This is a genomic window from Streptomyces sp. NPDC038135 (assembly GCF_055601245.1).
The window spans coordinates 507,186-563,337 of the sequence record NZ_JBVJXS010000004.1; the positions used below are offsets into that span (position 1 = coordinate 507,186).

General features: G+C 73.6%; 49 protein-coding genes and 1 pseudogene (1 of these 50 running past the window's edge). 21 read left to right on the forward strand and 29 right to left on the reverse strand.

Features of this window, described 5'->3' with window-relative positions:
* From ACZ7JA_RS13965 to ACZ7JA_RS14015, 11 genes are all read right to left on the reverse strand, one after another.
* Positions 1-281 carry the 5' end (the start) of a sugar phosphate isomerase/epimerase family protein gene (locus tag ACZ7JA_RS13965; RefSeq protein WP_470808191.1) on the reverse strand. 685 nt of this gene lie to the left of the window's left edge, so only the first 281 of its 966 coding nucleotides appear in the window; its start codon is at positions 279-281; the stop codon falls past the left edge of the window.
* On the reverse strand, positions 278-1,246 hold the full coding sequence (locus tag ACZ7JA_RS13970) for an SCO3242 family prenyltransferase (RefSeq protein WP_470808544.1): 969 nt from the start codon (positions 1,244-1,246) through the stop codon (positions 278-280). The genes ACZ7JA_RS13965 and ACZ7JA_RS13970 overlap by 4 nt, the downstream gene beginning before the upstream one ends.
* A gap of 101 nt (positions 1,247-1,347) precedes the next feature.
* The gene (locus ACZ7JA_RS13975; RefSeq protein WP_470808193.1) at positions 1,348-2,472 is read right to left on the reverse strand and encodes an inositol-3-phosphate synthase; all 1,125 of its coding nucleotides are present in this window, start codon (positions 2,470-2,472) and stop codon (positions 1,348-1,350) included.
* 90 nt (positions 2,473-2,562) lie between these two features.
* Positions 2,563-3,897: a ThuA domain-containing protein gene (locus tag ACZ7JA_RS13980; protein ID WP_351669762.1), complete on the reverse strand. Its 1,335-nt coding sequence runs from the start codon at positions 3,895-3,897 to the stop codon at positions 2,563-2,565.
* A gap of 16 nt (positions 3,898-3,913) precedes the next feature.
* Positions 3,914-6,400, reverse strand: coding sequence for a PQQ-dependent sugar dehydrogenase (locus ACZ7JA_RS13985; protein WP_470808196.1), 2,487 nt, complete (start codon positions 6,398-6,400; stop codon positions 3,914-3,916).
* A 93-nt stretch (positions 6,401-6,493) separates the two neighbouring features.
* Positions 6,494-7,492, reverse strand: a complete 999-nt coding sequence (locus tag ACZ7JA_RS13990; RefSeq protein ID WP_389297539.1) for a sugar phosphate isomerase/epimerase family protein — start codon at positions 7,490-7,492, stop codon at positions 6,494-6,496.
* Positions 7,493-7,504: 12 nt separating this feature from the next.
* On the reverse strand, positions 7,505-8,734 hold the full coding sequence (locus ACZ7JA_RS13995; protein ID WP_389447659.1) for a Gfo/Idh/MocA family protein: 1,230 nt from the start codon (positions 8,732-8,734) through the stop codon (positions 7,505-7,507).
* Positions 8,735-8,797: 63 nt separating this feature from the next.
* Entirely contained in the window at positions 8,798-9,862 is a 1,065-nt protein-coding gene (locus tag ACZ7JA_RS14000; RefSeq protein WP_351669774.1) for a substrate-binding domain-containing protein, read from the reverse strand.
* A 16-nt stretch (positions 9,863-9,878) separates the two neighbouring features.
* A complete protein-coding gene (locus ACZ7JA_RS14005; protein WP_351669777.1) occupies positions 9,879-10,898 on the reverse strand; it encodes an ABC transporter permease in 1,020 nt (339 codons plus the stop codon).
* A complete protein-coding gene (locus ACZ7JA_RS14010; RefSeq protein WP_470808203.1) occupies positions 10,895-12,412 on the reverse strand; it encodes a sugar ABC transporter ATP-binding protein in 1,518 nt (505 codons plus the stop codon). Before ACZ7JA_RS14010 ends, ACZ7JA_RS14005 begins: the two co-directional genes overlap by 4 nt.
* 322 nt (positions 12,413-12,734) lie before the next feature.
* Entirely contained in the window at positions 12,735-13,916 is a 1,182-nt protein-coding gene (locus ACZ7JA_RS14015) for an ROK family transcriptional regulator (protein ID WP_351670022.1), read from the reverse strand.
* A 246-nt stretch (positions 13,917-14,162) separates the two neighbouring features.
* On the opposite strand from ACZ7JA_RS14015, the gene ACZ7JA_RS14020 reads away from it, so the two are divergent.
* Positions 14,163-14,813: a DedA family protein gene (locus tag ACZ7JA_RS14020; RefSeq protein ID WP_470808546.1), complete on the forward strand. Its 651-nt coding sequence runs from the start codon at positions 14,163-14,165 to the stop codon at positions 14,811-14,813.
* 120 nt (positions 14,814-14,933) lie between these two features.
* Here ACZ7JA_RS14020 and ACZ7JA_RS14025 read toward each other — a convergent pair.
* Positions 14,934-15,620, reverse strand: a pseudogene (locus ACZ7JA_RS14025) (polysaccharide deacetylase family protein); the annotation flags it as partial.
* Between the two features lie 452 nt (positions 15,621-16,072).
* On the opposite strand from ACZ7JA_RS14025, the gene ACZ7JA_RS14030 reads away from it, so the two are divergent.
* The 8 genes from ACZ7JA_RS14030 to hypA all read left to right on the forward strand — a co-directional run bounded on the left by ACZ7JA_RS14030 (position 16,073) and on the right by hypA (position 22,596).
* Positions 16,073-17,692, forward strand: a complete 1,620-nt coding sequence (locus ACZ7JA_RS14030) for a hypothetical protein (RefSeq protein ID WP_470808210.1) — start codon at positions 16,073-16,075, stop codon at positions 17,690-17,692.
* The gene (locus tag ACZ7JA_RS14035; RefSeq protein ID WP_351669786.1) at positions 17,689-18,777 is read left to right on the forward strand and encodes an NADH-quinone oxidoreductase subunit B family protein; all 1,089 of its coding nucleotides are present in this window, start codon (positions 17,689-17,691) and stop codon (positions 18,775-18,777) included. Before ACZ7JA_RS14030 ends, ACZ7JA_RS14035 begins: the two co-directional genes overlap by 4 nt.
* Before the next feature lie 76 nt (positions 18,778-18,853).
* Positions 18,854-20,647, forward strand: a complete 1,794-nt coding sequence (locus tag ACZ7JA_RS14040; protein ID WP_401133409.1) for a nickel-dependent hydrogenase large subunit — start codon at positions 18,854-18,856, stop codon at positions 20,645-20,647.
* The gene (locus tag ACZ7JA_RS14045; RefSeq protein ID WP_389447672.1) at positions 20,640-21,206 is read left to right on the forward strand and encodes a NifU family protein; all 567 of its coding nucleotides are present in this window, start codon (positions 20,640-20,642) and stop codon (positions 21,204-21,206) included. Before ACZ7JA_RS14040 ends, ACZ7JA_RS14045 begins: the two co-directional genes overlap by 8 nt.
* On the forward strand, positions 21,203-21,796 hold the full coding sequence (locus ACZ7JA_RS14050) for a DUF5947 family protein (protein ID WP_389297522.1): 594 nt from the start codon (positions 21,203-21,205) through the stop codon (positions 21,794-21,796). Before ACZ7JA_RS14045 ends, ACZ7JA_RS14050 begins: the two co-directional genes overlap by 4 nt.
* A gap of 21 nt (positions 21,797-21,817) precedes the next feature.
* Positions 21,818-22,024 (forward strand): hypothetical protein, encoded by a 207-nt coding sequence (locus ACZ7JA_RS14055; RefSeq protein ID WP_351669798.1) that lies wholly within the window; start codon positions 21,818-21,820, stop codon positions 22,022-22,024.
* A gap of 53 nt (positions 22,025-22,077) precedes the next feature.
* Positions 22,078-22,230, forward strand: a complete 153-nt coding sequence (locus tag ACZ7JA_RS14060) for a hypothetical protein (RefSeq protein ID WP_351669801.1) — start codon at positions 22,078-22,080, stop codon at positions 22,228-22,230.
* Positions 22,231-22,239: 9 nt separating this feature from the next.
* Complete coding sequence (gene hypA / locus ACZ7JA_RS14065) at positions 22,240-22,596, forward strand: hydrogenase maturation nickel metallochaperone HypA (RefSeq protein ID WP_351669804.1); 357 nt, start codon at positions 22,240-22,242, stop codon at positions 22,594-22,596.
* A 30-nt stretch (positions 22,597-22,626) separates the two neighbouring features.
* Here hypA and hypE read toward each other — a convergent pair whose 3' ends face one another.
* The 8 genes from hypE to ACZ7JA_RS14105 all read right to left on the reverse strand — a co-directional run bounded on the left by hypE (position 22,627) and on the right by ACZ7JA_RS14105 (position 31,312).
* Positions 22,627-23,742: a hydrogenase expression/formation protein HypE gene (gene hypE / locus ACZ7JA_RS14070; protein WP_389447675.1), complete on the reverse strand. Its 1,116-nt coding sequence runs from the start codon at positions 23,740-23,742 to the stop codon at positions 22,627-22,629.
* A complete protein-coding gene (hypD, locus tag ACZ7JA_RS14075) occupies positions 23,735-24,880 on the reverse strand; it encodes a hydrogenase formation protein HypD (protein WP_351669807.1) in 1,146 nt (381 codons plus the stop codon). Before hypD ends, hypE begins: the two co-directional genes overlap by 8 nt.
* The gene (locus tag ACZ7JA_RS14080) at positions 24,877-25,167 is read right to left on the reverse strand and encodes a HypC/HybG/HupF family hydrogenase formation chaperone (protein WP_351669810.1); all 291 of its coding nucleotides are present in this window, start codon (positions 25,165-25,167) and stop codon (positions 24,877-24,879) included. Before ACZ7JA_RS14080 ends, hypD begins: the two co-directional genes overlap by 4 nt.
* Before the next feature lie 3 nt (positions 25,168-25,170).
* Positions 25,171-27,519, reverse strand: coding sequence for a carbamoyltransferase HypF (hypF, locus tag ACZ7JA_RS14085; RefSeq protein WP_470808225.1), 2,349 nt, complete (start codon positions 27,517-27,519; stop codon positions 25,171-25,173).
* Positions 27,516-28,241 carry a hydrogenase nickel incorporation protein HypB gene (hypB, locus tag ACZ7JA_RS14090; protein ID WP_351669816.1) on the reverse strand — a complete coding sequence of 242 codons (726 nt, stop codon included), beginning with the start codon at positions 28,239-28,241 and terminating at the stop codon, positions 27,516-27,518. The genes hypF and hypB overlap by 4 nt, the downstream gene beginning before the upstream one ends.
* A 62-nt stretch (positions 28,242-28,303) precedes the next feature.
* Positions 28,304-28,894: a hydrogenase maturation protease gene (locus ACZ7JA_RS14095; protein WP_351669819.1), complete on the reverse strand. Its 591-nt coding sequence runs from the start codon at positions 28,892-28,894 to the stop codon at positions 28,304-28,306.
* Positions 28,891-30,609 (reverse strand): enoyl-CoA hydratase-related protein, encoded by a 1,719-nt coding sequence (locus tag ACZ7JA_RS14100; protein ID WP_470808232.1) that lies wholly within the window; start codon positions 30,607-30,609, stop codon positions 28,891-28,893. The genes ACZ7JA_RS14095 and ACZ7JA_RS14100 overlap by 4 nt, the downstream gene beginning before the upstream one ends.
* Positions 30,610-30,784: 175 nt before the next feature.
* Positions 30,785-31,312 carry a hypothetical protein gene (locus ACZ7JA_RS14105; protein ID WP_389297513.1) on the reverse strand — a complete coding sequence of 176 codons (528 nt, stop codon included), beginning with the start codon at positions 31,310-31,312 and terminating at the stop codon, positions 30,785-30,787.
* 195 nt (positions 31,313-31,507) lie between these two features.
* Here ACZ7JA_RS14105 and ACZ7JA_RS14110 point away from each other — a divergent pair, with 195 nt between their 5' ends.
* Together ACZ7JA_RS14110 and ACZ7JA_RS14115 are read left to right on the forward strand one after the other, a co-directional pair.
* Positions 31,508-31,996, forward strand: a complete 489-nt coding sequence (locus tag ACZ7JA_RS14110) for a DUF1360 domain-containing protein (RefSeq protein ID WP_389297511.1) — start codon at positions 31,508-31,510, stop codon at positions 31,994-31,996.
* A gap of 55 nt (positions 31,997-32,051) precedes the next feature.
* Positions 32,052-32,477, forward strand: a complete 426-nt coding sequence (locus tag ACZ7JA_RS14115; protein WP_351669831.1) for a DUF2267 domain-containing protein — start codon at positions 32,052-32,054, stop codon at positions 32,475-32,477.
* A gap of 22 nt (positions 32,478-32,499) precedes the next feature.
* Here the strand turns inward: ACZ7JA_RS14115 and ACZ7JA_RS14120 are convergent, their stop codons facing one another.
* Entirely contained in the window at positions 32,500-32,661 is a 162-nt protein-coding gene (locus ACZ7JA_RS14120; RefSeq protein WP_389447688.1) for a hypothetical protein, read from the reverse strand.
* A 223-nt stretch (positions 32,662-32,884) separates the two neighbouring features.
* Between ACZ7JA_RS14120 and ACZ7JA_RS14125 the strand changes: the two genes are divergently transcribed.
* Together ACZ7JA_RS14125 and ACZ7JA_RS14130 are read left to right on the forward strand one after the other, a co-directional pair.
* Positions 32,885-34,048, forward strand: coding sequence for an AI-2E family transporter (locus ACZ7JA_RS14125; protein WP_470808244.1), 1,164 nt, complete (start codon positions 32,885-32,887; stop codon positions 34,046-34,048).
* A gap of 67 nt (positions 34,049-34,115) precedes the next feature.
* Positions 34,116-35,240: an FUSC family protein gene (locus tag ACZ7JA_RS14130; RefSeq protein WP_470808246.1), complete on the forward strand. Its 1,125-nt coding sequence runs from the start codon at positions 34,116-34,118 to the stop codon at positions 35,238-35,240.
* A 46-nt stretch (positions 35,241-35,286) separates the two neighbouring features.
* Here the strand turns inward: ACZ7JA_RS14130 and ACZ7JA_RS14135 are convergent, their stop codons facing one another.
* Positions 35,287-36,138 carry a lysozyme gene (locus tag ACZ7JA_RS14135; protein ID WP_351669843.1) on the reverse strand — a complete coding sequence of 284 codons (852 nt, stop codon included), beginning with the start codon at positions 36,136-36,138 and terminating at the stop codon, positions 35,287-35,289.
* Positions 36,139-36,225: 87 nt separating this feature from the next.
* Positions 36,226-36,879 carry a maltokinase N-terminal cap-like domain-containing protein gene (locus tag ACZ7JA_RS14140; protein WP_470808252.1) on the reverse strand — a complete coding sequence of 218 codons (654 nt, stop codon included), beginning with the start codon at positions 36,877-36,879 and terminating at the stop codon, positions 36,226-36,228.
* Between the two features lie 197 nt (positions 36,880-37,076).
* On the opposite strand from ACZ7JA_RS14140, the gene ACZ7JA_RS14145 reads away from it, so the two are divergent.
* Both ACZ7JA_RS14145 and ACZ7JA_RS14150 read left to right on the forward strand, forming a co-directional pair.
* Entirely contained in the window at positions 37,077-37,442 is a 366-nt protein-coding gene (locus tag ACZ7JA_RS14145; RefSeq protein WP_470808256.1) for a DUF5133 domain-containing protein, read from the forward strand.
* A 173-nt stretch (positions 37,443-37,615) separates the two neighbouring features.
* Complete coding sequence (locus ACZ7JA_RS14150; RefSeq protein ID WP_351669852.1) at positions 37,616-38,533, forward strand: SGNH/GDSL hydrolase family protein; 918 nt, start codon at positions 37,616-37,618, stop codon at positions 38,531-38,533.
* A 51-nt stretch (positions 38,534-38,584) separates the two neighbouring features.
* Here the strand turns inward: ACZ7JA_RS14150 and pgm are convergent, their stop codons facing one another.
* From pgm to ACZ7JA_RS14165, 3 genes are all read right to left on the reverse strand, one after another.
* Positions 38,585-40,225, reverse strand: coding sequence for a phosphoglucomutase (alpha-D-glucose-1,6-bisphosphate-dependent) (gene pgm, locus ACZ7JA_RS14155; protein WP_470808258.1), 1,641 nt, complete (start codon positions 40,223-40,225; stop codon positions 38,585-38,587).
* 441 nt (positions 40,226-40,666) lie between these two features.
* Positions 40,667-41,512 carry a chitosanase gene (locus ACZ7JA_RS14160; protein WP_470808262.1) on the reverse strand — a complete coding sequence of 282 codons (846 nt, stop codon included), beginning with the start codon at positions 41,510-41,512 and terminating at the stop codon, positions 40,667-40,669.
* Positions 41,513-41,673: 161 nt separating this feature from the next.
* Positions 41,674-43,218: an MFS transporter gene (locus ACZ7JA_RS14165; RefSeq protein ID WP_470808264.1), complete on the reverse strand. Its 1,545-nt coding sequence runs from the start codon at positions 43,216-43,218 to the stop codon at positions 41,674-41,676.
* Between the two features lie 274 nt (positions 43,219-43,492).
* Between ACZ7JA_RS14165 and mgrA the strand changes: the two genes are divergently transcribed.
* The 4 genes from mgrA (at position 43,493) to ACZ7JA_RS14185 (ending at position 46,679) form a co-directional block, all read left to right on the forward strand.
* Positions 43,493-44,536, forward strand: coding sequence for an L-glyceraldehyde 3-phosphate reductase (gene mgrA / locus ACZ7JA_RS14170; protein WP_389297496.1), 1,044 nt, complete (start codon positions 43,493-43,495; stop codon positions 44,534-44,536).
* Between the two features lie 97 nt (positions 44,537-44,633).
* Positions 44,634-44,816, forward strand: a complete 183-nt coding sequence (locus tag ACZ7JA_RS14175) for a hypothetical protein (protein ID WP_470808266.1) — start codon at positions 44,634-44,636, stop codon at positions 44,814-44,816.
* Between the two features lie 109 nt (positions 44,817-44,925).
* Positions 44,926-45,411: a cation:proton antiporter regulatory subunit gene (locus tag ACZ7JA_RS14180; RefSeq protein ID WP_351669869.1), complete on the forward strand. Its 486-nt coding sequence runs from the start codon at positions 44,926-44,928 to the stop codon at positions 45,409-45,411.
* Positions 45,412-45,416: 5 nt separating this feature from the next.
* Complete coding sequence (locus tag ACZ7JA_RS14185; protein WP_470808271.1) at positions 45,417-46,679, forward strand: cation:proton antiporter; 1,263 nt, start codon at positions 45,417-45,419, stop codon at positions 46,677-46,679.
* A 99-nt stretch (positions 46,680-46,778) separates the two neighbouring features.
* Here ACZ7JA_RS14185 and ACZ7JA_RS14190 read toward each other — a convergent pair whose 3' ends face one another.
* Positions 46,779-47,966 (reverse strand): ANTAR domain-containing protein, encoded by a 1,188-nt coding sequence (locus tag ACZ7JA_RS14190; RefSeq protein WP_351669875.1) that lies wholly within the window; start codon positions 47,964-47,966, stop codon positions 46,779-46,781.
* A gap of 251 nt (positions 47,967-48,217) precedes the next feature.
* On the opposite strand from ACZ7JA_RS14190, the gene ACZ7JA_RS14195 reads away from it, so the two are divergent.
* Together ACZ7JA_RS14195 and ACZ7JA_RS14200 are read left to right on the forward strand one after the other, a co-directional pair.
* A complete protein-coding gene (locus tag ACZ7JA_RS14195; RefSeq protein WP_351669878.1) occupies positions 48,218-48,391 on the forward strand; it encodes a CsbD family protein in 174 nt (57 codons plus the stop codon).
* Positions 48,392-48,566: 175 nt separating this feature from the next.
* Positions 48,567-49,016: an ATP-binding protein gene (locus tag ACZ7JA_RS14200; RefSeq protein WP_470808277.1), complete on the forward strand. Its 450-nt coding sequence runs from the start codon at positions 48,567-48,569 to the stop codon at positions 49,014-49,016.
* A 25-nt stretch (positions 49,017-49,041) separates the two neighbouring features.
* Here ACZ7JA_RS14200 and ACZ7JA_RS14205 read toward each other — a convergent pair whose 3' ends face one another.
* A complete protein-coding gene (locus ACZ7JA_RS14205; protein WP_470808549.1) occupies positions 49,042-51,399 on the reverse strand; it encodes a PP2C family protein-serine/threonine phosphatase in 2,358 nt (785 codons plus the stop codon).
* A 367-nt stretch (positions 51,400-51,766) separates the two neighbouring features.
* Positions 51,767-56,020 carry a HAMP domain-containing protein gene (locus ACZ7JA_RS14210; RefSeq protein WP_470808279.1) on the reverse strand — a complete coding sequence of 1,418 codons (4,254 nt, stop codon included), beginning with the start codon at positions 56,018-56,020 and terminating at the stop codon, positions 51,767-51,769.
* Positions 56,021-56,152: the final 132 nt, after the last annotated feature.

Here is a 56,152-nt window from a genome sequence, read left to right on the forward strand (position 1 = left end):
ACCGTGAGCCCCAGTGCGGCGAGGCGGCGGGCGACCCGCCGGGTGCGGTCGGCGAGGCCGGGGGCGATCGGGTCGAGGTGCATGTGGTCGAGGGTCAGCCCGACGCCGTCGTAGCCGAGGTCGGCCAGGAGGACGAGGGCGTCGTCGAGCCGCAGGTCGGTGAGGCCGTTGGTGCCGTAGCCGAAGCGGAGGGCCGAGGACCGCGGGGTCGCGCGGGACGTGCCCTCCGGTCGGCCGGGCGGCTGGGATGCGCGCCGGCGGTTCGGTCGCCCGGGCGTCATGTGACGCTCACCCGCCTCGCGAACCGGCGGGCCAGCGGGCCGAGGGCCGCCGTGGCGAGGGCGGTAGCGGTGGCTCCGGCGCGGGCGGCGAGGGCGGCCTGCAGCGGGATGGTGGCGCGGATGCCGGCGCCCACGGCCCGCTGGGTGAGCTGCGGCGAGGGGTTGAGCGCGGCGTGCAGGTAGGGGCGGGCGGCGGTCGCGGCGTAACCGGCGGCGAGGGCGGCGCCGAGGAGGCTGGGCGGGCGCGGTGGCAGTGCCCGGGCCAGCAGTGCCGTGGTGGTCAGGGCGGCGAGCGGGGTGAGCGGGGAGCCGGTGCGGGTCTCCTGGCGGGAGACGGCGGTGACGGCGAGGGTGTGGGTGCCGAGCAGTGCGGCCGGGACCAGTGCGGGGCGGACGCGTCCGCGGGCGGCCGCGGCCCCGAGCAGCAGGTCGAGGCCGCGGGCGGCGCCCATCGCGGCCGGGCCGGCGGGCGTGCGCTTCAGGCCGAGGTCGTACGACCAGACGGCGGCCGCGAGCGGTACGGCGACCGTCAGCGCGGGGCGGCCGGCGCGGGCGGCCAGCGCGAGGCCGGCGGCCGTGAGCGCGCAGGCGGCGGTGAGGGCGGCGGCGGGACGGATCCGGCCCGACGGGAGGGGCCGGTGCGGGCGCTCGGCGGCGTCCTCGGCTCGGTCCGCCCAGTCGTTGAGCGCCATCCCGGCCTCGTACAGGCACAGCGAGCAGCCGACGGCGAGCAGCGCGCGCCGACCGGGCCGCCCGGCGCCGGCGGCGGCCACTCCGGCGAGCGCGTCCCCCGGGACGGTGAACAGCGCGGGCAGCCGCAGCAGTTCGGCCCAGGCCCGCAGCCGGGCGGAGGGTGGTGTGGTGCGGGCGCGCTCCCCCGGCGCCGCGACCGGGCCGGCCGCGCCGGCTCCGCCGGACGCGACCGCTCGGGTGCGTCCGACCCCCGATCCGTCCCCGGCCCGCAGACCCGCGGCGGCGGTGAGAAGGTCCGGTCCCGCGGCCGAGCGGGCCCACGTGGCGGACGGCGTCCGCGGTCCCGGTGCCGCGGCCGATCCAGCCGACCGGATCACTCCCCCTCCCCCAGCCGCGCGGCGAACCGCACCAGTTCCGCGTACTGCTCCGCCAGGGCCGCCGGGGCGTCGCCGACCGGATCCTTGAAGAAGAAGGCCAGTTCGGCGAGCGGGCCGGTCAGGCCGCGTTCGTGGGCGCGGGCCGTGAGGCGGGCCAGGTCCAGGACGAGGGGGGCGGCGAGGGCCGAGTCGCAGCCCTGCCAGATCGTCTGCAGGACCATGCGGGTGCCGAGGAAGCCGTCGAAGGCGATGTGGTCCCAGGCGGTCTTCCAGTCGCCGAGCGCCGGCACGTCGTCGATGTGGACCTCGCCCTCGGGCGCGCCGCCCAGGGTGTCGGTGAGGACGCGTTCCTTGCCCGCGTTCTTGGCCGCGGCGGCGGCCGGGTCGGCCAGCGAGGCGCCGTCGCCGCCGCCGAGCAGGTTGGTGCCGGACCAGGCCCGGACGTGCAGCGCCCGCTGGGCGAACATGGGGCCGAGGACCGACCGCAGCAGGGTCTGGCCGGTCTTGCCGTCCCGGCCCGCGTACGGCACCGTGTCCGACGCGGCGAGCGCCGCGAGGGACGGGTGGTGCAGGCCCGCCGACGGCGTGAAGTTGACGTAGGGACAGCCGGCGCGCAGGGCGGCCGCCGCGTACAGGGAGCTGGGCGGCAGGTGCGGACCGGCGGGGACCGGTTCCGTGGAGGCGACGTTCACGACGACCGCGCGGGCCAGCCCGTGGCGTCGTACGAAGTCCTGGATGTCGGCGGCGAACGCGGCGATCAGCCCGTCCTGGTCCCGGGTGTCGCCGGGCAGCGGGCCGCCGGGCCTGATCTCCCGTTCGGTCGCGTCGAGTTCGGCCTCGACGGCGGGGGGCAGTCCAGGCGGCAGGACGCCGCCGGCGGCCAGTTCCTCGGCACGCTTGGGCAGCGGGCAGTCCGTGGTGTCGTGGCCGCCGAAGACGAGGGACGACAGCGCGGGCAGGCCGCTGCCGGCGAAGGCGGGCGTCTCGGTTACCAGGCCGGTGGACGGGCGCAGCCCGGCCGTCACGGCGGCGCATCCGGCGACGACGGTGGTGGCGACCGAGCCACGGGCCCCGACGAGCCAGACGCCGGTGCGAGGGGGACGGGAGAGGGACGCGGACATGAGCAGCCTCCTTGTCCAGGGCGTGAACTCCCCGAGGGGGGAGGGAAGGTGACGGCGGGCGGGAGTCCGGCGTCTCCCGCCCGCCGCCGTTCAGTGGCCCTTGCCGGGCATTTCCTTGATCCGGACGTCACGGAAGGACACCTGGTCGCCCGCCCCGTGGTTCTGCAGGCCGATGTGTCCGTCGGTGAGGCTCCGGGCCGGGTCGGTGTTGGTGAAATCGTTGATCTTCACGCCGTTGAGCCAGATCCGCAGGCGTTCGCCCTGGACCCGGATCTCGTACGTGTTCCACTCCCCCGGCGGGTTCAGCGCGCGGTCGCGCTTCTTCAGGTCGGCGGACTTGAAGCCGTAGACGGACCCCGTGGTCTTCTCGGGCACGTCGGTGGCGTCGATCTGGATCTCGTAGCCGTTGTCCACGGCGGACCACGGGTCGTCCGAGGGCGGGAAGCCCACGAAGACGCCGGAGTTGTCGTCGCCGGCCACCTTCCAGTCGAGCTTCAGCGAGTAGGAACCGAAGCTCCTGCCGGCGTACCAGAGCAGGCCCATCCCGCCGGTCGAGGTGAGCGTGCCGTCGGCGGAGAGGGTGAAGGAGCCGGGGCCGGCCTGCTTCCATCCGGCCAGGGAGGCGGAGGTGCCGTCGAAGAGCCGGCTGTATCCGTTCTCCGGGCGGCAGTCCGCCCGCACGTCGCCGATGGCGTACCGCAGACCGCCCAGCAGGTGGGCGCGGAACGCCGGGTCGGCGTACGACTCCTTCGTGTGGCCGCCCCCGGTGTAGAAGGCGCGGCCGCCCTGGTACTCCTGGCACCAGGCGATGGGGTGGTCCCCCGCCATGGTCCCGCCGGAGTACGAGGCCTCGTCGAGCGAGGCGAGGACATGCGCCCGCTCGCGGGGATTGGAGCGGTAGTTGTACCACTCGTCGGTGCGCTCCCAGGTCCGCCCGAGGTGCGCCGTGGCCGGGTGGGCACGGTCCTCGACGTTCACGGTGGCGGGCTGGATCGCCGGGTGGTTCTGGAACCAGGCGCCGGCGAGGCCGCCGTAGAAGGCCCAGTCGTACTCGGTGTCGGCGGCGGCGTGTACGCCGACATAGCCTCCGCCGTGCCGGATGTACCCCTCGAACGCCTCCTGCTGGGCGGCGTCGAGGACGTCGCCGGTGGTCGACATGAAGACCACGGCGTCGTAGCGGCTCAGGTTCTTGCCGGTGAAGGCGCCGGCGTCCTCGGTGGCGTCGACGGTGAAGCCGTTCGCCTCGCCGAGCTGCTGGACGGCCGTGACGCCCGCGGGGATCGAGTCGTGCCGGAAGCCTGCCGTCTTGGAGAAGACCAGGACGCGCTTGGGGTGCGCCGGGTCCGACACGGCGGGTGCGGTCACGCAGCCGAGGAGCAGGGCGGCGCCGAGCGCCGCGGTGGTGATCCTGCCTGCTGGTCGCATGGTTCGTGTCCTCCTCTCAGCCGGTGGTGAAGGTGAAGTCGTCGACGTCGAACAGGGCGCCGCTGCCGCCCTTGAAGACCAGGTAGAGCGTGGTGCTGCCGCGGGGTGCGCGGGACAGCGCGGCGCTGACGTCCTGGTAGGCGTCCCAGCCGCCGGTGACGGGGACGGTGGCCTTGCCGAGCAGGGTGCCGGTGGCCGATCCGGCGCGGACCTCGAGGGTGCCGCCGGCGCCGGCGGAGGCGACCCGCGCGGTGATCTTGGTGGCGTCGCTCAGGACGTACGGGGTGAAGGCGATCCAGTCGCCGTTGCCGATGTCGCCGACGGCCTTGCCGCCGTGCGCGGTGTCGTGGGCCACGACCGACACGCCGGAGCTGTCGCCGAAGTGCTCGGCCTGGCGGTGGCGGGGCTGCAGGACGCTGCGGGCGTGGGTGGTGAGGGCTTCCTGGCCGCCGCCTCCGCCGTCGGTGTACTGGGCGTCGAGGACACCGAAGATGTTGGCGTCCTCGTCGTGTCCGCCGTCGGCGCTGGTCTGGATGGTGCCGGAGCAGCCCTGGACGGAGGTCAGCGGGTGGCCATGGGTGTCGTGGCCGAGGATGAAGTTGACGGTGACCTTGGAGCAGTCGACCGCCTTGCCGTCCTCGGGGTCGGTGACCTTCACCTTGAACGGCACCGCGTCACCGAAGCCGAACAGCTGCCCGTCCTTGGGGAGTTCCAGGGTGACCGTGGGCGCGGTGTTGCCGACGACGACCCGGACGCTCGCGCTGCCGGTGCGGCCGGTGGTGTCCTCGGCGGTCACCGTGGCCGTGTAGGTGCCGTTCTTCTTGTACTTGTGGGTCGGGTCGGCCGCGGTCGAGGTCGACCCGTCGCCGAAGTCCCAGCTGTAGGTGAGCGCGTCGCCGTCCTGGTCGCTGGAGCCGGCCGAGGTGAAGGCCACCTTCAGCGGCGCCTGCCCCGAGGTGCGGTCGGCCGCGGCCTGGGCCACCGGGGAGTGCCCGTCGGTGGCGTTCTCGATGCGGAACAGGCCGGAGTTGTCGTCGCCGCCGAACCAGGAGGTGCCGTAGTCGAGCACGTAGAGGGCGCCGTCGGGGCCGAAGGCCATGTCCATCACCTGGGTGCCGCTCCAGGGGACGTCGTTGATCGACTGGACCTTGCCGTCGGCGTCGCTGGTGATGCGCTTGATCCAGCGGCGGCCGAACTCACCGGCGAAGAAGTCGCCGTCGTAGGCCTCGGGGAACTTCACGGGCGAGTCGAGCGCGGGGTCGTAGTGGTAGACCGGTCCGCCCATCGGGGACTCGGAGCCGGTGCCGAACTCCGGGACGGACGGGCCGTCGTACGGGATCCAGGCCGGCTGGGCCGGGGGCAGGTCGGTCAGACCGGTGTTGTGCGGCGAGTCGTTCCTCGGCGCCGAGCAGTCGAACGTGGCGCCGGAGGTCTTCGTCCCGAAGTCGTAGTCGACGTACGGGTCGTTGGCGCCGGTGCAGTACGGCCAGCCGAAGTTGCCGGGCTTGGTGACGCGGGCGAACTCGACCTGGCCGGCGGGGCCGCGGCCCGGGTCGGCGGCGCCCGCGTCCGGGCCGTAGTCGCCGACGTAGAGGATGCCGGTCTTCTTGTCGACGCTGAACCGGAACGGGTTGCGGAAGCCCATCGCGTAGATCTCGGGCCGCGTCCTGTCCGTGCCGGGCGCGAAGAGGTTGCCCTCGGGGATGGAGTAGGAGCCGTCGGCGTTGACCTTGATGCGCAGGATCTTGCCGCGCAGGTCGTTGGTGTTGCCGGCGGTGCGCTGGGCGTCGAAGCCGGGGTTGCGGTCGGCGCGCTCGTCCAGGGGGCTGTAGCCGTCGGACTGGAAGGGGTTGGAGTCGTCGCCGGTCGACAGGTAGAGGTTGCCGGCCGCGTCGAAGTCGATGTCACCGCCGACGTGGCAGCACAGGCCGCGGGTGGTCTTGACGTCGAGGATCTGCTTCTCGCTGGTCTTGTCGAGGGTGCCGTCGCTCTTCAGCACGAAGCGGGAGAGGCGGTTGACGCCGTCGAAGGGCGCGAAGTCGGCCGCGGTCCCGGTCTCGGGAGCGTCGCCCGCCGGGGTGTTCAACGGGGGTGCGTAGTAGAGGTAGATGAAGCGGTTGTCCGCGAAGTCGGGGTCCACGCCGACGCCTTGCAGGCCCTCCTCGTCGTGGGAGTACACGTCGAGCTTGCCGGCGACGCTGGTGTTGCCGGCCGCGTCGGTGAGGCGGAGCTCGCCGTCGCGGGAGGTGTGCAGGACCGAGCGGTCGGGGAGGACGGCGAGCGACATCGGCTCGCCGACCTCGGCCTCGCCCTTGGCGAGGGTGACCTGCTGGAAGTCCTCGGCCGCCGCGGTGGTGTCCTGGCCGGTGACGGCTGCGCCGGCCTGGGGGGCGGTCAGGGTCAGGGTGGCGCCGGCGAGCAGGGCGCCGCTCAGCAGCGCGACCGCCTTGCGCAGACGTGTTCTGTGGGTTCCGGTGCGGTTGGTGCGATCGTTCCCGTGCACGAAATGCCTCCAGAAGGGGCTGGTTGTACGGGCGGGTGCGAGCGCCGGGATGCGCCGTCATCCCGGAGTTGCGGACTGACCACTACATGCCGGTCAGTTGGAGAAGGCCGCGTCGAAGGAGGCCGACGGCGGCTCGAAGTCGTGGGCCCTGAGGCGGGCCAGGGCCTCGGGGGCGCCCTGCAGCCGGTCCATGCCGGCGTCCTCCCATTCGACGGAGACGGGGCCCCGGTAGTCGATGGAGCGCAGCATGCGGAAGACGTCCTCCCAGGGCACGTCGCCGTGCCCGGCGGACACGAAGTCCCAGCCGCGGCGCGGGTCGCCCCAGGGCAGGTGGGAGCCGAGCCGGCCGTTGCGGCCGTCGAGCCGCTTGCGGGCCTCCTTGCAGTCCACGTGGTAGATGCGGTCGCGGAAGTCCCACAGGAAGCCGACCGGGTCGAGGTCCTGCCAGACGAAGTGGGAGGGGTCGAAGTTCAGTCCGAAGGCGGGGCGGTGGCCGATCGCCTCCAGTGCGCGCTGGGTGGTCCAGTAGTCGTAGGCGATCTCGCTCGGGTGGACCTCGTGGGCGAACCGCACGCCCTCGGCGTCGAAGACGTCGAGGATCGGGTTCCAGCGGTCCGCGAAGTCCTCGTAGCCCCGTTCGATCATCGACTCGGGGGCGGGCGGGAACATCGCGACGAGGTGCCAGATGGCGGAGCCCGTGAAGCCGATGACGGTGTCGACCCCGAAGGCGGCCGCGGCGCGGGCGGTGTCGCGCATCCGGTCGGCCGCCCGCCGCCGCACCCCCTCGGGGTCCCCGTCGCCCCACACCCCGGCGGGCAGGATGGCCCGGTGGCGCTCGTCGATGATGGCGTCGCAGACGGCCTGGCCGACGAGGTGGTTGGAGACGGCCCAGCACTTCAGGCCGTACTTGTCGAGGAGCTGGTGGCGGGAGGCGAGGTAGGCGGGGTCGGACAGGGCCTTGTCCACCTCGAAGTGATCGCCCCAGCATGCGAGTTCGAGGCCGTCGTAGCCGAAGTCGCGGGCGAGCCGGCAGACCTCCTCCAGGGGCAGGTCGGCCCACTGGCCGGTGAACAGGGTGAACGGGCGCGGCATGGGCGGGCCTCCTCAGTCCGCGACGGACGTGTAGACGGAGTTCTTCTCGGCGCTCTCCTCGACCGCGGCCAGCACGCGCTGCACCTGCAGTCCGTCGGCGAAGGAGGGCTCGGGGCGGCGACCTTCGGCGATGGCGTGGACGAGGTCGCGGACCTGGTGGACGAAGGTGTGCTCGTAGCCGAGGCCGTGGCCGGGCGGCCACCAGGCCTCCAGGTAGGGGTGTTCGGGTTCGGTGACGAGGATGCGGCGGAAGCCGGCCTCGGCGCCCGGTTCGGTGGCGTCGTGGAACCACAGCTCGTTGAGGCGTTCCAGGTCGAAGTACAACGAGCCCTTCTCGCCGTTGAGTTCGATGCGCAGGGCGTTCTTCCGGCCGGTGGCGTAGCGGGTGGCCTCGAAGGAGGCCAGCGCGCCGGAGGCGAACCGGCCGGTGAAGAGGGCGGCGTCGTCGACGGTGACCGTGCCGGTGCCGGCCGCCGGCATCGCCGTCAGGCCGCTGCCCGCGCCGCCGGGCAGCGGGCGCTCCCGTACGAAGGTCTCGGTCAGGGCGGACACCCCGGCGAGCCGCTCCCCCGCCAGGTACTGCGCGAGGTCCACGATGTGCGCGCCGAGGTCGCCCAGGGAGCCGGAACCGGCCTGTTCCCTGCGCAGCCGCCAGGTCAGCGGGAACTGCGGGTCCACCAGCCAGTCCTGGAGGTAGGTCACCCGCACATGGCGCAGGGTGCCGATCCTGCCGGCGGCGACCATGCGCCGGGCGAGCGCGGTGGCCGGCACCCGGCGGTAGTTGAAGCCGACCATCGCCACCCGGCCCCGGCCCTCGGCCTCCTCGGCCGCGGCCGTCATGGTCTCGGCCTCCGCCACGGTGTTCGCGAGCGGCTTCTCGCACAGCACGTGCTTGCCGGCGGCGAGCGCGGCCAGCGCGATCTCGGCGTGGCTGTCGCCGGGGGTGCAGATGTCGACGAGGTCGACGTCGTCCCGGGCGATCAGCGCACGCCAGTCGGTCTCCACGTCCGCCCAGCCGTGCCGGCCGGCCGCCGCGCGGGCCGCGGCCTCGTCACGGCCGCAGATCACGGCCTGGACGGGCCGCAGGGGCAGGTCGAAGACCCGGCCCGCGGTGCGCCAGCCCTGCGAGTGGGCGGCGCCCATGAAGGCATAGCCGACCATGCCGACGCGCAGCGGCGGCCTGTCCTCCGCCGGGTCCCCGGCAGGTGCCGCCGGCTTCGTCGACTGCTGCGGCTGTTCCATGCGCTCGTCCTCCTCTTCGTCGTGGCGCGGTGGGGGGTGCGGGCGGGGGCCCGGAGGGCCCGTCTACCGGAAGCCGGTGGGCATGTACTGGTCGACGTTGTCCTTGTCCACGACGGCCGAGTAGAGCGTGATCGACGCGGGGATCTCGTACTCGGCGAGGCCGCCGACGCCCTTGCCCTGGCCGAGGGCGCGGGCGAGGTCGATCGCGGAGGCGGCCATGGTCGGCGGGTAGAGGACGGTGGCCTTCAGCACGCCGTCGTCCTGCTTGATGGCCTGGAAGGCGGAGAGCGCGCCGGCCCCGCCGACCATCAGGAAGCCGTCGCGGCCCGCCTGCTCGATGGCGCGCAGGGCTCCCACACCCTGGTCGTCGTCGTGGTTCCACAGGGCGTCGAACTTCGGCTGGGCCTGCAGGAGCTGGGCCATCTTGGCCTGGCCGGACTCGACGGTGAAGTCGGCCGCCTGCCGGGCCACCTTCTTGATGTTGGGGTAGTTCTTGAGGGCGTCGTCGAAGCCCTGGGTGCGCTGCTTGGTCAGCTCCAGGTTGTCCAGGCCGGCCAGCTCGATCACCCGGGCGTTCGGCTTGTCCTTCAGCTTCTCGCCGATGTAGTTGCCGGCGCTCAGGCCCATGCCGTAGTTGTCGCCGCCGATCCAGCAGCGGTACGCCTGGGCGGAGTTGAAGATCCGGTCGAGGTTGACGACGGGGATGCCGGCCCGCATCGCCTTCAGGCCGACCTGGGTGAGGGCCTTGCCGTCGGCGGGCAGCACGACCAGGACGTCGACCTTCTTGTTGATCAGGGTCTCGATCTGGCCGATCTGCTGGGCGGTGTCGTTGGAGCCCTCGGTGATCTCCAGGGTGACGTCGGAGTACTTCTTCGCCCGGCTCTTGGCGTTGTCGTTGATGGCGTTGAGCCAGCCGTGGTCGGCCTGGGGGCCGGCGAAGCCGATGGTGACGTGCCTGCCGGGCTTGTCGTCGGCGGCCGCGCGGGTGTCGGCGGCGGCTCCCTCGGCCTTGGTGTCGTTGCTGGTGCAGGCCGTGAGGAAGGCGCCGGCGGAGACCGCCGCGGTTCCGAAGAGGAGTCCTCTGCGGCTGGTGACGCCGTTCGTGGTGGGGCTGGTGCGTTCTGGCATGGCGGTGGACCCTTCCTCAGCTCGTTCTCGCGGTGCGGCGCTGGACCAGGACGGCGGCGACGATGATCGCGCCCTTGGCGATCTGCTGGACGTCGCTCTGGAGGTTGTTCAGGGCGAAGATGTTGGTGATGGTGGTGAAGATCAGGACGCCGAGCACGGAGCCGGTGATGGTGCCGCGGCCGCCGCTGAGCAGGGTGCCGCCGATGATCGCGGCGGCGATGGCGTCGAGTTCGTAGAGGTTGCCGTTGGTGTTCTGGCCGGAGCCGGAGAGCACGATCAGCAGGAAGGCGGCGATGCCGCAGCACAGCCCGGACAGCAGGTACAGGTACAGGCGCTGGCGGCGGACGTCGATGCCGGCGAGCCGGGCGGCCTCGGCGTTGCCGCCGACGGCGACGGTGCGGCGCCCGAAGGTGGTGCGGTTCAGCAGCAGCCACCCGGCGAGCGTCACGAGCGCGAAGACCAGCACGAGGGGCGGGACGCCCAGGACGTAGGAGTCGCGCTCGCCGAGCTTCAGGACGCCGTCGACGGTGACGATCTGGGTGCGGCCGTCGGTGATCTGCAGCGCGAGGCCGCGCGCCGAGGCGAGCATGGCGAGGGTGGCGATGAAGGGGACCATGCCGCCGTAGGCGACCAGCAGCCCGTTGACCAGTCCGCAGCCGAGGCCGACGACCAGCGCGGTGAAGAGGATGCCGGCGAAGCCGTACTCCTGGGTGGCGACGGTGGTGGCCCACACGGAGGCGAGGGCGACGATCGCGCCGACGGAGAGGTCGATGCCGCCGGCGGTGATGACGAAGGTCATGCCGACGGTGACCACGCCGATCACCGAGGCCTGGGTGAGGACGAGTTGCAGGTTGCGGGTGTCCAGGAACTCGTCGGGCCTGGTGACGCCGCCGATGACGACGAGGGCGGCGAGCACGCCGAGCAGGGACAGGGTGCGGACGTCGGCGCGGGCCGGCAGGCCGCGCCAGACGGGGAGCCGGCCGGCCGACGGCGGCTTGCCGGCGGCGTCCCGGGGCGGGGAGACGGGCTGCGTCATGACGCCGGGCTTCCTTCCATGACGAGGTCGAGGACTCGGTGTTCGTCGAGTTCCTGGGCGGGAGCCGTGTGCACGACCCGGCCCTCGCGGAGCACCAGGACGCGGTCGGCGAGGCCGAGGACCTCCGGCACCTCGCTGGAGACGAGGAGCACGGCGAGGCCTTCGTCGGCCAGCCGGCGGACCACGGCGTACAGTTCGGCGCGGGCGCCCACGTCGACGCCGCGGGTGGGTTCGTCCAGCAGCAGCACCCGGCAGCCGCGCAGCAGCCAGCGGGCGAGGACCGCCTTCTGCTGGTTGCCGCCGGACAGAGTGCGCACCGGCACGTCGGGGTTGTCGGGCCGCAGCGACAGCTCGCGGGTGGCGGCGTGCGCGGCGCCCCGCTCGGCTCCCCGGTCGACCCAGCCGGCCCGGGAGAAGCGGGAGAGGGTGGAGACGGACACGTTGCGGGTGACGGACTCCAGCATCAGCAGGGCCTGCGCCTTGCGTTCCTCGGGGGCGAGCCCGAGGCCGGCCCGTACCGCGGCGCGCACGCTGCCGGTCCGCAACGGCCGCCCTTCGACGAGGACTTGGCCCGCGCTGGGTCTGCGCGCCCCGTAGACGGTCTCCAGGATCTCGGAGCGTCCGGATCCCACGAGCCCGGCCAGGCCGACGATCTCGCCGGGCCGTACGTCGAGGTCGAACGGCGCGAACTCGCCGTCCCGGGCCAGCCCGCGGATCCGCAGCACGGGTTCGGCGGCGGGTGGCGCCGCGGGCCGGGCGGGGAACACGTACTCGACGTCGCGTCCGGTCATCAGGGCGACGACGTCCCTGGTCGGGGTGGTCCGGGCGGGCAGACCGCGGGCGACGGCGCGGCCGTCCTTGAGGACGGTGACCCGGTCGCCGATGCGCCGGATCTCCTCCAGCCGGTGCGAGATGTAGACGACCGCGACACCTTCGGCGGTGAGGTTCCCCACGATCCGGAAGAGGTTGTCCACCTCGTCGGGGTCGAGCGCGGCGGACGGTTCGTCCATCACGATGAGGCGCACGTCGTGGGAGAGCGCCCGGGCCATGGAGACGATCTGCTGCTGGGCCGCCGACAGGTCGCCGACCAGCCGGCCCGGGTCGATCTCGGGATGCCCGAGCCGTTTCAGCAGCAGGCCCGTCGCCGTGCGGGCGGTCCTTCCGCGTACGACGAAGCCGGCGGTGGTGGGCTCGTGGCCGAGGTGGACGTTCTCGGCCACCGACATGTGCTCCACCAGGTCGAGTTCCTGGTAGATGGTGGCGATGCCGAGGCGCATGGCCGCGATCGGCGAGCGCAGGGTGACGGGTTCGCCGTGCCAGTGGATGGTGCCGCCGTCCGGCTGGTGGGCGCCGGCCAGCACCTTGATGAGGGTGGACTTCCCTGCGCCGTTCTGGCCGAGGAGGCAGTGCACTTCGCCCGCCTGGACGTCGAGGTCGACGCCGTCGAGGGCGCGGACGCCGGGGAACGACTTGGTGATGCCGGTCATGCTGAGCAGCGGTGCTTCTGGTGCCATCGGATTCCCCTCGGCGGACGGGCGGGCCGGTGTCAGGGCGTGCCGCGCCTGCTGCCGGGCACGGTGCCGGGCAGACGTCGTTCGGGCAGGGCTGAGCGCTGTCGGAGTGGGTGTGGGTGCGGACGGCGGGGCGGAGCGGGCCGGGGCAGGTCCGGCCGCCGTCACTGCCGGGCGGTGACGCGGTGCGGGGCGCTCGGGGTGGAGCGTGCTCGGGTTTCGGAGGTGCGGCGGGCGGGGCGGGCTCGGGGGTGCGGGCGGTGGCGCTGTCTACACGAGTCAGTGCGGGCGGTGTGGGCGGCTCGGACGGGTGGGCGGTCGCTCGTTACGCGGGTGAGAACAGGTGGTCGCTGATCAGCCGGGCCGCGCCGGTCACGCCGGCGGTCGGTCCCAGTTCCCCCAGGACGATGGGCAGGTTGCCGGTCGCCAGGGGCAGCGACTGGCGGTACACCTGGGTGCGGATCGCGGCGAGCAGGGTGTGGCCGAGGCCGGTCACCCCGCCGCCGATCACCACCAGGCCCGGGTTGAAGAAGGAGACGAGGCCGGCGATGACCTGGCCGACGTGGGTGCCGCCCTCGCGGATCAGGTCGAGCGCGGTGGCGTCGCCCGCCGCGGCCGCGGCGGCCACGTCGACGGCGGACAGCGTGCCGTTCGCCGCCAGCCGGGCCGCGAGTTCGGCGGACAGCCCCTGGCCGGCCGCCTGTACCGCGTCCCGGGCCAGCGCGGCGCCGCTGAAGTGGGCCTCCAGGCAGCCCCGGTTGCCGCAGGCGCAGGGACGGCCGTCGGGCACGGCCTGGATGTGGCCGATGTCGCCCGCGCTGCCGGTGGTGCCGCGGTGCACATGACCGCCGACGACGATGCCGCATCCGATGCCGGTACCGATCTTGACGCAGAGGAAGTCGGCGACGGTGCGGGCGACCCCGGCGTGCTGCTCGCCCATGGCCATGAGGTTCACGTCGTTGTCGACCATGACCGGGCAGCCGAGTTCCTGGCTGAGCGCCTCCCGCACCGGGAAGCCGTCCCAGCCGGGCATGATCGGCGGCGCGACCGGGACACCCTCGGGGAACCGGACCGGTCCGGGGACGCCGATACCGGCGCCGTCGAACCCCTCGGCGAGCCCGGTGGCCCTCAACTTCCCTGCCATGTCCAGGACTTGCTCGAACACCGCGACGGGGCCCTCACGGACGTCCATCGGCTGGTTGAGATGTCCGAGGATCTCCAGTTCGGCGTTGGTGACGGCGACGTCGACCGAGGTCGCGCCGATGTCGACGCCGAGGAACCTGAGTCCCGGGTTCAGCCGGACGTTGTGGGAGCGGCGGCCGCCGCGCGAGGCGGCGAGTCCGTCGGCCACCACGAGGCCGGTCTCCAGCAGCCGGTCCACCTCCACCGCCAGCTTGGACCGGGACAGGTCGACCTGGTCGCCGAGCTGGGCGCGGGAGTTGGGGCCGCCGTCACGCAGCAGCTTCAGCAGGCGGGCCTGGTGCGTGTTCGCCGGTCGTGCCGTCATGCGTCTCACGTGCCCCTCCCCGCCAGATTCGGCCACCAGTGGCTGGCTTTCACAGGGAAAGTAGCAGTGGCCGCCGATGCTGGGAAGAAGCTGTGCACGGATTCCCCGTACTTTTTCCTCTCCCAGGACAAAGAGGTCCCGGATCCGGACCGCGGGGCCTCGGCCGGGCTGTCGGACCGGTGTACGACCCCGGGCACGGGACACTGGGGGAGAGCGGCCGGCGAGCGGTGCAGGGAGGCGAGCGTGGTGATCGCCGTCAATCCGACGGACAGCGCCTCGCTGCTCGCTGCCTTCGGGGCGCTGGGCGTCCTGGCGGTGATCTTCGCCGAGTCGGGCCTGCTCGTCGTCGGGTTCTTCCTGCCCGGCGACACGCTGCTGTTCCCCGCCGGGGTGCTGTGCGCGGCGGGCGACGGCCGGGGGCCGCGGCTGCAGTTGTGGCAGGTGATGCTGTGCGCGGCCGTCGGGTCCGTGGTGGGCGGCCAGGTGGGCTATCTGCTCGGGCGGCACGGCGGGCGGCCCCTGCTGGAGCGGTCGTCGAGCCGGCGGGTGAAGGAGGGCACGGCACGGGCGGAGCAGCTCCTGGCCCGGTACGGGTACGGCAAGGCGCTGGTGATCGGCCGTTTCGTGCCGATGCTGCGCACCGTGCTGCATCCGGCGGCCGGCGCGCTGGGGGTGCCGGTGCGGGCGTTCACGTTCTGGCAGGCGGTGGGCGGGCTGCTGTGGTCCCAGAGTTTCGTGCTCGCCGGGTACCTGCTGGGTTCGTCGGTCTCCCACGTCGACGACTACCTGCTGCCGCTGGTCGCCGTCATCGTCGCGGTCTCGCTGCTGCCGCTGCTGGCGGAGGCCCGCAGGACGCGTCGCGAACGGCGGGAGCGGGACCGCGGGCGCGACGGCTGAGCGCCGGCGAAGACCCGCGGCCCAGCCCGCGGGCGGGGCCGCGATCGCCCACCGGGAGTCACCCCGATGATGCGGCGATCGTGGCCGGTGCGCTCAGCGTGCGCCGTGGACGGCGCTGCCGGGTGCGACCGCGCGGCCGGTCTGCGGGGAGATCATCCCCGCGCACAGACCGCGGGAGGCCAGCACCTGTGCGATGCGCGGGACGGCGGCGAGCGTGTTGGCCGGCCACTCGTGCATCAGGATGATCTGGCCGGCCGTGAGCCGGGACACCGCCTGCACGATGGCGTCGGTGCTCGCGCCGTTCCAGTCCTGCGAGTCGACGTCCCAGACGACCTGCCGCAGGCCGTACTTGGCCTCGACGGCCTGCAGCGTGCCGTTGGTCTCGCCGTACGGCGGCCGGAACAGCCGCGGGGTGCCGCCGCCGGCGCTCGCGATCGCCTGCTGGGTGCGGAAGATCTCCGAGTCCATCTGCGCCTGGCCGAGCCGGGTCATGTGCGGATGGGTGTAGCTGTGGTTGCCGATCCACATGCCGGCGGCGGCCTGGGCCCGCACCTGGGCCGGATGGGCGGCGGCGTACTGGCCCTCGTTGAACATGGTGGCCCTGAGCCCGTTCTGCCGCAGGGCGGCCAGCAGGGCCGGGGTGTGGGCGTCGGAGGGGCCGTCGTCGAAGGTGAGTCCGACGTATCCGGCGCAGCCGGCGGGGCGCGGGGCGGTGGCGCCCGTGGCGGTCGCGGTGCTCGCCACGGCCTTGTCGGTGCCGGCCCGGCTTGACGTGATCACGGTGTCCGCGTGCGCGGTGCCGGGCAGGAGGAGCGCCGCCACGGCCACCAGCACCATGGCGCAGGCACTCCCGACGAGCGTCGTGAGGCGATCGCCCCCGCGGCCGTCCAGATCGGTCGTGCGCATGTCAATGCAGCCTCCTCAGGTCTCCCGCCGACGTCGACGAGTGTTGGATCGGACGCATGGCCTGTCAACGGTTTCGGTAGATGTTTCGAAACATTCGCCTCCACCCTTTCAGCGAGTCGGGTGACTTGGCACAGCTCAGACCGCTTATGCGTTGCGTCCACCGGCATGGGCTCTCGCGCTGCGCCGCGCCGTGATCGATTGGTCGTCGGCCGGTCTCGAAAGTTTCGTCCCGCCTCCGGTGTTCGGCCGTCGCCTGACCGGCCCAACGTGGCTCCGCCGGAGGGGCGAGGTCCGGTGAGGGGTGTTTCCGTGGTGGAAGAGATGAGCCGGTGCATCTGTGACGAGGAGGCGGTATGCCGGAGTCGGGCGGCGTTGGCGGCGTGGCGGATGTCGTCCTGACGGTCGGCGACACGCCGGACGGCGGTTCCGGCGGCGCCTTCGCGCGGGTGAGCGGCGTGGCGGACGCCGTCCTGTACGAGGGCTACCTGCTCTACCCGTACCGCCGCTCCTCGGCCAAGAACCGGGTCCGGTGGCAGTTCGGGGTGCTGCTGCCCCGGGACTGGGTGGAGGCGGACGGCCCGGTCGTGCCGGGCGTCTCCGGCTCCGCCGACTCCTGGTACCAGCGCACCGAGTGCCTGGTGCGGGCGCGGCGGCCCGGCGCGGTCGTCCGGGTGCGTCTGCGGTACCTGCGGATGCAGCACAAGCAGGTGCGGGCGGCCGGCCCGGACGGCCGCGACCTCCCGGTCGAGTCGCTGCGGACGGAGGACGGGCGCGACCATCTCACCTTCGACGAGGCGGTGCCGCACGAGGTCGACCTCGCGTGGCCGCTGGCGGATCTGCTGCGCGGCGAGTGCGGCGCCGATGCCGGCGCGCCGGCGGGCGAGGAGACCGAGGTGCTGCCCGGCGGCGCCGGGCGGGTGGTGCGACGGCGCGAGGAGATCCGGGCCCGCACCGCGGTGGTGGCCGAGCGGCTCACCGAGGACGTGTACCGGCTGCGCGTGCGCACCGAGAACACCGGGCGGGCGCCGGACGTCCGGGCCGTGCGCGGCGAGGCGCTGCGGCACGCGCTGCTCGCCGCGCACACCCTGATCGGCGGCGAGGACCTGGAGTTCGTGTCGCTCGTCGACCCGCCGGCCGGTCTCGAGGACCAGGCGCGCGGCTGCGTCAACGAGTTCACGTACCCCGTGCTGGGCGGCGCGCCCGAGGACACGGGCCCCACCGGGCAGGTCGTGCTGTCCTGTCCGATCATCCTGCCGGACCGTCCGCAGGTGGCCCCGGAGAGTCCGGGCGATCTGCACGACGCCGCGGAGATCGACGAGATCCTCACGCTGCGCACGATGCTGCTGACCGACGAGGAGAAGGCCGAGGCCCGGGCCACCGACCCGCGTGCCGCCCGCATCCTGGACCGGGTCGACACCATGCCCCCCGAGGTCTTCGCCCGGCTGCACGGCGCCATCCGCTCGCTCACCCCGGCGCGGCCCGCCCCGGCCGGCGCCCCCGCCGCCCGGCCCGCCTGGTGGCAGGAGGGCGCCGACGACGGGCTGTCCCCGGCCACCGACACGATCGTGGTCGACGGTGTCGACGTCGGCGGCGGCAGCCCGGTGCGGCTGCGGCCGCGCGGCCGGGGCGCCGACGCCCAGGACATGTTCCTGGCCGGCCGGACCGCGCGGGTGGCGGCGGTCTTCCACGACGTGGACGGCAGCACGCACCTGGCGGTGACCGTGGACGACGATCCCGCGGCCGAACTCCACGGCTGGTACGGCCGCTTCCACTACTTCCGGCCCGACGAGGTCGAGCCCCTCGACTCCGTGGAGCCGGTCGCCCCACCCGGCCGCGGTCCCCGCGGCACCGACGCCCGGCCGGCAGGCCGGAGGAGGGACGGCTCGATGGACGGCGCGACGGACGCCTCCGAGACGCCGGCACAAGGAGCCGGCCGACTCCCCGACCGACTGCAGCAAAGGCCGACGACATGAGCACCCAGAGCGGTACCACCGAAGTCAGCCGCGAGCCCAGCCGGGCCGAGGCGCGCGAGGGAATCGACGAGATCCACATCCTCTGGATCTCGGAGGGGATGAGCTGCGACGGCGACACCGTCTCCCTGACGGCCGCCGACCAGCCCTCCATCGAGGACGTCGTCCTCGGTCTCATCCCGGGCCTGCCCAAGGTCAACCTGGTCAACAAGGTGCTCTCGCCCAGCCTCGGCGGCGAGGACTTCCTGGCGCCCTACCGGGCGGCGGCCCGCGGTGAGCTGGCCCCGTTCATCCTGGTGATCGAGGGCTCGATCCCGAACCAGAACATCATCGACGGCGACGGCTACTGGACGTCGTTCGGCAACGACCCCGTGACCGGCGAGCCGCAGACCCTGAACTGGTGGATCGACCAACTGGCGCCCAAGGCCTGGGCGGTGGTGGCCGCCGGCACCTGCGCGACCTACGGCGGCATCCACGCCATGGCCGGCAACCCGACCGGCTGCATGGGCCTCGCGGACTACCTGGGCTGGGACTTCACGTCGCAGGCCGGTCTGCCGGTGGTCAACGTCCCGGGCTGCCCCATCCAGCCGGAGAACTTCATGGAGACCCTGATCTGGGTGCTCCAGCACGCGGCCGGTTCCGCTCCCCCGCCCCCACTGGACCACATGCTGCGTCCGCAGTGGCTGTTCGGCAAGACCGTGCACGAGGGCTGCGACCGGGGCTCGTACTACGAGCAGGCCGACTTCGGGCTCGACTACAACTCCCCCAAGTGCCTGGTGAAGACGGGCTGCTGGGGTCCGGTGGTCAACTGCAACGTGCCCAAGCGCGGCTGGATGGCGGGGATCGGCGGCTGCCCCAACGTCGGCGGCATCTGCATCGGGTGCACGATGCCCGGCTTCCCCGACGCCTTCATGCCGTTCATGGACGAGCCGCCCGGCGGCACGCTGTCGTCCATGGTCATCAAGCCCTACGGGGCGGTCATCCGCCGGCTGCGCGGCCTGACCAACGACATGGTGAACCACGAGCCCAGGTGGCGTCACAACAAGCGCAAGCTGACCAGCGGCTACGACCCGCGCTACCGCCCGTGACCAGGCTCCGCACCGCGCCCGTCCCGCAACCCCCCACCGAACCGCCGATCCCGAACAGCGAGGGGCAGTACCGCAGATGACGACCACCGAGTCACGGCAGACACAGCGCAAACCCGCCCAGATCGTGGACATGTCCTGGGACCCGATCACCCGGATCATCGGCAACCTGGGCATCTACACGAAGATCGACTTCGCGAACCGGGAAGTCGTGGAATGCCACAGCACCTCGTCGCTGTTCCGCGGCTACTCGGTGTTCATGAAGGGCAAGGACCCGCGTGACGCGGGCTTCATCACCTCGCGCATCTGCGGCATCTGCGGCGACAACCACACCACGTGCTCCAACTACGCCCAGCAGATGGCGTACGGCGTGAAGCCGCCGAAACTGGCCGAGCACATCACCAACCTCGGCGAGGCCGCCGAGTACATGTTCGACCACACGATCTTCCAGGACAACCTGGTGTTCGTGGACTTCTGCGAGGCGATGGTCAAGGCCACCAACCCCGGGGTGCTGGCCCGCGCCCAGCGGACCGACGCGCCCCGCGGCGACATCCACGGCTACCGCACCATCGCCGACATCATGAAGGCCTTCAACCCCTTCGAGGGCGAGGTCTACAAGGAGGCGCTGAAGGTCAGCCGGGTCACCCGGGAGATGTTCTGCCTGATGGAGGGGCGCCATGTGCACCCCTCCACGCTGTACCCGGGCGGCGTCGGCACGATGCCGCAGCCGAACACCTTCACCGACTACCTCAGCCGGCTGATGCACGTCATCGACTTCGTGAAGAAGGCGGTGGCGATGAACGACGACGTCTTCGACTTCTTCTACGAGGCGCTGCCCGGCTACGAGGAGGTCGGCAAGCGCCGCATCCTGCTCGGCTGCTGGGGCGCCTGGCAGAACCCGGACGTCGTCGACTACCGGTACGAGAACATGGACCGGTGGGGCAAGGCGATGTACGTCACCCCCGGCATCGTCGTGGACGGCAAGCTCGTCACCAACAACCTGGTCGACATCAACCTCGGCCTGCGCATCATGCTGGGCAGCTCCTTCTACGAGGACTGGGTCAACGAGCAGCCGTTCGTCACCCACGACCCGCTCGGCAACCCCGTCGACATGCGCCACCCGTGGAACCAGACCACCGTCCCCGTGCCGCAGAAACGGGACTTCGACGGCAACTACAGCTGGGTGATGAGCCCGCGCTGGCACCACCGGGACACCGGCGAGCACCTCGCCCTGGACACCGGCGGCGGCCCCCTGGCACGCCTGTGGTCGACCGCGCTGAGCGGTCTCGTCGACACGCCCTACGTCAAGGCCACCGGCAGCAGCGTGCGGATCTCGCTGCCCAAGGGCGAGTCGCTGCCGGAGACCACCCTGGAGTGGCACATCCCGAAGTGGAGCAACACCATCGAACGGGACCGCGCCCGGCCGTACTTCGTGGCCTACGCCGCCGCCATGGCCCTGCAGTTCCTGGAGGAGGCCATGGGCATGCTGCGCAACGGCGACACCAAGGTCTTCGAGAACTTCGAGGTGCCGGACGACGCGATCGGCTGCGGCTTCCACGAGGCGGTCCGCGGCGTCCTCTCGCACCACCTGGTGATCCGCGACAAGAAGATCGCCAACTACCACCCCTACCCGCCGACCCCGTGGAACGCCAGCCCACGCGACATCTACGGCACTCCGGGGCCGTACGAGGACGCCGTGCAGGGCCAGCCGATCTTCGAGGAGAACGGGCCGGACGACTTCAAGGGCGTCGACATCATGCGCACCGTGCGCAGCTTCGACCCCTGTCTGCCGTGCGGCGTCCACATGTACATGGGCAAGGGCAAGACCCTGACCACCGTGCACTCCCCGACGTACGGGGCCAGTCATGCCTGAGGCCGCCGTCCGGCTCCCGGACCCGGCGGTGGAGGCGCGGCTGGCCCGGCTCGACGAGGTGCTGGCGGGGCTGGAGTCCGCGCCGGGCCCGGCCGCCCGCGAGGCGCTGGAGTCGGTGCGGCTGCTGACCGAGGTGTACGGCGAGGCGCTGGCCCGGGTCGTGGACGTCGCGGACGAGCGGCTGGGCGAACTGCTGGCCGCGGACGAGCTGCTGGGGCACCTGCTGGTGCTGCACTCCGTGCACCCCGAGCCGGTCGAGCGCCGGGCCGCCCGCGCGGTCGAGAAGCTGCGCCCCGCGGTGCGCGAGCGCGGCGGTGACCTGGAGTGGGCCGGCATCGAGGGTCAGGTGGCCCGGGTGCGGGTGAGTAGCGGCGGCGGATGCGGCTCCGGGTGCGGCGGCGGGTCCGCCGACGTCACCGAGGTCGTGCGGGCGGCGGTGCTGGCCGCCGCCCCGGAGCTGACGGCCGTGGAACCGGTCGCCGAGGAGCGGCGGGCCGCCCCCGCGTTCGTGCCGCTCGACTCGATCAGGCGCCGGCCCGCGGCACAGGAGGCGCGGTGAGCGCCGAGGGAGCGCTGGCCCGTGTCATCCGCTCGGCCGCGGGCCGGGCGGCGGCCGAGGCCGAGGTGTGCGAGCTGTGCGCCGCCCCGGTGGCCGAGGCGCACCCGCACCTGTACGACACCGCGGACGCGGACGTGCGGTGCGTGTGCGGCCCCTGCTCGGTGCTGTTCGCCGGGGACGGGGCGGGCGAGGGCCGCTACCGGCTGGTGCCGCGGCGCCGGCTGCGGCTGCCGCCGGTCGACACCGCGGTGCTGGGCGTGCCGGTGGGCCTGGTGTTCTTCGTGCCGCGCTCCGACGGCACGGTCACCGCGCAGGGCCCGAGCCCGGCCGGCGCCATGCGCTGGGAGGTGGACGCGGCGGCCTGGCGGCGGCTGGCCGCCGCCTGCGCGCCGCTCGCCGGGATGGAACCGGACGTCGAGGCGCTGCTGGTGAACACGGCGCGCGGTTCCGAGCAACACTGGATCGTGCCGGTCGACGACTGCTTCCGGATGGTCGCCCTGGTCCGCCGGGAGTGGCGGGGCCTGTCCGGTGGCGGCCGGGTCTGGCCGGCCGTGGAACGGTTCTTCGCGGAGCTCACCGAGCGGCGCTGAGGACCTGGAAGGAGAGACACGATGGGCAGCATCCGAGTGGGCCGCGCCCAGGCGAAGCCCGACACACCCAGCCATGTGCCCGGCCTGCACCAGGGCAACATCGGCCCGCGCGACCGACAGACCGGATTCCACGAGGACGGCACCTCCGACGCCCGCCGCTCCACCGGGATCCACTGGAAGCGGCATGACGCCCTGATCGACGCCATGCCGAACATCTCCCCGGGATGAGAGGGCGGAAAGTGACGAAGCGCTGTGGAACGGCAAGGACGACGACGAGGTCGGTGACGACCGGACGGCAGGTGCTGCTCGCGCAGGCCGCCCTGGTGGGCGGCGTGCTCGCGGCCCTGTTCCTGAAGGAGCTGCCCGGCCTGCTGCGGGAGGTGCGGATCTACCGGATGACCGGTGGGCTCCGCGCGCACCGCCGGTATCCCTGAGTCCGCCGCATGCACGAGCTGTCGATCGCGACCGCGATCGTGGAGCGGGCGGAGGAGATCGCCCGGGCGGACGGCGCCGACGACGTGTCGGCGGTGACCGTCCGGGTCGGGGAGCTGGCCGGTGTGGTGCCGGACGCGCTGCGGTTCGCCTTCGAGGTGGCCCGGGACGGTACGGCGCTGGCCGGGGCCCGGCTCGTCGTCGAACAGGTGACGGCTCAGGCCTGGTGCGGCGGGTGCGCCGAGGAGTTCGCGGTGGGCATGCCGCCGTTCTTCTGGTGCCCGCGCTGCGACCGTCCCTCGCAGGAGCTGCGCAGCGGACGGGAGTTGGAGATCACGGAGGTCGAAGCGGTGCCGGCCCCGCGCTGAGCGCGGGGCCGTTCCCGTTCCGGGGCCGCCTCAGCAGATACGCGGCAACTGCTCGCCCAGCGGCAGATCGAGCACCCGGGTGCCGCCGAGTCCGGTGGCGACGACGACCATGCCGGGGTGCTCCTCGACGCAGGAGCCGATGACGGTCGCCCCGGCGCCGTGCGGGTGGGCGCGCATCGCCTCGAGCACCTCCTCGGCCCGGTCCTGGGGCACGAAGGCGACGAGCCGCCCCTCGTTGGCGACGTAGAGCGGGTCGAGACCGAGGAACCCGCAGGCGTTCGCGACCTCCTCGGGCACCGGCAGGGCGCGCTCGTGCAGCCGGACGCCGGCGCCGGAGGCGCGGGCGATCTCGTTGAGCGAGGCGCCGAGCCCGCCCCGGGTGGGGTCGCGCAGCACGTGCACGTCCTTGGTCACCGCGAGCATGTCCGCCACCAGGCCGGCCAGCGGCGCGGTGTCGGAGGCGATCTCCACGCCGAACTCCAGGCCCTCCCGCACGCTCATGATCGCCACGCCGTGCAGCCCGATCGGCCCGCTGACGATGACGGCGTCACCCGGCCGGGCGCGCTGCGGGCGGATGTCGACGCCCTCGGGGACGAGGCCGACGCCGGCGGTGGTGACGTAGACGCCGTCGCCGTGCCCGGACTCCACCACCTTGGTGTCGCCGGTGGCGACGGTGACCCCGGCCGCCTCGGCCGCCGAGCCGATGGCGCGGGCGATCCGTCCGACGACGGACAGCTCCACGCCCTCCTCAAGGACGAAGGCCGTGGAGAGGTAGGCCGGCCGGGCGCCGCTCATCGCCAGGTCGTTGACGGTGCCGTTGACGGCGAGGTCGCCGAGGCAGCCGCCGGGGAAGAACAGCGGCCGTACGACGTAGGAGTCGGTGGAGAAGGCGAGCCGGGCGCCGCCCAGGTCGAACACGGCGGAGTCGGCCATCGTGGCGAGCGTGGGGTTGCCGTAGGCGGGGGCGAAGACCTGGTCGATCAGCTCGGCGGACAGCGCGCCGCCCCCGCCGTGGCCCATGACCACGACCGGCTGGTCGCGCAGGGGGGCGGGGCAGGTCCAGTTCGCCGGGTCGACGGGCGCTTCGGCGGTGTCCGCGGGCGCCTTCGCGGGGTGGGGGGCCTTTTCGGTGGCGAGGTCAGCCAACGGGGTTCATCTCCTCCTGCGGAATGCGGGCTCCCCGGGGTGCCGGGCCTCCGCTCATCCGGCGGTACAGGTAATAGGCCGCGCAGGCGCCCTCGCTGGAGACCATGGTGGCGCCGAGCGGGGTGCGCGGGGTGCAGGCCTTGCCGAACGCCTCGCACTCGGTCGGCTTGATCAGGCCCTGCAGGACCTCGCCGGCGCGGCACACCGCGGGTTCCTCGGTGCGGATGTCCGTGACGTCGAAGCGGTGCTCGGCGTCGTAGTCGCGGAAGTCGTCGGCGAGCCGCCAGCCGCTGGCCGGGATGCGGCCGATGCCGCGCCAGTTGCGGTCGGCGACCTCGAACACCTCCTCGATCATCCGCCGGGCAGCCGGGTTCCCCTGGTCGCGCACGGCCCGGGCGTAGGCGTTGTCGACCCGGTGCTCGCCGCGTTCGAGCTGGTGGACGGCGCGGCGGATGCCCTCGAGGATGTCGAGCGGTTCGAACCCGGTGACGACGATCGGCACCCGGTGCCGTTCGGCCAGGTCCGGGTACTCGGCGGTGCCCATCACGCTGCACACGTGTCCGGCGGCGAGGAAGCCCTGCACCCGGCACTCGGGGGCGGTCATGATGGCCTCGATCGCCGGGGGGACCCTGACGTGGGAGACCAGCAGGCTGAAGTTGTCCAGGCCCAGCCGGCGGGCCTGGTGGACGGCCATGGCGTTGGCGGGGGCGGTGGTCTCGAAGCCGATGGCGAAGAACACGACCTGCCGGCCGGGGTTCCTGCGGGCGAGTTCCAGGGCGTCGAGCGGTGAGTACACCACCCGTACGTCACCGCCCTCGCTCTTGACCCGGAACAGGTCGCGGTCGGTGCCGGGCACCCGCAGCATGTCGCCGAAGGAGCAGAAGACGACCTCGGGGCGGGCGGCGATCGCCAGCGCCTTGTCGATGACGTCGAGCGGTGTGACGCAGACCGGGCAGCCGGGCCCGTGGATCAACTCCACCTGCTCCGGCAGGAGCTGGTCGATGCCGTGCCGGATGATGGAGTGCGTCTGGCCGCCGCACACCTCCATCAGCGCCCAGGGGCGGGTGGCCGTGGCGCGGATCTCGTCCAGCAGGCGGCGGGCCAGGTCCGGGTCGTTGAACTCGTCGATGTACTTCACTTGGCCTCACTCCCGCTTCCCTGCCGGGCCGCCTGCTCCCAGGCGTCGCCGAACTCCTCCTCCAGCAGCCCCAGTTGCTCGAAGAGCTCCAGCGAGGCCCGGGCGGACTCCTCGTCCAGGCGCTGCAGGGCGAAGCCGACGTGGACGATGACGTACTCCCCCACCCGCACATCGGGCAGGTACTCGAGGCACGCCTGCTTCTGCACTCCGCCGAAGTCGATCAGCCCGGTGAGCGGGTCGGCGCGATGGTCGATGGACACGACCTTGCCGGGCACGGCCAGACACATGGGTCACTCCGTCTCGTGGTGGTTTGCGGTTCCCGCGACCATGAGCTGGCCGAGCGCCAGCCCGCCGTCGTTGGGCGGCACCTCGTGGTGCCGCAGGACGGTGAAGCCGTCCGCGTCCAGCAGGGCGGCGCACTCCTCCTCCAGCAGTCCGTTGGCGAAGACGCCGCCGGTGAGGGCCACCGCGGCCGGGCCGGCGGACCGGCGGGCCCGCCGGCAGACCTCGGCGACGGCCCGCGCGACCCCGCGGTGGAAGCGGGCCGCGAGCACCGGCGCGGGCGTGCCGCGCCGCCGGTCGGCGAGCAGCGCCTCCAGCAGGGGTGCGGGCTCCATCCGGTGGCCGGCGCCGAAGCGGAAGGGGTAGGCCCCGGAGTCCGCCCCCCAGGCCTCGGCCGCCGCCGCCTCCAGTTCCAGTGCGGCCTGCGCCTCGTATCCCGTGCGGTGGCAGACCCCGGCCAGTGAGGACACGGCGTCGAACAGGCGGCCCATGCTGGAGGTGGGCACGCAGGCCACGTCGCGTTCCAACTGCTGCCGCAGTACGAAGAGTTCGGCGTCGGTGCAGGCGAGGAGGCTCGGCAGGTCCGGTTCCCACGGCAGCCCGGCGGCCCACAGCCGGGCCAGCGCCAGCCGGCAGGGGTTGGCCACGCCCGCGTCGCCGCCGGGCAGCGGGGCCGTGGCCAGGTGGGAGAAGCGGCGGTAGCCGGAGTAGTCGGCGAGCAGCACCTCGCCGCCCCACACGGTGCCGTCGTCGCCGTACCCGGTGCCGTCGAAGGCGACGCCGATCACCGGTGTGGTGCCGTCCAGGCCGTGTTCGGCCATCGCGGCGGCGATGTGGGCGTGGTGGTGCTGGACCAGCACGGGCGCCGGCAGGCCGCGCTCACCGGCCAGGCGCCTGGCCCAGCCGGCCGAGTGGTAGCGGGGGTGCCGGTCGGCAGCGATCAGCCCGGCGGTGACGCCGGCGAGGCGGGTGACATGGCCCTCGGCCCGCGCGGCGGCGTCCAGGGCGGTGAGGTCGCCCATGTCGCCGATGTGCGGCCCGAACCAGGCCTGGTCGCCGTCGCCGAGGCACAGGGCGTTCTTCAGGTCCCCGCCGACCGCGAGCACCGGGCGGACCGGGACCGGCAGGCGCAAGGGGCGGGGAACGTAGCCGCGGGAGCGGCGCAGCACCTGCTCGGTGCCGTCGGGGCGGACCCGCAGCAGGGAGTCGTCGCACGGGGAGGCGATGGGCCGGTCGTGGGCGAGCCAGGCGTCGGCGAGGCCGGCGAGGCGGTCCAGTGCTTCGGTGTCGTCGGTGACGATGGGCTCGCCGGACCGGTTGCCGCTGGTCATGACCAGGACGCGCGGTCCGGGGGGATCGCCGGGCAGGCCCAGGAGCAGGGTGTGCAGGGGGGTGTAGGGCAGCATGACGCCCACGTACGGGCTGCCCGGGCAGACCTGGTCGGCGAGCCGGGGTCCCGCCGTGACCGGGCGGCGGCGGAGCAGGACGACGGGGCAGCGGGCGCCGGCGAGGGCGGCGCGCTCGGCCGGGGCGAGGACCGCGATGTCCTGCGCGGTGCCGAGGTCGGCGCACATCACGGCGAAGGCCTTGCCGCCGCGCTCCTTGCGCTCGCGCAGGGTGGCGACCGCCCGTTCGTCGGTGGCGTCGCAGGCCAGGTGGTAGCCGCCGACGCCCTTGACGGCGACGATCCGGCCGGCGGCCAGCAGCGCCCGTGCCGTGGCCAGGGCGCCGGCGCCCCGGGCCGGGCGGACGCCGGTGCCGGCTGCCGGGACCAGGGTGAGCCGCGGGCCGCAGTCGGGGCAGGCGACGGGCTGGGCGTGGAAGCGCCGGTCGGTGGGATCGCCGTACTCGCGGGCGCAAGGGGGACACAGCGGGAAGCCGGCCATGGTCGTGGCCGCGCGGTCGTAGGGCATCGCGGTGGCGATGGTGAAGCGGGGGCCGCAGTGGGTGCAGGTGATGAACGGGTGGCGGTGCCTGCGGTCGGCGGGGTCGGCCAGTTCGCGCAGGCAGTCCGGGCAGGTCGCGGTGTCGGGCGGGAGCTGGGTGCGGCCGGTGGACTCTCCGGTGCGGCGGATGGCGAAGGGCTCGGCGGCTCCGGTGGCGGGGACGTCCTCGCGGCCGACGCCGGTCACCACGGCCAGCGGGGGCGGCTCCTTCACCAGCCGGTCGTGGAAGAGGGCCACGTCCTCCGCCCGGCCCTCGACCTCGATGAGCACGCCGCTCGCGGTGTTGCCGACGAAGCCGGCCAGGCCCAGTTCGGCGGCCAGGCGGTGCACGTACGGCCGGAAGCCGACGCCCTGCACGGTGCCGTACACGGTGATCCGGCGGCGCACCCGGCCGGTGACGGGCGCGGTCACGCGACGGGGGCGGAGGCCGGGTGGTGGTGCCCGTGGGGGTGCGGGGCGAGCGGCGGCCGGTGCGGCGGGGCCGCGCGGCGGGCGGCGAGGGCGTGCTCCAGGAGGGTGTCGGCTCCCTCGGCGCTGCGGGCGCAGGTCCGTACGATCTCCACGCCCGGGTTGACGCGCTGGACGTTGGCCCGGAAGGCGGCCTCGTCGAAGCCGGCCGCCTCGGCCAGGTCGGTCTTGGTGATGACGACCAGGTGGGCGGAGCCGAAGGCGGTCGGGTACTTGAGCGGTTTGTCCTCGCCCTCGGTGACCGCCATCAGCGCGATCCGCAGGGTCTCGCCGAGGTCGTAGGAGGCCGGGCAGACCAGGTTGCCGACGTTCTCCACGAAGAGCACCGCGGTGTCCTCGGGCAGCCAGCCGTCGAGGTGCCCGCGTACCTGCCGGGCCTCCAGGTGGCACAGTCCGTCGGTCAGCAACTGCCGTACCGGCGCGCCCGAGCGGGCCAGCCGGACGGCGTCGTTCTCGGTGGCGAGGTCGGCGGTGAGCGCGGCGACGGGCACGCCCCGCTCCACCGCCCGCGCCAGGACCCGGCCGAGGAGTTCCGTCTTGCCGCTGCCGGGGCTGGACAGCAGGTTGACCAGCGTCACGCCCCTGCGGCCCAGGTCCTCGCGCAGGCTCGCGGCCAGGTCGTCGTTCTTCGCCAGGACGGCCTGCTTGACGTCGGACCGGCACATGGGCGCAGCTCCTCGCGGTCGTGGGACGGAAGGCCCCGGCCACGCCCTGTGCGGCCCGGGTCTCACCGATCTTCGGCCGCTCCGGCCGTGAGGCGGGGCAGCGCAGCCGTGTGCGGGGGCCCGGATTCCATCGGGCGGCCCAACGGCGGCGCGGGTGCGGCCGGGTCGGCCAGCAGGACCGGGACGAGGATGTGCAGCGCGTCGACGGCCCGGTCGACGGCCTCGCGCACCGGTGCGCTCAGTCCCGGCATGATGTCCTCGTCGCCGGAGGGCAGGACGGCGGGTTCGCAGGCGAGCACGAGGACGCGGGGCAGCGGCTCCTCGCCCAGGTGGGCGGCGAGGGCCAGTACCTTCTCCGGGTCCAGGCCGTGGGCCTCGGGCGCGACGGTCCCGTCGGGCGGTTCGGCCTCGAGCAGGGTGAGGGTGCCGGGCCGGTGTCCGCGCGGAGCGGCGTCGATCAGGACGGCGGTGGCGCAGCCGCCGAGCAGGGCGTAGGCGAGGTCCATGCCCCGGATGCCGTAGTCCCGCACGTCGGCCCCGGGCGGCAGCGGGCGCCGGCCGAGTGCGCTGATCACCTCGGGACCGAAGGCGTCGTCGCCGAGGAAGATGTTGCCGACGCCCGCCACGAGCAGCCGGCCGGGCGGGGCGCTCATCCGAGGTCTCCCGCCACCGGTGCCAGCGGCCGGACGGAACCGGCCGGCTTCTTGCGCACGAAGGCGGAGCGCAGGGCGTGGTACGGGGCCGCGGGGTCGTCGAAGACGGCGCGCATACGGGCGAGTTCGTCGCGCCGGTACTCCGCGAGCGGCCGCCGTGCCTCGTCCAGGCGGCGGGCCGTCTCCTTGGCGGCGATCCGCCCGGCGAGGTCCGGGGCGGCGGCGAGGTCCTCGGCCAGCCGCTGGACCCGGGCGCCGAACTCCCCCGGCGCGGCGGGCACCAGCCGGTCCACCAGTCCGATGCGGCCGGCCGCGGCCGCGCCGATGGGCAGTGCCTCGCCGGTCAGCCGGCGGGCGAGGCCGTCTCCGACCCGGCGCGGCAGGGTGTAGGTCCAGAACTCGGAGCCGTACAGGCCCATGCGCCGGTAGTGCGGGTTGAGGACCGCACCGGTGCGGCACCACACCTCGTCGGCGGCGAGGGCGAGCATGGCGCCGCCGGCGGCCGCGTTGCCGGGGAGCGCGGCCACCACGAGCCGGTCGGTGGTGCGCAGCACCGCCTCCACCAGGTCGTCCATGGCGTTGAGGTTGGTCCAGGACTCCTCGGCCGGGTCGGCGGCCGCCTCGATGACGTTCAGGTGGATGCCGTTGGAGAAGAAGTCCCGGTCCGAGCCGAGCACCAGCACGGGGGTGGGACGGTCGAGCGCGTACCGGTAGGCGGTGAGCAGCCGGCGGCACTGCTCGGTGCTCATCGCGCCGCCGGGGAAGGAGAAGGTAAGGAAGCCGGTGTCGCCGCGCCGGCGGTAGCGGATGTCGCTCCAGGTGCGCCGGTCCCGGGGCAGTTCCAGGGGGACGGTGTCCTCGGGCAGGCGGGGGGCGTCGGGGAGGGCGGCGAGTACGGAGGCGGCCGGGCGCCGGAAGGGCGCGGGGTCGCCGGAGTTCTTGCGCGGGCGCAGTTCCGGGATCCACACCGCGCCGTCGCGGGTGGCGCGGCAGACGGCGCCGTACCGGGTGGCGAGCAGTTCGCCGGGGCGGCCGCGGAGCCGGTCCTCGGGGTGCCCGCCGTGCAGGAACACCTCCCGGCCGAGGAGTTCGTCGAGAACGCCCGGCTGGGAGTCGGCGCCGCGCAGTTTGCGCAGCACGGCCTCGGTGCCGTCGTTCGCCCAGTCGATCCGGCGCCGGTCCTGCCGGAAGAAGTCGCGCCACACGATGTGCGGGGCGATGCCGGGGTCCCCGGTCTGCGGGCGGGGCTTGTACGAGGCGTCGGCGTACCGGCGCACGGCGAGCAGGACGGCGGCCACGGCGGCGTCGGAGGCCTCGTTGCGGTAGAGGTCGCTCTTGCCGACGGGCGGGACGGGGAAGGGTTCCGACGCCCAGATGTCGCCCGCGTCCATGGCCGCCTCGGCCTGGAGGACGGTGACGCCCCAGTGGGGGGCCTGTCCGGCGATGGCCCAGTCCAGTGCGGACGGGCCGCGGTCACCGGGCGGTCCGGGGTGGACGATCAGGCAGGTGTGGTCGCGCCAGACGTCCTCGGGCAGCGCCGACTTCAGCATGGGCGCGAGGATCAGGTCGGGGCGCAGCTCGCGGACGGCGGCCCGGACCGGTTCGGCGCCCTGCGTGGCGAGCACGGCGTCCACCCGGTGGCCCAGGTCCGACAGCTCGGCGTACACCCGTTGGGAGAGGCTGTTGAACGCGCTTGCGACGAGCAGAATGTCCATGACGCGGCATGTTCGCCCTTTCACGGAGTGCCGTGAAGAACCGGTGCGGCGTTTCGTCAGGCTCGGTCGCATACCTTCCGCCAACCGGCCCGTACGGTGCGCTTTCTGAACGTTCGGCGTCGGTTGGTGTTCGCCGGGAGCGGCGGGCGGCCGGCGGCGGGGGTCCGGGCGGCCGTCAGGCGGCGAGCGCCGGTCCGGCCGCGAGGCGGTCCAGGAGCTGCTCGTGGTGGAGCGCGGCCACGGGGGCGAGCAGGTCGGGGTGGCGCAGCAGGGCGGCGGCGCTGCGGTCGCCGTCGTCGGGGGCCAGCAGGCGCCGGAACTCCTCCGGCGGGGCGGCGGTGTGCTCCGGGCCGGCGAGCGCGTCGACGGCCGGCCCGGCCAGCCCGGGATCGGTCAGCAGGCTCGCGGCCCAGCTGGCCACGACCTCGTCGACCCAGGTGCGCCAGGCCCACTCCTCGGCCGTGCCGTCGCCGCCCGAGTCCGCGCCGGTCACCCAGTCCAGGCGTACCGCGCCACCGGGGCCCGCCAGGGTGACCAGGGCCGCGTCGATGTCGGTCGGGTAGCGCAGCCGGGCGGCGACCGTCACGGCCTGCCGGGCCTGGGCCTCGCAGCGGGCCGTGGCCAGCGCGCCGCCGCACGCCGGGTAGGCGCCCGTCAGCCAGCGGGCCGTCGCGGCGATGAGGGGAGAGAGGTCTGTGAGCACTGCCGGGCCGTCCGAGACGCGTAGGGAACAGGGGCTCCACGCCACGGTAGCCCCGGGCTCCGCCGCCTCGGGGTTGCTGGGAAGTTCGTCATATGTGGCTTCGGCCACGTCACGACGGAGGACACGTGTGGCGCGGGGCGGCCAGGGAACTCGGGGCGGGCCCACCGCCGGGCAGGGCACGCACCGGGAGGCTCCATGACGGACGACGCACAGTACGACGACCAGGGCGAGGACCCCCTGGGGGGTTACGCCGCTCTCGCCGCGGTGTTCGTCACGGGGGTGGGCACGTACGCGATGGTGGCCCGGCGCCGGGGCGTGACGCTGCCGCGCGAGCTGCCGCCGTGGGACGTCGCCCTGCTGGGCACGGCGACGTACAAGGTGTCCCGGCTGCTGACCCGGGACAGGATCACGAGTTTCCTGCGCGCCCCGTTCACGCGCCGGGCCGAGGAGGGCAAGGCCGGCGAGGTCGTGGACGAGCCCCGGGGCACCGGGATGCGCAGGGCGGTGGGCGACCTGCTGGCGTGCCCGTTCTGCACCTCGGCCTGGGTGGCGACGGCACTGATGTGCTCCTACGCCGCCTCGCCGCGGCTGACCCGGCTGGTCGGCGGGAGTTTCGGCGCGCTGACGGTGGCGGACTGGCTGCAGTACGCGTGGACGTGGACCCAGCGGACGGCCGAGGGCTGAGCCGGCCGCCGGGCCGGTCCGCCGGGCCGCCGGCCACGAGGAAGGAACCGGCCCCATGCATCACGACGAGATGATCGGAAAGGTGCGGACGCTGGCCGCTCTGCCCGACAGCGGCACGGCGGAGCGGGCGACGCGGGCGGTGGTGTGCACGCTGTCGGAGCGGCTGCCGTCCGGGCTGGCCCGCCATGTGGCCGCCCAGCTGCCGCCCGACCTGGCGGCCGCCATGCGCCGGGCGGCCGAAGAGGCCGGCGGCGACGCGGGGCACGCCGGTGAGCGCTTCGGCCTCGCGGCGTTCGCGGGACGGATCGCCGACCGGGCGGGCACGGACGAGGACACGGCCCTGCGGGAGGCCGCGGCCGTCCTGGAGGTGCTCGACGCGGCCCTCGCCCCGGAGCTGACCGAACGGATGGCCGGGGCGCTGCCCTCGGACATCCGGGAGCTGCTCCCGGTGGAACGCGCCGCGGGAGAGGGCTGGGAGTAGCGGGAGCGGGGGCGGCCGTCCGTCACCGCTGGTGCGGCACCCGCACCCAGGGGCGCCGGAAGAAGGGCCGCCGCCGGGCGTGCCGTGCACCGGTACGGCGGGTGACCCAGCGGTCCTCGACCTGGTCGAGGCCGAAGAGCAGCAGGCTGAGGGCGGGAAGCAGCAGAAGCGCGACGAAGATCACCGGAGGAACTCCTCCCTGCGAGTACCGGGGACGAGTGCCCGCCCCCCGCCGCCCCAACGTCCACGGCGTGTGAAGGTCCTGTGGCGTCCCGGCGCGCCGGTGGAGACCGGCGGCGCGGGGCGGCCACGGGCGCGTTGTACCAGTACGGCGCCTCCCTGCCCGTAACGTTCTCGACGGTGACCGAAAGTCACACAATCGACACGATGAGCGCACGGGAGGCCGGGTGGGCGGTCCGGGACGGCGGGCGGGCCGGGGACGCCGGACGCGCGGGACGGTGCGGGGCGGCCGGCCCGCGCACACCGCACGGCTCCCGGCGGGCCCTCGCACCGGTGCCGACGCCGCGGTCGCGGCGCGGATCGTGCCGTGGCTGCGGATTACCGCGGCCTACGCCTGGCGGCTCATCCTGGTCGGGGCCGTGGTGTACGGCGTCTTCACCTTGCTCGGCCGCTTCCAGCTCATCGCCGTGGCGCTGTTCCTCGCCCTCATCATCACCTCGGTCCTGCGCCCGCTCGCCGATCTGCTCGGCCGCGTCCTGCCCCGGCCGGTGAGCGTCGCCGTCGCCCTGGCCGGCAGCCTGTTGCTGCTGCTCTCCCTGCTCGCGCTCGTGGGCAACGCGGTGGCCAGCGAGTCGGCCACGCTGGCCGGGGAGTTCCGCGGCGGGGTGCGCCGGATCGAGCTGTGGCTGCAGCGCCCGCCGCTCCGGCTCAGCCCGGGCCGGCTCTCCGCGCTGGAGAACCAGGTGACGAACTACCTCGACGCCCACCGGTCCCGGCTGCTCAGCAGCGCGGTGACCCAGCTCGGCAAGGTGGTGGAGCTGGTCACCGGCGGCGCCCTCGCGCTCTTCGCCTCCGTGTTCTTCATCCACTCCGGTGAGCGGCTGTGGGCCTGGGCGCGCGACCAGCTGCTGCCGAGCAAGGCGCGTGCGGCCTGGGACCGGGCGGGGAGCACGGCCTGGCGGACGTTCGCCGGGTACACCCGGGGGATCATCATCGTCGCGGCCACCAACGCCGTGCTGGTCGGCATCGCCCTGCTCGTGCTGCGGGTGCCGCTGGCGCTGCCCCTGACGCTGCTGGAGTTCTTCGCCGCGTTCGTGCCCCTGGTCGGCTCGCCGGTGGCGCTCGGGGTGGCCACCGTGGTGGCCCTGGCCGGGCGCGGACCGCTGACCGCCCTGGCCGTGCTGGCGCTCATCGTCGTCATCGGCCAGTTCGAGGGGCATGTGCTGCACCCGCTGGTGCTGAGCTGGGCGGTCCGGCTGCATCCGCTCGTCGTCGCCGTGTCCGTCATCGCGGGCAGCATCGTGGGGGGAGTGATCGGGGCGGTCGTGGCCGTCCCGTTCGTCTCGGTGGTCTGGGCGGTGCTGCGCGCGCTGCGCCCGGATCCGCCCTGAGCGCGGCGACCCCTGCATGGGCACCCGCTTCAGTGGCACTCGGTGCGTTGTGCGTGGAATGCGATTGATGTGGCAAGCGGTACGACGGGATGTGACGGAGGCGGTGGCGGCGGTGCGCCGGGCCGCCGCGGGGCCCGGCCGGGAGCGGGACCTGGTCGTCCAGGCGCTGAAGGCCGCGCTGGCCGCCTGGGTGGCCTGGGCGGTGGCGGGCTGGTGGCTGAAGGCGCCGGTGGCGTTCGTGGCGCCCTGGGTTGCGGTGGTCCTGGTGGAGTCGACCGTGTACCGGTCCATCGCGCACGGGCTGCAGCAGCTCGGCGCGATCGCGGCCGGCACGGTGGTCGCCACCGCGGTCGGGCTGCTGCTGAGCGACACGATGACCGCGATGGCGATCGTCCTGCCCGCGGCGCTGCTGCTGGGGTACTGGCGGCGCCTGGGCAGCCAGGGGATCTACGCCGCGACCGGCGCCCTGTTCGTCCTGACCGGCGGGTCCGTGTCGGTCGGCACCTCGGCGGCCCGGCTGGGCGAGGCCCTCTTCGGCGCCCTGGTCGGCATCACCGTCAACGCGCTGATCCGGCCGCCGGTGTACCTGCGCGACACCAGTGCGGTGCTGCGGGACGCCACCGACGAGGCCCACGACATCCTGCACGACGTGGCCGACGGGCTGGCCGAGGGCCGCTGGGACACCGAGGAGGCCGCCGGCCGGCACGAGCGCGCCCTGCGGCTGCGCTCCCGGGTGGAGCAGGCCCATGCCGCGGTGGACCTCGGCCGGGAGAGCCTGCGGGCCAACCCGCGCCGCCGCAACGGAGCGTCGGCGCCGCCCGGCAAGGGGTACGACGACGCCGTCCTGGTGCTGGACTACGCCGCCGTGCACACCGCGGGCGTGACCCGCACGGTACTGGAGGCCGCCGCCCAGGAGCGTCCGGCTCCCCGGCCGCACCCGGAACTCGCCCGGCGCTACGCGGCGTTCCTCCACCAGACGGCCCACGCCCTGCGGCTCTACAGCCACAGCCGGTTCGGCGACTCGAGCGAGGACGGACTGCGCGAGGCGGTGGCGGAACTGCGCGGCACGCTCCAGGAGCTGCGCCGGGACCTGGTCCGCTCGACGACGGACGACCCCGACGACATCGCCACCTACGGGGCGCTGCTCGCCCAGGCCCACCGGCTGGCGGACCGTCTGGTCGTCCCGTCCTGACGCCGGCCGTGCGGCGGGCGGAGCGCCGCCCGCCGGCGGGGGCGCGTCATCCCTTGGCGAACGCGACGACCTTGTCCACCGCCCCGTCGAACCGGTCGTGGTCGCCGACCGTCGGACCGGTGGAGGTGTACTGCCACATGGTGTACGCCGACCAGCCCGCGGGCAGCGTCCCCGCCGACGAGGCGTAACGCGCGATCCAGAGCGGGTTGTTCGCGCCGAAGCCGCTGTAGTTGCCGGTGCACTGGGTCCACCAGCTGGTGGCCGTGTAGATGACGGCGTGGCGGCCGGTGCGGGTCTTGTACCGGTTCAGGAAGTCGCGGATCCAGGTGACCATCCCGCTCTGCGACTTCCCGTAGCAGTCGTCGCCGTACGGGTTCCACTCGATGTCGAGCACGCCGGGCAGCGTCTTGCCGTCCTTGGACCAGCCGCCGCCGTGGTCGACGAAGTAGTCGGCCTGCTTGGTGCCGTTGGTGGTGTCGGGGGTCGCGAAGTGGTAGGCGCCGCGGATCATGCCGGCGTCACGGGACCCCGTGTACTGCTGCGTGAAGTAGGGGTTCGTGTAGTACGTCCCCTCCGAGGCCTTGGTGTAGGCCCAGCGGACGCCGCTGCTCCACAGCGTCGGCCAGGCGACGTTGCCCTGGTAGCTGGCGACGTCCACGCCTTCGGTCTGGGTCGCGCGGGGAACCGTCGGCGTGGCCTCGTCCGTGGGGCCGATGCCGTCGTGGGTCAGTACTCCGATGCCCATGTAGGCGCTGCCGCGCTCGGGCGTGGACCCGCCGGCCGGCAGGGGCACGGCCGCGGGCGTCGACAGGGACAGCAGGAGGCCGGTCAGGGCGCCGGTGACGGACCAGCGTGAGCGGCGGCGGGGAAGGGTTATAGGGCTTCGCACGGGATCCATCTGACCCGGGGTCGGCCCGCACCGCACTCCGGATACGGCCGTGCGGTGGTCGCTCCCGCCGGGCGTTGGGCCGTGCGGGTGCGGTCCTCAGCGGCCGGCCAGGGTCATCAGGACGGCGCCGAGGCGGGTGCCGTCCGGTGCCGCCCAGCCGCCCGCGACATGACCGAGCGGTTCACCTGCGGGCAGCGGCGGGGTCCCGGCGACGGAGACGGGGACGCGGTGGACGTGCAGCACCGTGCCGTGCGGCGCGGGCAGCCGGGTGCCGTGCTCGTCGTCGGCGGGGCGTGGGGTGAACGGGCCCTCGGGGAACGGCTCACCCGCGTAGGCGCGGGTCACCTCGCGGTCGGGGGTGTCCGTGATGCTCTGGGCCACGGCCTGGGCCCGGCCCCCGATCAGCGCCAGCAGCTCGGTGAACAGCACCGGGTCGTGACAGCCGTCGTACACCCAGCGCTTGCCCAGCACACCGTGCTCGGCTGTGCCGATCAGGGCGTGCTCGGCGCCGGCGGCCGGGGCGTCGCGGTAGGTGAGCGGGACCAGGTAGGCGACCGGCTCGGGGCCGCAGACGTCGGTGGTCACCATGAACTCGATCCCGACCTCGCCCGCGGGGTCGTCCAGCCGGAAGCCGCCGGACTTCTCCAGTTCCGGGGCCGGTCCCCCGCGGTACCAGGGCCGGGTGGGCAGCCATTCGGCGAGGAGTTCCAGCTTGGTCGGCGTGAGGGTGGTGCGGTGGATGACGGCCACGCGGCAACTCCTCCTGGGCGGGGCGGACATGGACGCGCCCAGCCTTTCACATCCGCGCGACGGCCCGGCCGGCCCGGCCGGGCCGGCCGGCCGGGCGGCTCGGGCTCGGGGCGGATCGGGGGACATGCCGGGCCGGGGCGCGGGTAATCGGCTCTCGACCTGATCGACCTCGGCTTCGCACCAGGAAGGCGGATCTCATGCTGATGGCACACCCCGCGGTACTGCAGGACCTGATCGCCCAGTACGAGACCCTGACACTGCTCGGCGCCGAGGAGAGCACGACGCAGGCCCGGCAGCGGCTGGCGGACATCGCCTACACGCTGTGCGTGGCCACGGGCACCAAGGACGTCGACATGGCGCTGATAGCCGCCCGGCACCGCCTGTCCGGGGCGCACCCGGAGGACGACTCCCTGCTCGGTCCGACCGCCGTGCTGGACCCCGCTCCCGCGGTCGACCCGGCTCCGGTGATCGACCCTGCCGCCATCACCGACCCCGCCCCTCTCACGGACCCCGCCCCCGTCACGAACACGTCCGCCGTGGCGGAGCCCGCGCCCGGGGTCTGACGGCACCGCTGCCGGGGGCGGCCACGCACGAACGCGCCCGCCCCCGGTCCGACGACCGCGATAGTTCCTTCCCGCTTATGGCCCGCGCGACCTACCGGGCGGTATACAGACCCAGTTGAGACGCGGACCGCCGCTCGGGGCGGCCCGTGTGCCCGGCCTGTGGGGGAGGAATCATGGCGAACGACACGCGCGCGGCCGACGGGGCGAGAGGCCGGCGGCGGACCACCGTACTGGGGACGGCACTCGGGGGCTGCGCCCTCGTCGCCGCCGCCACGGTGCCCGCCGCCGCCCATCCCGCCGGACCCGGTCGCGATCTCACCTACGTCTCCCTCGGGGACTCCTACACCTCGGGCCCGCTCATACCGCGCCAGGTGGACGCCGGATGCGCCCGCTCCGACCACAACTACCCCTCGCTGCTGGCGTCGTGGCGAGGGGTGAGCACGTTCAAGGACGTGAGCTGCGCCGGCGCCACCACGAACGAGATGTGGCAGCCGCAGGGCGGCAACGCGGCGCAGCTCGACGCGCTGGACCGGAACGCCGACCTGGTGACGGTCCAGATCGGCGGCAACGACGTCGGGTTCGGCTCGATCATCGGCACCTGCGCCCGCCTCGGCGTCCAGGACCCGGCCGGCAACCCCTGCGAACGCTCGTACAAGGCCGGCGGGTACGACCAGCTGGCGCTCGACGTCCTGCGCACCGCACCGAAGATCGACCAGGTGCTGCGCGCGGTCCACCGGCGCGCACCGCACGCCCGGGTCCTCCTCGTCGGCTACCCGGACCTGCTGCCCGACGACGGCGTCGGCTGCTTCCCCGCCGTCCCGTTCGCGGCGAAGGACTTCCCCTACCTGCGGGACACGGAGAAGCGGCTGAACCTGATGCTGCGTACGGTCGCCGCGTGGAACCGGGTCGAGTACGTCGACACCTACCGGCCCACGGTCGGCCACGACATGTGCAAGGCGCCCGCCGACCGCTGGATCGAACCGCTGCAGCCGGCCGCGCCCGCGGCCCCCGCCCACCCCAACGCGCGCGGCGAGGACGCCATGGCGCGGGCCGTGCTGGACCGGCTCGACCACGGCCGCGGTCGCGGCTGAGCACGGGCGACGGCCCCGGCGCGCCGGGGCCGTCGTACGACTCGATCGGGCTCAGCCGCCGAGCGCGGCCTGGACCACTCCCTTGGCCTCCTCCTGCACCCGGGCGAGGTGGTCGGGGCCCAGGAAGGACTCGGCGTAGACCTTGTACACGTCCTCGGTGCCCGACGGGCGGGCCGCGAACCAGGCGTTGGCGGTGGTGACCTTGATTCCGCCGATGGCGGCCCCGTTGCCGGGCGCCTCGGTGAGGACGCCGGTGACCGCCTCACCGGCCAGGGTGTCGGCGGTGACCTGGGCCGGGGACAGCTTGGCGAGCAGCGCCTTCTGCTCCCGGGTCGCCGGGGCGTCGATGCGGGCGTAGGCGGGTTCGCCGAAGCGGGCGGTGAGGTCCGCGTAGTGCTCCGACGGGGTCCGGTCGGTGACCGCCGTGATCTCGGAGGCGAGCAGGGCCAGCAGGATGCCGTCCTTGTCGGTGGTCCACACCGAGCCGTCCCGGCGCAGGAAGGACGCCCCGGCCGACTCCTCGCCGCCGAAGCCGATGGTGCCGCCGGCGAGCCCGTCCACGAACCACTTGAACCCGACCGGGACCTCGACCAGCCGCCGGTCCAGGTCGGCGGCGACCCGGTCGATCATCGTGGAGGAGACCAGGGTCTTGCCGATGCCGGTGCCGGTGGGCCACTGCTCGCGGTGCCGGTAGAGGTAGGAGATGGCCACGGCGAGGTAGTGGTTGGGGTTCATCAGGCCCGCGTCCGGGGTGACGATGCCGTGCCGGTCGGCGTCGGCGTCGTTGCCGGTGGCGATGCGGAACCGGTCGCGCTGCTCGATCAGCGAGGCCATCGCGTACGGCGACGAGCAGTCCATGCGGATCTTGCCGTCCCAGTCCAGCGTCATGAACCGCCAGGTGGGGTCGGTGTGCGGGTTGACCACGGTCAGGTCGAGGCGGTGCTGCTCCGCGATCCGGCCCCAGTAGTCGACGGACGCGCCGCCGAGCGGGTCGGCGCCGATGCGCACCCGGGCCGCGCGGATCGCGTCGAGGTCCAGGACGCTCGGCAGGTCGCCGACGTAGGCGCCGAGGAAGTCGTAGCGCCCGGTGGTGCCGGCGGCGAGCGCGCGGGCGTACGGCAGCCGCCGTACCTCCTTCAGGCCGCCCGTGATGATCTGGTTGGCGCGGTCCTGGATCCAGGACGTGGCGTCCGAGGCCGCCGGGCCGCCGCTGGGCGGGTTGTACTTGAAGCCGCCGTCGGCGGGCGGGTTGTGCGACGGGGTGACGACCACGCCGTCGGCGAGCCCGGTGTCGCGGCCGCGGTTGTGGGTGAGGATGGCGTGCGAGACGGCCGGGGTCGGGGTGTAGCCGTCCGCGCTGTCGATGAGCACGGTGACGTCGTTGGCGGCGAACACCTCCAGCGCGGTGACCCGGGCCGGCTCGGACAGCGCGTGCGTGTCGGCGCCGAGGAACAGCGGGCCGTCCACGCCCTGCGCCGCGCGGTACTCGCAGATGGCCTGGCTGGTCGCGGCGATGTGGTCCTCGTTGAAGGCGCTCGCCAGGGACGAACCCCGGTGCCCCGAGGTGCCGAAGGCCACCCGCTGGCCGGGGTCGGCCGGGTCGGGCCGCAGCGCGTAGTACGCCGTGACCAGCCGGGCCACGTCGATGAGGTCATCGGGGCCGGCCGGCTGTCCCGCTCGCTCGTGCGACATGAGTCCGCTCCTCCGCATCGGTGTGATCGATCGCTCGGGGCCCATCTTTCCCCGTGAGGGGCCCGGCGTGCGAGTGCGCCCGCACCGAGCGCGGTGGGCCGGCCACGGGCCGCACCGTGATCCGCTCTCCCGAAGATCACTCTCGCCACGCTCCCGTGTGCCCCCACGACCGGCAGGTAACCGCCCGTGTCCGGACCCACCGTCTGGGCCCCCGGGCTGCCGGGTGTCACGGGCGTACCTGGACCTGACGATCGTCGCGGCCGTGCTGTTCCTCGTCCGGTTCGCCCGCTGCCGGCGCAACGCCCGCTCGCCGTCCGCCGGTTGCCGCCGGTGCTCGGCCCCGGGGCCCCGGCGCGGCAGGCCGCCGCGCCGGGGCCGACGGCGCCGGTCCCGGGCGCGGCGGGCCTGCCGCGTCATTCCCGGTTCTCCGGCGGCGGGGCCTCAGCCGATGTGGTAGCTGTCGCCGTAGACCTTCCAGTCCAGCGGTGTGTTCAGGTCGAGGTTGCCCTTGCGCAGGAACACCCGCTGCGCGGTGTCGACCCTGCTGGTGTCGCTGTGCGCCTCCTCCTGCTTCATGGCCCATACCCGCGCGTCGAGGAAGGCGTTCAGGTACGCCGTCTCGCCGCCGCCCTGCGCCGGCGGCCTGGCGCTGCGCAGGGCCCGGCGCCGGATGTTGTGGAAGCCGGTGGGGTCGTCGCCGTCGCCGTGCATGACGATGGCGTCGTAGTAGGCGAACTGGCCGAGGGCGCGGAGCCCGTCCGCCTTGCCCTGGGCGACGGCGGGATCGAAGTAGACCCGGTCGCGTTCGTCGTTCTGGGCCCGCTGGAAGGCCGGGTCCTGGGCGGCCCGGCGCCAGTCCCGGGGGTAGTCCGGGTCCAGGCCGTCGTGCGAGTCGGTGCCGTCGACCCGGCGCAGGGCGGGCAGATACCGGGCCAGGACGTTGCCGGGCGCCCGGTCGGTGTAGAGCTGGACCAGGTCGAGCATGTCGCCGGTGCCGGAGCAGAAGCCGATGATGCCGGCGGTGTAGCCGCGTCCGTCGCCGATGTTCTCGATGTACTTGTACTGGGCCTTCCAGTCCAGCGAGGAGTTCTCCGCGCTGGAGACGAGCCGCATGGCGATCTCCTTCTTCGCCGGGTCGTCGAGGCCGGGCGCGGCGGCCGAGGCCCGCGCGGCGCGCGGGACGCCGGCGAGCAGGGTGCCGGTGGCGGCGGCGCCCAGCAGGGCGACGGCGGTGCGGCGGGAGAGGCGCGTGCGGGCGGCTGCCGGCCGGGGATCTGTGTACGCCACAGGGACTCCAGTGGGAGGTGGGGGGTCGGGGGGTGGTCGTCCGTGCCGAACTGATAGGAAAGTTTCCTATCGTGTGCGTCGCGGCCCCGTAACCCGTCCCGCGCGAAGTTCGTAGGATCGAACAGCCGAACGTTCCGTCCCCCGCCCCCCGGGTGGGCGGCTCAGGCGTGCGGCGTCCGGGCCCGCTCCCCGGCGAAGGCGTACAGCTCCTTCGAGGTGGTGATCAGTTCCCGCTGCTCCTCCCGGGACCCGACCATCGGCTGCGAGCCGCTGAGCGGCACCTGGGCGCTCTCCGGCAGGAACTTCACCGTCAGCAGGCCGATCGCGCCGGCCAGCATCAGGTAGTAGGCCGGCATCAGGTCGTCGCCGGTGGCGCCGACCAGCGCCGCGGTGACCAGCGGCGTGGTCCCGCCGAACGCGGCGACGGCGATGTTGAAGCCGATGCCCATGGCCGCGTAGCGGACGGCGGTCGGGAACAGCGCGGGCAGTGTGGCCGCGCTGGGCGCGGCGAAGCAGGCCAGCAGGGTGGACAGCAGCAGCACGCCGAGGATGGGCGGCCAGGTCCCCTCCGCCTTGATCAGCAGGAACGCGGGAACGGCCAGCACGATCATGGCGGCCGCGGCGACGCCGTACAGCGGGCGCCGGCCGACGCGGTCGCTGAGCCGGCCGAGGAAGGTGATCAGCAGGACGATCCACACCATGCCGATGAGCACCAGGACGTCGGCGGAGCCGCTGGACCGGTGCAGCGTCTCGGTCTGGTAGGTCGGCAGATAGCCGGTGACCATGTAGTTCGTGACGTTGTAGAGCAGCACCAGCCCCATGCAGATCAGCAGGGCGGGCCAGTGGTTGCGGACGATGTCCTTGAACTCGCTGCCCGCCGACTCCTGCGCCAGGCTCTTCTCGTGCTCGTCCAGCTGCTGCTGGAAGGCCGGCGACTCCTCGAGCTTGAGCCGCATGTAGAGGCCGATCACCCCGAGCGGCCCGGCGATCAGGAACGGGACCCGCCAGCCCCAGGAGAGCATCTGGGCGTCGGTCAGCATCAGGTTCAGCGCGGTCACCAGGGCCGAGCCGAGGGCGTAGCCGACGAAGGTGCCGAAGTCGAGCCAGCTGGAGAGGAATCCGCGCCTGCGGTCGGGCGAGTACTCGGCGACGAACGTGGTGGCGCCGCCGTACTCGCCGCCGGTGGAGAAGCCCTGCACCATGCGGGCCAGCAGGAGCAGCACCGGAGCGGCGATGCCGATGGTGGCGTACCCGGGGATGATTCCGATGGCGAAGGTTCCGACCGCCATCATGATCATGGTGGTGGCGAGCACCTTCTGCCGGCCGATCCGGTCGCCGAGCGGCCCGAAGACCAGCCCGCCGAGGGGCCGCACGACGAAGGCGGCGGCGAAGGTCGCGAAGGAGGAGATCACCTGGGCCGCCGGGGAGGCGCCGGGGAAGAACACCTTGCCGATGGTGGCGGCGAGGTAGCTGTAGACGCCGAAGTCGAACCACTCCATGCAGTTGCCGAGCGCGGAGGCGCCGACGGCGCGCCTGAGCAGCGGCGGCTCGACGACCTGGACGTCGTCCTTGCGGAAGGCCCCCCGGTTGCGGCGGAGCCTGCGGGTCAGCTCCTCGCGGACCTGGCGCGGCAGTTCCGCCACGGCCTTCGGAGTCCTCGGCCTCGACCCGGCCGGGCGCTCGCCCTCGGGCGTCACTCCGCTCATGGGCGCCTTCCTTTCCACTGCCGCCGGCCGGGCCCCCACCGGCCGGCGCTTCTCACCGCGTGCCCCATCCGTCTGCCCCGCTTCGCACCCGCCACACAGCAAAGTGATCACCGCGGGTGCCGGTCACGGGTGCCGCACCGCGCCCCGATTCAGAAACCCGGCCGCTCAATGCGATGACGGCCGGTGGTTGGACTTACGAATCATGGAGGCGCAGGGTGGACGTGCCCCTCGCGCACGACGGGCACCCCCTACGGCACCACCCGGAGACGACCCGATGAACCACGTCGCGGACCCCGCTCGCTACGACGGCACCATGCGCTACCGGCGCACCGGCCGCTCGGGACTGGACCTCCCGCTCCTGTCCCTGGGCTACTGGCACAACTTCGGCGACGACCGCCCCTTCGAGACCCAGCGCGAGATCGCGCTGCGCGCCTTCGACCTCGGGATCACCCACCACGACCTGGCCAACAACTACGGCCCGCCGTACGGCGCCGCCGAGATCAACTTCGGCCGGCTGCTCAAGCGGGACCTCGCCCCGTACCGGGACGAGCTGGTGATCTCCACCAAGGCGGGCTGGGACATGTGGCCCGGCCCCTACGGGCAGGGCGGCGGCTCGCGGAAGTACCTGCTGTCCTCGCTGGACCAGTCGCTGCGGCGCATGGGCGTGGACTACGTGGACATCTTCTACTCGCACCGGCTGGACGCGACCACGCCGCTGGAGGAGACGATGGGCGCGCTGGACACCGCCGTCCGCCAGGGCAAGGCCCTGTACGTGGGCATCTCCTCCTACGACGCCGAGCGCACCCGGCAGGCCGCCTCGATCCTGCGCGAGCTGGGCACGCCGCTGCTGATCCACCAGCCGTCGTACAGCATGCTCAACCGCTGGATCGAGACGGACGGCCTGCTGGACACCGCCGAGGAGGAGGGCTTCGGCGTCATCGGGTTCACCGCGCTCGCCCAGGGACTGCTCACCGGCCGCTACCTGGAGGGTGTGCCGGAGGACTCGCGGGCCGCGGCGGGCAAGTCCTTCGACCCGGCCTGGCTGACCGAGGACATGCGGAGCAGGCTGCGCGCCCTGAACGACGTCGCCGCGCGCCGCGGGCAGAGCCTCGCGCAGCTCGCGCTGGCCTGGGCGCTGCGGGACGAGCGGGTCACCTCACTGGTGATCGGCGCCTCCCGCACCGAGCAGCTCGAGCAGAACGTCGCCGCGCTGGAGAACCTCGAGTTCAGCGCCGAGGAACTGGCCGAGATCGACAAGCTGGCCACCGACGGCGGCGTCGACCTGTGGCGGGAGGCGCGCCAGGGAACCCTCGGGTGACATCTGGCACCGAGTGACACAGACCATGGACATAAGGAAAAAGTAGGACATAATGGAAGCCATCCGGACCACAGCGACTCGAGGAGCCGCCCCCCGTATGGCTTACGGAGCCCACCACAGCCCCTTCCCGCCGCCCCACCCCGACCTGGGCCTCGCCCGTCACTGCGAGCACTGCCTCGGCTGGGGAACCGTCGTCACCCGCGACGGCGAGCACGAACTGTGCCGCACCTGTCAGCCCGACCCGCACGACGGGGGAAGCGACCCAGGCTCCGCCTCGTAGCCCCCCACCCCCTGCTCGAACCAGGACCCGCACGCCCGTGCGCCGCGAAGGGTTAAGATCCTGGTAATGGTTTCCTCAAGAAACCTTCAAATCGAGCAGGGGGGCGGTCATGGGCGCGGCGCGCACCAGCAGTACGCCATTGCCGGGAATCGGTGTCCGGTACGACCTGACGACGCGGGAGCGGCAGCGCCTCTCCGTGGTGGCCCACCGCGACGGCGCGAGAACACTCAGCGCGTACCAGGGCGACGACCCCGACGCCTGCGCCCTGTCCGCCCGGCTCACCGGCGGAGAGGCCCAGGCGCTGGCCGAGGCGCTCCAGCCGACGCACCACAGCCCGAACCTGCTCTACACCACGGAACTGGGCCTGGTGGCCGAGCGGATCGAGCTGTCCGGGGTCTCCCACTGGAACGGCCGGCTGCTCGGTGACACGTGCATGCGCACCGAGACCGGGGTCTCCATCGTCGCCGTGCTGCGGCGCGCCGAGGCGATCCCGTCGCCGGGGCCGGGGTTCCGGCTGGCCGGCGGGGACACGCTCATCGTGATCGGCACCCGCGAGGGCGTCGACGCGGCCGCCGTCATCCTCGGCCGGGAGTGACGCGGATGCACTCCTCCGCGGTCTTCCTCATCGAGTTCGGCGCGATCATCCTCGGCCTCGGGCTGCTGGGCCGGCTCGCCGCGCGGCTGAGCTTCTCCCCCATCCCCCTGTACCTGCTGGCCGGGCTGGCCTTCGGCGAGGGCGGGCTGCTGCCGCTCGGCGCCAGCGAGGAGTTCGTGGCGATCGGCGCCGAGATAGGCGTCGTCCTGCTGCTGCTGATGCTGGGCCTGGAGTACACCGCCAGCGACCTGGTCTCCAACCTCAGAACCCAGTACCCGGCCGGCATCGTCGACGCCACCCTCAACGCGCTGCCCGGCGCCGTCATGGCGCTGCTGCTCGGCTGGGGCCCGATCGCCGCCGTCGTCCTCGCCGGCATCACCTGGATCTCCTCCTCGGGCGTCATCGCCAAGGTCCTCGGCGACCTCGGCCGGATAGGCAACCGGGAGACCCCGGTGATCCTCAGCATCCTGGTCCTGGAGGACCTGTCGATGGCGGTCTACCTGCCCGTCGTCACCGCGCTGCTGGCCGGCACCGGGCTCGCGGCGGGCAGTGTCACGCTGGCCGTGGCCCTCGGCGTCGCCGGGCTGGTCCTGCTGCTGGCGGTCCGGTTCGGGCGGCACATCTCCCGCTTCGTCTCCAGCGACGACCCGGAGAAGCTGCTGCTCGTCGTGCTCGGGCTGACCCTGCTGGTCGCGGGCGTGGCCCAGCAGCTCCAGGTCTCGGCGGCGGTGGGCGCGTTCCTGGTCGGCATCGCGCTCTCCGGCGAGGTCGCCGAGGGCGCGCACAACCTGCTCGCGCCGCTGCGGGACCTGTTCGCGGCGGTGTTCTTCGTCTTCTTCGGCCTGCACACCGACCCGGCCAGCATCCCGCCGGTGCTGCTGCCCGCCCTCGCCCTCGCGGTCGTCACGACGCTCACGAAGATCGCGACGGGCTACTGGGCCGCGCGCCGGGCGGGCATCTCGTCGAAGGGCAGATGGCGGGCCGGCGGCACCCTGGTGGCCCGCGGCGAGTTCTCCATCGTCATCGCCGGTCTCGCGGTGACCTCGGGGATCGACTCCGACCTCGGTCCGCTGGCCACGGCGTACGTCCTCATCCTGGTGGTCCTCGGGCCCCTCACCGCCCGCTACACCGAACCGCTCGCCCGCAGGCTTGCCGCCCTCGGCGGCCGCCGCCCGGCACCGGACGCCGGGCCGGCCGCGGGCGACGCACCGCTCACCGAGGACGGCGAGCCCGCGCTGCGGGACCAGGACACGGTCGCCCGTCCCTGACCGGGACGCCGGGGGGCACGAGGGCCCGCGCCCCTCGGCCGCCCCGGCATCCGCGCGCCACAGGGGCGGGCCGCCGCCGGACGTGGCCGGACCCGGCTCTCAGCCGGCGCCCCACTCGCCGCCGCGCGCGTGCACGTACTCCAGGGCGTCGAGCACCACGGTGCGGCGGTACCAGGAGCGCCAGGCGGCCAGCTCGGCGGCCAGCTCGCCGAGGGCGGCCTCCTCCCCCGGTTCCAGCCAGCGGCCCGAATCCGTCCGGTGCACGGAGATCACCCCCCGGCAGGCCCCCTCGGCCGTCATCATCGGGGCGCTGTGCACGGCGCGGCTGCCCGCGGCCAGCGTGGCCAGGCCGACGGGGTGCCCGGCCAGCCCGGGGTCGGCGGCCACGTCGGCCACGGTCACGGGCCGGCCGGCCGCCTGGGCCCGGGCGCAGACCGCGGGCGGGCCGCCGACCAGGGCGAGGCAGTCGCGATAGGCGGCGTCGAGCCCGTGGTGGGCCTCCAGTACGAGGGCCTCCTCGCGGGTGTGATCGGCGAGGTGGATCTCCGCCGCGTCCGCGTCGGTCAGGGTCACCGCCGCGTACACGGCCGCCCTGAGGACCTGCCGGCGGTCGCGCACGTCCACCGGGTCCGGCAGCGCGAGGGCGGGCGGCGGCAGGTGCCGGCGTCCGGGGAACCACTCCCCCGCCGCGTGCGGCGCCGGCGCGCTCACCACGGCGGCGGCCAGCACCCGCAGCGGTACGTTGTGGTGCTGGGAACCGTCGCGGAGCAGGGCGAACGCCTCCTCGGGGCCGGGCAGGCCGTACCGGGCCAGCAGGATGCCCTGGGCGATGCCGATGAGCCCGCTGGTGCGCGCCTTGGCCCGCAGCCCGAACACCTCGCTGCGCACGTCCTCCGGCAGCGCTTCCGCTCCGGGCGGCGGCCCGGCGGCCGTCGCCCGGCACACCGCGGCCAGTGCCTCCTCCAGCGTGGGACAGAGCCGGACGCCCGGCAGTTCGGCGGCCGCGAGCATGGCGCGCACCTCGGGGCGGGCGCCGCTGACCAGCACCGGTCCGGTCCCGAGGTCCCGGGTGCGGGCGTCCAGGGCGTCCCGGACCTCGTCGCTCATCCGGCTGACGCCCGAGACGTCCAGGACGAGGCGCAGCCCGCGCCGGTCGGCCCGCGCCAGCCGCAGGTCCAGTTCGCGGCCGAGCATGCCGGCGCCGTACCGGTCCAGCGGCCCGGACAGGCGCAGCACCACCGCCCGGTCGGCCACCGGCAGCACCGTCAGCGAGGCGGCCGCCGTCATGGCGGGCGACCCCCGAGATCCACATCCACGTACATGCCACGACCCGGTCGGGGCGAACCTCTGTCCGCTTCCCGCCGGCTCCTCCCCTCAGACTGTTCCCGGCAGCCGTGGAATGGCAAGCGGGGCGGGGCCGGCCGGGAGCTGCGGCACGTCCCGTGGCACCGGCCGGGGGAAAGCGGGTTTGGACCCGGCCGGAGCGGCAAACCGGAAGTCGACCGCACACCGGAACGACGTTGGGATGTGACTACCCCATGGCTGGTGACCAGAAGGCAAAGGCCAAGGCGGAGCAGGCCAAGGGCAAGGCCAAGGAGGCCGTGGGCCGCGCCGTCGGCAACGAGCGCATGGAGGCCGAAGGCCGCATGGAGGGCGCGCGGGGCGACGCCCGGGAGGCCAAGGAAAAGGGCAAGGACGCCTTCAAGCACTGACGAGCACTACCGCAACAGCATGCCGGGGCAGGCCGCGGGAACGAACCCGATTTCCGCGGCCTGTCCCGGTTCGCGTGTACTTGATCGACCGTCCAGTGGGTATCCGCCACAAGGACGGCACGAGCCTCCTCGATCAGGAAGGGACCCCGACCCCGGCGGAAGAGGGCAACGAGGTATGGACATCCACCTGACGACGCACAAGGCCACGCGGGCCCGCCCCGGGCCCCTGCGGCACAGCCGCACCTGGGACCGCGGCGCGCCCTGCATCGCCGAGGCGAGGGACGCGGTCGGCGCCCTCCTGGAACGGGCGCGTCCCGCACCGGGCCGGCGCGCGGTCCAGGATGCCCAGCTCGTCGCCAGCGAGCTCGTCACCAACGCCGTCAAGCACGCTCCCGGCCCGTGCGCGCTCCACCTCGAGCTGACGCCCGACGCGGCCGCGCTGAGCATCACGGTCGTCGACACCTCCCCCGACCTGCCCCGGCAGCCCCCACCCGACCCGGGCCGGGTGGGCGGCCACGGGCTGCTCCTGGTGAACATGCTCAGCGGCAGCCTGGAGGTCACCCCGCTGCCGCGCGGCAAGCGCGTCACCGCCATCGTCGCCCTGCGGGCCGACGCCGGCGGGTGACGCGCGACGGCGACGCCCGCCCGGCTCAGGCCAGCCTGAGCCCCACGATGCAGGTGTCGTCGTCGGTGTCCGACCTGCTGTGCGTGAGCAGCCGGTCCAGGTGCTGGTCCAGACCGCCGGGCGCCGAGCGCGCCATCGACAGCAGATGCGACAGTGACTCCTGCACGGACCGGTCCCGGCGCTCGATCAGACCGTCGGTGTACATCAACAGCGTGTCACCGCCAGCCAGTTGGACCTCCGTCTCCTCGTACACGGCGTCCGGTACGGCGCCCAGCAGCAGCCCCTTGAGCGTGGGCATGGCGGTGGCCTCCGCGTCCCGCACCAGGACCGGCGGGAGATGTCCGGCCCGGGCCCAGCGCAGGGTGCGCCGCTCGCCGTCGTAGAGACCGCACACCGCGGTGGCGGTGACGGCGCCGGTCAGATGGTGGGCGACGATGTTCAGCCAGGACAGCAGCTGCGCCGGCCCGGCGCCGGTCACGGCCAGGCCGCGCAGGGCGTTGCGCAGCACGACCATGCTGGTCGCGGCCTCTATGCCGTGCCCGGCGACGTCCCCCACGCACACCAGCACCAGACCCGAGGGCAGCACCACCGCGTCGTACCAGTCGCCGCCGACCAGATGCTCCGTCTCCGCCGGCCGGTACCGCACGGCAACCTGGAGGTCGGGCACCTCCAGGGGGGACTGCGCCGGGGGCATGATCGCGTGCTGGAGCTGCAGGGCCAGCCGGTTGCGCTCGTCGGCCTGCTGCTCGGTGTGGGCGAGCTGGTCCCGGGTGGCGGCCAGGGCGACCTCCGTCCAGTGCTGGGCGGAGATGTCCTGGTAGGCGCCGCGGACGACGAGGAGCTGGCCGTCGGTGTCCAGGACGGGTTCGGCCACCACCCGCACATGCCGGGTGACCCCTTCCGGCCGCTGCAGCCGGAAGGCCACGGAGGCCGGGCGCCGCTGGTGCACCAGGGTGCGCAGGAACCGGCCGATGCCGACGGCGTCGTCGGGGTGCGCGTGCGCGGCCAGATCCTCCAGCGGGACCGGAGGGCTGGTGGGCGGGCGGCCGTACAGGTCGAAGAGCTGCCCGTTCCAGGTGATCTCGGCGGTGAGCAGGTTCTCCTCGAAGCCGCCGATGCGGCCGAGCCGCTGGGCGTGCTGGAGCAGGCTGGCCAGCCGGGCCGCCTCGTCCTCGATCCGCCAGATCAGCAGCACGCTGGAGCCGTGCCGGCTGATGCTGATGTCCGCGACCGCCGACAGCGGAACCTGGTCGACCAGGGCGGTGAGCCGCATGCGCTGGGCGCGGAACGGCTCGCCGGTCGCGTAGACCCGCTCCACCCGCTGGAACAGCTCGTTGGTCCCGGCGGCCATCGGGTAGGCCTCCAGCAGCAGCGCGCCGCCGACGACGGCCCGCGGCCGGCCCGCCGGGTCGAGGAAGTGGCTGTTGACGTGCTGGATGCGGAAGTCGACGAGCTGTCCGGTGTCGTCGAGGTGCGGCACCAGGACCAGGGCCGGGTCGTGCAGGCCGTCCGCCAGGTCCATCAGCTCCACCACGTCCGGCAGCACCCGGTTCTCCTGGGCGCCGGGCAGCAGCGGGTGCGACTCCAGGGTGTGCGCGCACAGTTCGGCGAGCGCTTCGAGCTGTCGGATCACCTGGGGCGGCCTCGGGCCCTCGGGGCCCGGCCAGGCGATCTCCAGCACGCCGTGGATGCGGCCGCCCACGCCGGCCGGCACGGCTGCCCGGGCGCCCTCCGCGAAGGCACGGCGGCCGATGGTGGGCAGCCCGGACTCGGCGAGGGACGTCAGCCACTGGCCGTCCCGTTCGGTCAGGCCGCGCCGGGCCACGGTGGCCACGTCCGGCGGGACGTAGCGCCAGCGTTCGGCCTCGGCCTGCGGGAAGCCCGCGCTGCCCGCGAGGGTCAGCGAGCCGTCGGAGCCGGCGGCCCAGACCGCCACGGCCACGGCGCCGAGCGGCCGCAGGGCGTGCTGGAGCAGCGAGTCGGCCACCGCCTGGGTGTCGTGGGCGGCGAGGACGCCGCTCTCGGCGGCGCGCAGCCGCACCGCGGCGGAGTCCTCGGCCTGCCCGGCCGGGTCCGCGGTGGCGGCCAGGAAGGCCTTGGCGACCTCCGAAACCCGGTCCCGGGCGGCCTGGTTGATGACCTCGACAGCGAACTCCAGCGGGGTCACCCGGGCCTGCTCGGTCAGCTCGGCGAGCTGCCGGGCGGCCTGCGCCGGGCCGCAGCCGAGGCGCTCGACCAGGATGCCCTTGGCCAGTTCCAGCAGGGCCCGGCCCTCGGCCTCGGCCTGTGCCGCCCGCACCTCCTCGCGCAGCCGCTCGACGGTGGCGGCGAGCCTGCCCACGGGCGAGGTGGCCGGCGCCCCGGCGGGGTCGCTCCGCTCCAGCGGGCCGGCGGGCGCCGCGGCCTCACCAGGGCCGGACGGGTCCAGGGCCCCGGCCAGGCCGGACGGACCCAGGAGCCCGGCCAGGCCGGACGGGTCCAGGGGCCCGGCCTGTTCCGGCGGATCCAGTGGCCCGCTCGGGCCGGACGGATCCAGTGGCCCGCTCGGGCCGGACGGGTCCAGGGGCCCGCCCGGGCCGGACGGGTCCAGGGGCCCGCCCGGGCCGGACGGTTCTACGGCCCCGGGCGTGCCGGGCACGGCGGGCGGGCCGGCGCCCGGCGAGCCCGGGTCCACGGCGGCCGCCTCGGACAGCGGTTCGTTGTCGTTCACCGGAATCCTGCTCCTCGGCCGGCGGTCATGGCGTGCGTCCTCATGCGGGCAGCCAGCGCCGGACGCAGGCGATGAGGTCCTGGGTGTCGACCGGCTTGGTGACGTAGTCGCTGGCGCCGGACGCGAGGCTCTTCTCCCGGTCGCCCTGCATGGCCTTGGCGGTCACGGCGATGACCGGCAGGTCGGCGTACTGCGGCATCCTGCGGATCTCGGCCGTGGCGGTGTAGCCGTCCATCTCGGGCATCATCACGTCCATCAGGACGAGTTCGACGTCCGGGTTGCTCACCAGCGTGTCGATGCCCTTGCGGCCGTTCTCCGCGTGCAGCACGCGGAAACCGTGCAGTTCGAGGATGCCGCTGAGCGCGAACAGGTTCCGGGCGTCGTCGTCGACCACGAGGACCGTACGGCCCCGGGTCCGCTCGTCGACCGGCTGGGGCGCCGTGAGCTGCTGCGGCTCCTCGCCGCGCACCAGGGTGAGCACCTCGCCGGGCTCCTCGGCCGACAGGTGCAGGGCGATCCGCTCGCGCAGCTCGTCCAGGCTGTACAGGTACTCCAGCGAGCCGCCCTCCGTGTCCTCGGCGAGGTGCTCGGTGCGGTGCGAGCTGTGCACCAGGACCGGGACGCTCGCCAGCGCGGAGTCGCCGCGCAGCGCGCGCAGGAAGCGTGCCGACTCCCCGTCCGGCGCGCCGAGTTCGACGACGACGCAGTGGCAGGGCTCGGCGGCGAGAGCGCCGGCCGCCTCGTGCGCGCCGACCGCGGCGATGATGTCGACGGTGGCGCCCTCGGCACGTCCGTGCCCGAGGTCCCCGACGACGCTCTCGGCGACCAGCGTCAGCAGGCCGCGCGGCCGCTCCTCCACCACCAGCAGGCGGCGCGGGCGTTCCCGCTTGGCGGACGCGGGGGGCGCGCCCTCCAGGGCCGCGGTTCCGGGCGCCGTGCCGGCCGGGAGCGGCTCGGGCGGCTTCGGCGCGCTGCGCAGCAGGTCCTCGAAGTCCAGCCGGGCGACGGGCAGGAACAGGGTGAAGGTGCTGCCCTTGCCAGGGGTGCTGGCCACGGTGACGGCGCCGCCGAGGAGGTGGGCGATCTCCCGGGTGATGGACAGGCCGAGACCGGTGCCGCCGTACTTGCGGCTGGTGGTGCCGTCCGCCTGCTGGAAGGCGCCGAAGATGGTCTCCCGCTGCTGTTCGGCGATGCCGATGCCGGTGTCCTTCACCCGGAAGGCCACGATGGTCCCGCCCCGCACCACGCCCTCGGGCACCTCGTCGTCGGGGGCGGGCTCGATGCGCAGCTCGACGCTGCCCTGCTCGGTGAACTTCACCGCGTTGGAGAGCAGGTTGCGCAGGATCTGCCGCAGCCGGGAGTCGTCGGTGAGCAGGTCGGCGGGGGCGCCGGGCGCGGTGCTGACCGTGAAGTCCAGGCTCTTCTGCGAGGTCATCGGGCGGAACGTGGCCTCGACGTACTCGATGAGCTGCCGCAGCGGGACCCGCTCGGGGCTGACGTCCATCTTCCCGGCCTCGACCTTGGACAGGTCGAGGATGTCGTTGATGAGCTGCAGCAGGTCGGAACCCGCGGAGTGGATGATCCCCGCGTACTCGACCTGCTTCGGGGTGAGGTTGCGGGACGGGTTCTGGGCGAGGAGCTGGGCGAGGATGAGCAGGCTGTTGAGCGGGGTGCGCAGCTCATGGCTCATGTTCGCGAGGAACTCGGACTTGTAGCGGGAGGCGAGCGACAACTGCTGCGCGCGGGCCTCCAGTTCCTGCCGCGCCTGCTCGATCTGCAGGTTCTTCGCCTCGATGTCCCGGTTCTGGTCGGCCAGCAGGGAGGCCTTGTCCTCGAGTTCGGCGTTGGACTGCTGCAGTTCCTCCTGCCGCGCCTGCAACTCGGCGGAACGGGAGCGCAGTTCGCTGGTGAGGCGCTGCGACTCCTCCAGCAGTTCGTCGGTGCGGGCGTTCGCCACGATGGTGTTGACGTTGACGCCGATGGTGTCCACGAGCTGCTGCAGGAAGTCCCGCTGGACGGGGGTGAACGCGGTGACCGAGGCGAGCTCGATGACACCGAGGACCTGCTCCTCGAAGAGGATGGGGAGCAGCAGCAGGGCGGTGGGCTCGATCTCACCGAGCCCGGAGGAGATGGTGACGTAGCCGGGCGGCAGCTCGTCCACGGCGATCGTGCGGCGGCTGCGCGCGGCCTGGCCGACCAGGGAGCGGCCGAACGGGATGCGGGCGGGCCGGTTGTCGTCCTCCGGCCTGCCGTAGGAGCCGACGAGCCGCAGCTCGGCCCCGGTCTCGCCGTCCTCGGCGAGGTAGAAGGCGCCGTACTGGGCGGAGACCTGGGGCACCAGTTCGTCCATGATCAGCTCCGCGACGACGGGGAGGTCGCGGTGGCCCTGCATGAGGGCGGAGATCCGGGCGAGGTTGGTCTTGAGCCAGTCCTGCTCCTGGTTGGCCAGGGTGGTCTCGCGCAGGGACTCCACCATGGAGTTGATGTTGTCCTTGAGGTCGGCGACCTCGCCGGAGGCGTCGACGGTGATCGACCGGGTCAGGTCGCCCTCGGCGACGGCGCTGGCCACGTCGGCGATGGCGCGCACCTGACGGGTGAGGTTCCCGGCGAGTTCGTTGACGTTCTCCGTCAGGCGCTTCCAGGTTCCGGAGACGCCCTCGACCTCGGCCTGGCCGCCGAGCCGGCCCTCGGTGCCCACCTCGCGGGCCACCCGGGTCACCTCGTCGGCGAACGCCGAGAGCTGGTCCACCATCGTGTTGATGGTCGTCTTCAGTTCGAGGATCTCGCCGCGCGCGTCGACGTCGATCTTCTTGGACAGGTCGCCCCGGGCCACGGCGGTGGTCACCAGCGCGATGTTGCGCACCTGGCCGGTGAGGTTGTTGGCCATGGAGTTGACGTTGTCGGTGAGGTCCTTCCAGGTGCCGGCCACGTTGGGCACGTGCGCCTGGCCGCCGAGCCGGCCCTCGGTACCCACCTCGCGGGCCACCCGGGTCACCTCGTCGGCGAACGCGGAGAGCGTGTCGACCATGGTGTTGATGACGTCGGCGAGCGCGGCGACCTCGCCCTTGGCCTCGACGGTGATCTTCTGCGACAGGTCGCCCTTGGCGACGGCCGTGGCGACCTGCGCGATGGAGCGGACCTGACCGGTCAGGTTGGACGCCATCACGTTGACGTTGTCGGTGAGGTCCTTCCAGGTGCCGGAGACACCGCGGACGGTGGCCTGGCCGCCGAGGTTGCCGGCCGTGCCGACCTCGCGGGCCACCCGGGTCACCTCGTCGGCGAACGCGGAGAGCTGGTCCACCATCGTGTTGATGGTGTTCTTCAGCTCCAGGATCTCGCCGCGCGCGTCCACCGTGATCTTCTGCGACAGGTCGCCCTGCGCCACCGCGGTGGCCACCTGGGCGACGTTGCGCACCTGGGCGGTGAGGTTCCCGCCCATGAAGTTCACCGAGTCCGTGAGGTCCCGCCAGGTGCCCTTGACGCCCTTGACGTCCGCCTGACCGCCCAGCCGGCCCTCGGTGCCCACCTCGCGGGCCACGCGGGTCACCTCGTCGGCGAACGCCGAGAGCTGGTCCACCATCGTGTTGATGGTGCTCTTCAGCTCCAGGATCTCGCCCCGGGCGTCCACCGTGATCTTCTGCGACAGGTCGCCCTGCGCCACCGCCGTCGTCACCTGGGCGACGTTGCGCACCTGGGCGGTGAGATTTCCGGCCATGAAGTTGACCGAATCCGTGAGGTCCCGCCAGACGCCGGCGACCCCGGGCACCTGCGCCTGCCCCCCGAGGCGCCCCTCGGTACCCACCTCGCGCGCCACCCGGGTCACCTCGTCGGCGAACGCGGAGAGCTGGTCGACCATCGTGTTGACGGTCTCCTTGAGCTGGAGGATCTCGCCGCGCGCGGGAACGTCGATCTTCTGCGACAGGTCGCCCTTGGCGACGGCGGTCGCGACCTGTGCGATGTCGCGCACCTGGGTGGTGAGGTTGCCCGCCATCGCGTTGACGGAGTCGGTGAGGTCGGCCCAGGTGCCGGAGACGCCCGGCACCTCCGCCTGGCCGCCGAGGGTGCCCTCGGTGCCCACCTCGCGGGCCACCCGGGTCACTTCGGAGGTGAACACGGACAACTGGTCGACCATGCCGTTGAAGACGGTGGCGATGTCGCCCATCAGTCCGCTGGAGTCGTCCGGCAGCCGTGTGCCGAAGTCTCCGTCGCGGACCGCCGTCAGCCCCGCGAGGAGCCGTCTCAGTTCCTGTTCACCCGGGACGGCGTCGATCGTCCCGGTCGCCTTGCCGGCCATGTGCACCCTCGTTCCGCTCCCCAGGAGCCCTCGGGCAGAGGGCTCGGAACCACCACCGGGCACGCGGCCTGACCCGGCCCTTGGTGTGTGCATTTCCGCAGTTCACGGAATTGCCTGATGAGAAAAATACGT

What these genes read in the sequence shown, in the direction of transcription:
- hypA (WP_351669804.1), top strand. Translation starts at nt 22,240, where the DNA reads ATGCACGAGCTGTCGATCGCGACCGCGATCGTGGAGCGGGCGGAGGAG.
- ACZ7JA_RS14150 (WP_351669852.1), top strand. Translation starts at nt 37,616, where the DNA reads ATGGCGAACGACACGCGCGCGGCCGACGGGGCGAGAGGCCGGCGGCGG.
- ACZ7JA_RS14195 (WP_351669878.1), top strand. Translation starts at nt 48,218, where the DNA reads ATGGCTGGTGACCAGAAGGCAAAGGCCAAGGCGGAGCAGGCCAAGGGC.
- ACZ7JA_RS14010 (WP_470808203.1), bottom strand. Translation starts at nt 12,412, where the DNA reads ATGGCACCAGAAGCACCGCTGCTCAGCATGACCGGCATCACCAAGTCG.
- ACZ7JA_RS14000 (WP_351669774.1), bottom strand. Translation starts at nt 9,862, where the DNA reads ATGCCAGAACGCACCAGCCCCACCACGAACGGCGTCACCAGCCGCAGA.
- ACZ7JA_RS13990 (WP_389297539.1), bottom strand. Translation starts at nt 7,492, where the DNA reads ATGCCGCGCCCGTTCACCCTGTTCACCGGCCAGTGGGCCGACCTGCCC.
- ACZ7JA_RS14115 (WP_351669831.1), top strand. Translation starts at nt 32,052, where the DNA reads ATGCATCACGACGAGATGATCGGAAAGGTGCGGACGCTGGCCGCTCTG.
- ACZ7JA_RS14200 (WP_470808277.1), top strand. Translation starts at nt 48,567, where the DNA reads ATGGACATCCACCTGACGACGCACAAGGCCACGCGGGCCCGCCCCGGG.
- ACZ7JA_RS14165 (WP_470808264.1), bottom strand. Translation starts at nt 43,218, where the DNA reads ATGAGCGGAGTGACGCCCGAGGGCGAGCGCCCGGCCGGGTCGAGGCCG.
- pgm (WP_470808258.1), bottom strand. Translation starts at nt 40,225, where the DNA reads ATGTCGCACGAGCGAGCGGGACAGCCGGCCGGCCCCGATGACCTCATC.
- ACZ7JA_RS14055 (WP_351669798.1), top strand. Translation starts at nt 21,818, where the DNA reads ATGGGCAGCATCCGAGTGGGCCGCGCCCAGGCGAAGCCCGACACACCC.
- ACZ7JA_RS14005 (WP_351669777.1), bottom strand. Translation starts at nt 10,898, where the DNA reads ATGACGCAGCCCGTCTCCCCGCCCCGGGACGCCGCCGGCAAGCCGCCG.
- ACZ7JA_RS14185 (WP_470808271.1), top strand. Translation starts at nt 45,417, where the DNA reads ATGCACTCCTCCGCGGTCTTCCTCATCGAGTTCGGCGCGATCATCCTC.
- ACZ7JA_RS14100 (WP_470808232.1), bottom strand. Translation starts at nt 30,609, where the DNA reads ATGGACATTCTGCTCGTCGCAAGCGCGTTCAACAGCCTCTCCCAACGG.
- ACZ7JA_RS14110 (WP_389297511.1), top strand. Translation starts at nt 31,508, where the DNA reads ATGACGGACGACGCACAGTACGACGACCAGGGCGAGGACCCCCTGGGG.
- ACZ7JA_RS14015 (WP_351670022.1), bottom strand. Translation starts at nt 13,916, where the DNA reads ATGACGGCACGACCGGCGAACACGCACCAGGCCCGCCTGCTGAAGCTG.
- ACZ7JA_RS13995 (WP_389447659.1), bottom strand. Translation starts at nt 8,734, where the DNA reads ATGGAACAGCCGCAGCAGTCGACGAAGCCGGCGGCACCTGCCGGGGAC.
- ACZ7JA_RS14045 (WP_389447672.1), top strand. Translation starts at nt 20,640, where the DNA reads ATGCCTGAGGCCGCCGTCCGGCTCCCGGACCCGGCGGTGGAGGCGCGG.
- ACZ7JA_RS14175 (WP_470808266.1), top strand. Translation starts at nt 44,634, where the DNA reads ATGGCTTACGGAGCCCACCACAGCCCCTTCCCGCCGCCCCACCCCGAC.
- ACZ7JA_RS13975 (WP_470808193.1), bottom strand. Translation starts at nt 2,472, where the DNA reads ATGTCCGCGTCCCTCTCCCGTCCCCCTCGCACCGGCGTCTGGCTCGTC.
- ACZ7JA_RS14135 (WP_351669843.1), bottom strand. Translation starts at nt 36,138, where the DNA reads ATGGATCCCGTGCGAAGCCCTATAACCCTTCCCCGCCGCCGCTCACGC.
- ACZ7JA_RS14035 (WP_351669786.1), top strand. Translation starts at nt 17,689, where the DNA reads ATGAGCACCCAGAGCGGTACCACCGAAGTCAGCCGCGAGCCCAGCCGG.
- ACZ7JA_RS14130 (WP_470808246.1), top strand. Translation starts at nt 34,116, where the DNA reads ATGTGGCAAGCGGTACGACGGGATGTGACGGAGGCGGTGGCGGCGGTG.
- ACZ7JA_RS14080 (WP_351669810.1), bottom strand. Translation starts at nt 25,167, where the DNA reads ATGTGTCTGGCCGTGCCCGGCAAGGTCGTGTCCATCGACCATCGCGCC.
- ACZ7JA_RS14210 (WP_470808279.1), bottom strand. Translation starts at nt 56,020, where the DNA reads ATGGCCGGCAAGGCGACCGGGACGATCGACGCCGTCCCGGGTGAACAG.
- ACZ7JA_RS14095 (WP_351669819.1), bottom strand. Translation starts at nt 28,894, where the DNA reads ATGAGCGCCCCGCCCGGCCGGCTGCTCGTGGCGGGCGTCGGCAACATC.
- ACZ7JA_RS13980 (WP_351669762.1), bottom strand. Translation starts at nt 3,897, where the DNA reads ATGCGACCAGCAGGCAGGATCACCACCGCGGCGCTCGGCGCCGCCCTG.
- hypB (WP_351669816.1), bottom strand. Translation starts at nt 28,241, where the DNA reads ATGTGCCGGTCCGACGTCAAGCAGGCCGTCCTGGCGAAGAACGACGAC.
- ACZ7JA_RS14180 (WP_351669869.1), top strand. Translation starts at nt 44,926, where the DNA reads ATGGGCGCGGCGCGCACCAGCAGTACGCCATTGCCGGGAATCGGTGTC.
- ACZ7JA_RS14190 (WP_351669875.1), bottom strand. Translation starts at nt 47,966, where the DNA reads ATGACGGCGGCCGCCTCGCTGACGGTGCTGCCGGTGGCCGACCGGGCG.
- ACZ7JA_RS14040 (WP_401133409.1), top strand. Translation starts at nt 18,854, where the DNA reads ATGACGACCACCGAGTCACGGCAGACACAGCGCAAACCCGCCCAGATC.
- mgrA (WP_389297496.1), top strand. Translation starts at nt 43,493, where the DNA reads ATGAACCACGTCGCGGACCCCGCTCGCTACGACGGCACCATGCGCTAC.
- ACZ7JA_RS14145 (WP_470808256.1), top strand. Translation starts at nt 37,077, where the DNA reads ATGCTGATGGCACACCCCGCGGTACTGCAGGACCTGATCGCCCAGTAC.
- ACZ7JA_RS14030 (WP_470808210.1), top strand. Translation starts at nt 16,073, where the DNA reads ATGCCGGAGTCGGGCGGCGTTGGCGGCGTGGCGGATGTCGTCCTGACG.